Annotated in this window: 56 protein-coding genes and 1 pseudogene; 35 read left to right on the forward strand and 22 right to left on the reverse strand. The window is 40.8% G+C overall.

Going from position 1 to position 50,902, the window contains the following annotated elements; translation table 11 throughout:
* Positions 1–38 precede the first annotated feature (38 nt).
* Together FZC78_RS10915 and FZC78_RS10920 are read right to left on the reverse strand one after the other, a co-directional pair.
* Positions 39–236, reverse strand: a complete 198-nt coding sequence (locus FZC78_RS10915) for a hypothetical protein (RefSeq protein ID WP_148939731.1) — start codon at positions 234–236, stop codon at positions 39–41.
* Positions 237–443: 207 nt separating this feature from the next.
* Complete coding sequence (locus tag FZC78_RS10920; protein WP_148939732.1) at positions 444–647, reverse strand: hypothetical protein; 204 nt, start codon at positions 645–647, stop codon at positions 444–446.
* A gap of 206 nt (positions 648–853) precedes the next feature.
* On the opposite strand from FZC78_RS10920, the gene FZC78_RS10925 reads away from it, so the two are divergent.
* The 7 genes from FZC78_RS10925 (at position 854) to FZC78_RS10950 (ending at position 6,595) form a co-directional block, all read left to right on the forward strand.
* Positions 854–2,083 (forward strand): GNAT family N-acetyltransferase, encoded by a 1,230-nt coding sequence (locus tag FZC78_RS10925; protein ID WP_148939733.1) that lies wholly within the window; start codon positions 854–856, stop codon positions 2,081–2,083.
* 533 nt (positions 2,084–2,616) lie between these two features.
* Positions 2,617–2,910: a nucleotide pyrophosphohydrolase gene (locus tag FZC78_RS23655; protein WP_187444898.1), complete on the forward strand. Its 294-nt coding sequence runs from the start codon at positions 2,617–2,619 to the stop codon at positions 2,908–2,910.
* A gap of 206 nt (positions 2,911–3,116) precedes the next feature.
* A complete protein-coding gene (locus FZC78_RS10935; protein WP_148939734.1) occupies positions 3,117–3,644 on the forward strand; it encodes a sigma-70 family RNA polymerase sigma factor in 528 nt (175 codons plus the stop codon).
* Positions 3,637–4,287: a DUF4367 domain-containing protein gene (locus tag FZC78_RS10940; protein ID WP_148939735.1), complete on the forward strand. Its 651-nt coding sequence runs from the start codon at positions 3,637–3,639 to the stop codon at positions 4,285–4,287. The genes FZC78_RS10935 and FZC78_RS10940 overlap by 8 nt, the downstream gene beginning before the upstream one ends.
* A 28-nt stretch (positions 4,288–4,315) precedes the next feature.
* On the forward strand, positions 4,316–4,483 hold the full coding sequence (locus FZC78_RS23660) for a hypothetical protein (RefSeq protein ID WP_187444899.1): 168 nt from the start codon (positions 4,316–4,318) through the stop codon (positions 4,481–4,483).
* Positions 4,484–5,276: 793 nt separating this feature from the next.
* Complete coding sequence (locus FZC78_RS10945; RefSeq protein ID WP_187444900.1) at positions 5,277–6,047, forward strand: muramidase family protein; 771 nt, start codon at positions 5,277–5,279, stop codon at positions 6,045–6,047.
* A 242-nt stretch (positions 6,048–6,289) separates the two neighbouring features.
* The gene (locus FZC78_RS10950; protein ID WP_148939737.1) at positions 6,290–6,595 is read left to right on the forward strand and encodes a nucleotide pyrophosphohydrolase; all 306 of its coding nucleotides are present in this window, start codon (positions 6,290–6,292) and stop codon (positions 6,593–6,595) included.
* Between the two features lie 344 nt (positions 6,596–6,939).
* Here FZC78_RS10950 and FZC78_RS10960 read toward each other — a convergent pair whose 3' ends face one another.
* On the reverse strand, positions 6,940–7,320 hold the full coding sequence (locus tag FZC78_RS10960) for a hypothetical protein (RefSeq protein ID WP_148939739.1): 381 nt from the start codon (positions 7,318–7,320) through the stop codon (positions 6,940–6,942).
* Between the two features lie 490 nt (positions 7,321–7,810).
* Positions 7,811–8,299 (reverse strand): CBO0543 family protein, encoded by a 489-nt coding sequence (locus tag FZC78_RS10965; protein ID WP_148939740.1) that lies wholly within the window; start codon positions 8,297–8,299, stop codon positions 7,811–7,813.
* Between the two features lie 152 nt (positions 8,300–8,451).
* Between FZC78_RS10965 and FZC78_RS24275 the strand changes: the two are divergent.
* The 6 genes and pseudogenes from FZC78_RS24275 to FZC78_RS10995 form a co-directional block, all read left to right on the forward strand.
* Positions 8,452–8,556: pseudogene (locus tag FZC78_RS24275) on the forward strand (DNA-3-methyladenine glycosylase I); the annotation flags it as partial.
* A 14-nt stretch (positions 8,557–8,570) separates the two neighbouring features.
* Positions 8,571–8,885, forward strand: coding sequence for a MazG-like protein (locus tag FZC78_RS10975; RefSeq protein WP_148939742.1), 315 nt, complete (start codon positions 8,571–8,573; stop codon positions 8,883–8,885).
* Positions 8,886–8,906: 21 nt separating this feature from the next.
* Positions 8,907–9,080, forward strand: coding sequence for an HTH domain-containing protein (locus tag FZC78_RS10980; RefSeq protein ID WP_252183588.1), 174 nt, complete (start codon positions 8,907–8,909; stop codon positions 9,078–9,080).
* 510 nt (positions 9,081–9,590) lie between these two features.
* Positions 9,591–9,905 (forward strand): ArsR/SmtB family transcription factor, encoded by a 315-nt coding sequence (locus tag FZC78_RS10985; protein ID WP_148939743.1) that lies wholly within the window; start codon positions 9,591–9,593, stop codon positions 9,903–9,905.
* A gap of 84 nt (positions 9,906–9,989) precedes the next feature.
* The gene (locus FZC78_RS10990) at positions 9,990–10,418 is read left to right on the forward strand and encodes a DMT family transporter (RefSeq protein ID WP_148939744.1); all 429 of its coding nucleotides are present in this window, start codon (positions 9,990–9,992) and stop codon (positions 10,416–10,418) included.
* Between the two features lie 12 nt (positions 10,419–10,430).
* Positions 10,431–10,889, forward strand: a complete 459-nt coding sequence (locus tag FZC78_RS10995; protein ID WP_148939745.1) for a DMT family transporter — start codon at positions 10,431–10,433, stop codon at positions 10,887–10,889.
* Positions 10,890–11,279: 390 nt separating this feature from the next.
* Here FZC78_RS10995 and FZC78_RS23665 read toward each other — a convergent pair whose 3' ends face one another.
* The gene (locus FZC78_RS23665; protein ID WP_187444901.1) at positions 11,280–11,447 is read right to left on the reverse strand and encodes a hypothetical protein; all 168 of its coding nucleotides are present in this window, start codon (positions 11,445–11,447) and stop codon (positions 11,280–11,282) included.
* Between the two features lie 422 nt (positions 11,448–11,869).
* On the opposite strand from FZC78_RS23665, the gene FZC78_RS11005 reads away from it, so the two are divergent.
* The 3 genes from FZC78_RS11005 to FZC78_RS11015 all read left to right on the forward strand — a co-directional run bounded on the left by FZC78_RS11005 (position 11,870) and on the right by FZC78_RS11015 (position 13,937).
* Positions 11,870–12,370 (forward strand): hypothetical protein, encoded by a 501-nt coding sequence (locus FZC78_RS11005; protein WP_148939747.1) that lies wholly within the window; start codon positions 11,870–11,872, stop codon positions 12,368–12,370.
* A 122-nt stretch (positions 12,371–12,492) separates the two neighbouring features.
* Positions 12,493–12,789: a hypothetical protein gene (locus FZC78_RS11010; RefSeq protein WP_148939748.1), complete on the forward strand. Its 297-nt coding sequence runs from the start codon at positions 12,493–12,495 to the stop codon at positions 12,787–12,789.
* A 659-nt stretch (positions 12,790–13,448) separates the two neighbouring features.
* Positions 13,449–13,937: an STAS domain-containing protein gene (locus FZC78_RS11015; protein ID WP_148939749.1), complete on the forward strand. Its 489-nt coding sequence runs from the start codon at positions 13,449–13,451 to the stop codon at positions 13,935–13,937.
* Between the two features lie 170 nt (positions 13,938–14,107).
* Here the strand turns inward: FZC78_RS11015 and FZC78_RS11020 are convergent, their stop codons facing one another.
* The 7 genes from FZC78_RS11020 to FZC78_RS11050 form a co-directional block, all read right to left on the reverse strand.
* Positions 14,108–14,392, reverse strand: coding sequence for a hypothetical protein (locus FZC78_RS11020; protein ID WP_148939750.1), 285 nt, complete (start codon positions 14,390–14,392; stop codon positions 14,108–14,110).
* 27 nt (positions 14,393–14,419) lie between these two features.
* Positions 14,420–14,836, reverse strand: coding sequence for a hypothetical protein (locus FZC78_RS11025; protein ID WP_148939751.1), 417 nt, complete (start codon positions 14,834–14,836; stop codon positions 14,420–14,422).
* Between the two features lie 114 nt (positions 14,837–14,950).
* Positions 14,951–15,127, reverse strand: coding sequence for a hypothetical protein (locus FZC78_RS11030; RefSeq protein WP_187444902.1), 177 nt, complete (start codon positions 15,125–15,127; stop codon positions 14,951–14,953).
* A gap of 593 nt (positions 15,128–15,720) precedes the next feature.
* Positions 15,721–16,251, reverse strand: a complete 531-nt coding sequence (locus FZC78_RS11035; RefSeq protein WP_148939753.1) for a hypothetical protein — start codon at positions 16,249–16,251, stop codon at positions 15,721–15,723.
* A 183-nt stretch (positions 16,252–16,434) separates the two neighbouring features.
* Entirely contained in the window at positions 16,435–16,824 is a 390-nt protein-coding gene (locus FZC78_RS11040) for a DUF4181 domain-containing protein (protein ID WP_148939754.1), read from the reverse strand.
* Between the two features lie 338 nt (positions 16,825–17,162).
* Complete coding sequence (locus tag FZC78_RS11045) at positions 17,163–17,570, reverse strand: hypothetical protein (protein ID WP_148939755.1); 408 nt, start codon at positions 17,568–17,570, stop codon at positions 17,163–17,165.
* A gap of 265 nt (positions 17,571–17,835) precedes the next feature.
* Positions 17,836–18,087: a hypothetical protein gene (locus FZC78_RS11050; protein WP_252183589.1), complete on the reverse strand. Its 252-nt coding sequence runs from the start codon at positions 18,085–18,087 to the stop codon at positions 17,836–17,838.
* Between the two features lie 714 nt (positions 18,088–18,801).
* On the opposite strand from FZC78_RS11050, the gene FZC78_RS11055 reads away from it, so the two are divergent.
* Positions 18,802–20,280, forward strand: a complete 1,479-nt coding sequence (locus FZC78_RS11055) for a phytoene desaturase family protein (protein WP_187444903.1) — start codon at positions 18,802–18,804, stop codon at positions 20,278–20,280.
* 627 nt (positions 20,281–20,907) lie between these two features.
* On the forward strand, positions 20,908–22,338 hold the full coding sequence (gene aspA, locus FZC78_RS11060; RefSeq protein WP_148939757.1) for an aspartate ammonia-lyase: 1,431 nt from the start codon (positions 20,908–20,910) through the stop codon (positions 22,336–22,338).
* Between the two features lie 897 nt (positions 22,339–23,235).
* Here aspA and FZC78_RS11065 read toward each other — a convergent pair.
* Positions 23,236–23,784 (reverse strand): CBO0543 family protein, encoded by a 549-nt coding sequence (locus FZC78_RS11065; protein ID WP_148939758.1) that lies wholly within the window; start codon positions 23,782–23,784, stop codon positions 23,236–23,238.
* A 248-nt stretch (positions 23,785–24,032) separates the two neighbouring features.
* Positions 24,033–25,286 carry an aminopeptidase gene (locus FZC78_RS11070; RefSeq protein ID WP_148939759.1) on the reverse strand — a complete coding sequence of 418 codons (1,254 nt, stop codon included), beginning with the start codon at positions 25,284–25,286 and terminating at the stop codon, positions 24,033–24,035.
* A gap of 668 nt (positions 25,287–25,954) precedes the next feature.
* Between FZC78_RS11070 and katG the strand changes: the two genes are divergently transcribed.
* The 5 genes from katG to FZC78_RS24580 all read left to right on the forward strand — a co-directional run bounded on the left by katG (position 25,955) and on the right by FZC78_RS24580 (position 32,224).
* Positions 25,955–28,138 carry a catalase/peroxidase HPI gene (gene katG, locus FZC78_RS11075; protein WP_148939760.1) on the forward strand — a complete coding sequence of 728 codons (2,184 nt, stop codon included), beginning with the start codon at positions 25,955–25,957 and terminating at the stop codon, positions 28,136–28,138.
* Between the two features lie 923 nt (positions 28,139–29,061).
* Positions 29,062–29,796, forward strand: a complete 735-nt coding sequence (locus tag FZC78_RS11080) for a methionine ABC transporter ATP-binding protein (protein WP_148939761.1) — start codon at positions 29,062–29,064, stop codon at positions 29,794–29,796.
* A 3-nt stretch (positions 29,797–29,799) separates the two neighbouring features.
* A complete protein-coding gene (locus FZC78_RS11085; protein WP_148939762.1) occupies positions 29,800–30,462 on the forward strand; it encodes a methionine ABC transporter permease in 663 nt (220 codons plus the stop codon).
* Between the two features lie 606 nt (positions 30,463–31,068).
* Positions 31,069–31,908: a MetQ/NlpA family ABC transporter substrate-binding protein gene (locus FZC78_RS11090; RefSeq protein ID WP_148939763.1), complete on the forward strand. Its 840-nt coding sequence runs from the start codon at positions 31,069–31,071 to the stop codon at positions 31,906–31,908.
* 190 nt (positions 31,909–32,098) lie between these two features.
* Positions 32,099–32,224, forward strand: a complete 126-nt coding sequence (locus FZC78_RS24580) for a hypothetical protein (RefSeq protein WP_286365489.1) — start codon at positions 32,099–32,101, stop codon at positions 32,222–32,224.
* A gap of 355 nt (positions 32,225–32,579) precedes the next feature.
* Here FZC78_RS24580 and FZC78_RS11095 read toward each other — a convergent pair whose 3' ends face one another.
* Positions 32,580–33,569: an alpha/beta hydrolase family protein gene (locus tag FZC78_RS11095; protein WP_148939764.1), complete on the reverse strand. Its 990-nt coding sequence runs from the start codon at positions 33,567–33,569 to the stop codon at positions 32,580–32,582.
* Positions 33,570–33,770: 201 nt separating this feature from the next.
* Positions 33,771–34,304, reverse strand: coding sequence for a site-2 protease family protein (locus FZC78_RS11100; protein ID WP_148939765.1), 534 nt, complete (start codon positions 34,302–34,304; stop codon positions 33,771–33,773).
* Between the two features lie 150 nt (positions 34,305–34,454).
* Here FZC78_RS11100 and FZC78_RS11105 point away from each other — a divergent pair, with 150 nt between their 5' ends.
* From FZC78_RS11105 to FZC78_RS11125, 5 genes are all read left to right on the forward strand, one after another.
* A complete protein-coding gene (locus FZC78_RS11105) occupies positions 34,455–34,967 on the forward strand; it encodes a DUF402 domain-containing protein (RefSeq protein ID WP_252183590.1) in 513 nt (170 codons plus the stop codon).
* Positions 34,967–36,022 (forward strand): acyl-CoA dehydrogenase family protein, encoded by a 1,056-nt coding sequence (locus FZC78_RS11110; protein WP_252183592.1) that lies wholly within the window; start codon positions 34,967–34,969, stop codon positions 36,020–36,022. Before FZC78_RS11105 ends, FZC78_RS11110 begins: the two co-directional genes overlap by 1 nt.
* Positions 36,023–36,186: 164 nt before the next feature.
* Positions 36,187–37,017, forward strand: a complete 831-nt coding sequence (gene licT, locus FZC78_RS11115) for a BglG family transcription antiterminator LicT (RefSeq protein ID WP_148939768.1) — start codon at positions 36,187–36,189, stop codon at positions 37,015–37,017.
* A gap of 146 nt (positions 37,018–37,163) precedes the next feature.
* On the forward strand, positions 37,164–39,026 hold the full coding sequence (locus tag FZC78_RS11120; RefSeq protein WP_148939769.1) for a beta-glucoside-specific PTS transporter subunit IIABC: 1,863 nt from the start codon (positions 37,164–37,166) through the stop codon (positions 39,024–39,026).
* 60 nt (positions 39,027–39,086) lie between these two features.
* Positions 39,087–40,514 carry a glycoside hydrolase family 1 protein gene (locus FZC78_RS11125; protein WP_286365490.1) on the forward strand — a complete coding sequence of 476 codons (1,428 nt, stop codon included), beginning with the start codon at positions 39,087–39,089 and terminating at the stop codon, positions 40,512–40,514.
* Between the two features lie 87 nt (positions 40,515–40,601).
* Here FZC78_RS11125 and FZC78_RS11130 read toward each other — a convergent pair whose 3' ends face one another.
* The 3 genes from FZC78_RS11130 to FZC78_RS11140 form a co-directional block, all read right to left on the reverse strand.
* Positions 40,602–41,519, reverse strand: a complete 918-nt coding sequence (locus FZC78_RS11130) for a metallophosphoesterase (protein ID WP_148939770.1) — start codon at positions 41,517–41,519, stop codon at positions 40,602–40,604.
* 38 nt (positions 41,520–41,557) lie between these two features.
* Complete coding sequence (locus tag FZC78_RS11135; protein ID WP_148939771.1) at positions 41,558–42,280, reverse strand: phosphatase PAP2 family protein; 723 nt, start codon at positions 42,278–42,280, stop codon at positions 41,558–41,560.
* A gap of 190 nt (positions 42,281–42,470) precedes the next feature.
* Positions 42,471–42,788, reverse strand: coding sequence for an antA/AntB antirepressor family protein (locus FZC78_RS11140; protein ID WP_252183591.1), 318 nt, complete (start codon positions 42,786–42,788; stop codon positions 42,471–42,473).
* 368 nt (positions 42,789–43,156) lie between these two features.
* Between FZC78_RS11140 and FZC78_RS11145 the strand changes: the two genes are divergently transcribed.
* The 6 genes from FZC78_RS11145 to FZC78_RS11170 all read left to right on the forward strand — a co-directional run bounded on the left by FZC78_RS11145 (position 43,157) and on the right by FZC78_RS11170 (position 46,401).
* A complete protein-coding gene (locus FZC78_RS11145; RefSeq protein WP_148939773.1) occupies positions 43,157–43,576 on the forward strand; it encodes a hypothetical protein in 420 nt (139 codons plus the stop codon).
* Positions 43,577–43,610: 34 nt separating this feature from the next.
* The gene (locus tag FZC78_RS11150) at positions 43,611–44,084 is read left to right on the forward strand and encodes a hypothetical protein (RefSeq protein WP_435874086.1); all 474 of its coding nucleotides are present in this window, start codon (positions 43,611–43,613) and stop codon (positions 44,082–44,084) included.
* A 104-nt stretch (positions 44,085–44,188) separates the two neighbouring features.
* Positions 44,189–44,446, forward strand: a complete 258-nt coding sequence (locus FZC78_RS11155) for a hypothetical protein (RefSeq protein WP_148939774.1) — start codon at positions 44,189–44,191, stop codon at positions 44,444–44,446.
* Between the two features lie 117 nt (positions 44,447–44,563).
* Positions 44,564–45,313: a GNAT family N-acetyltransferase gene (locus FZC78_RS11160; RefSeq protein WP_148939775.1), complete on the forward strand. Its 750-nt coding sequence runs from the start codon at positions 44,564–44,566 to the stop codon at positions 45,311–45,313.
* Between the two features lie 103 nt (positions 45,314–45,416).
* Positions 45,417–45,992 carry a histidine phosphatase family protein gene (locus FZC78_RS11165; protein ID WP_148939776.1) on the forward strand — a complete coding sequence of 192 codons (576 nt, stop codon included), beginning with the start codon at positions 45,417–45,419 and terminating at the stop codon, positions 45,990–45,992.
* A 100-nt stretch (positions 45,993–46,092) separates the two neighbouring features.
* Positions 46,093–46,401: a hypothetical protein gene (locus FZC78_RS11170; protein WP_148939777.1), complete on the forward strand. Its 309-nt coding sequence runs from the start codon at positions 46,093–46,095 to the stop codon at positions 46,399–46,401.
* Positions 46,402–46,837: 436 nt separating this feature from the next.
* Here FZC78_RS11170 and FZC78_RS11175 read toward each other — a convergent pair whose 3' ends face one another.
* Entirely contained in the window at positions 46,838–48,319 is a 1,482-nt protein-coding gene (locus FZC78_RS11175) for a DHA2 family efflux MFS transporter permease subunit (RefSeq protein WP_148939778.1), read from the reverse strand.
* A gap of 223 nt (positions 48,320–48,542) precedes the next feature.
* On the opposite strand from FZC78_RS11175, the gene FZC78_RS11180 reads away from it, so the two are divergent.
* Positions 48,543–49,136: a TetR/AcrR family transcriptional regulator gene (locus FZC78_RS11180; RefSeq protein WP_148939779.1), complete on the forward strand. Its 594-nt coding sequence runs from the start codon at positions 48,543–48,545 to the stop codon at positions 49,134–49,136.
* Positions 49,137–49,515: 379 nt separating this feature from the next.
* On the opposite strand, the gene FZC78_RS11185 is transcribed toward FZC78_RS11180, so the two are convergent.
* Entirely contained in the window at positions 49,516–50,184 is a 669-nt protein-coding gene (locus FZC78_RS11185) for an HAD family hydrolase (protein WP_148939780.1), read from the reverse strand.
* A gap of 133 nt (positions 50,185–50,317) precedes the next feature.
* A partial coding sequence (locus FZC78_RS11190; protein ID WP_148939781.1) for a transposase occupies positions 50,318–50,902 on the reverse strand: 585 nt, incomplete at its 5' end.

The following is a 50,902-nucleotide window of genomic DNA, read 5'->3' on the forward strand; positions in this document are numbered from 1 at the left end:
CTTGGTATGTTTCCCAAGCTTTTTACCTTTCATCTCATCTAGTTATCTTTACCTTTTTTAAATCCCTCATACTCTCCCCAAACTAAATAAACTATTCCTGCAATTAGCGAGAGTAAGCTGGCGTTACTAAGGGTGTCCCCAACATCTGCTTGCCACATGGCTTCAGTTATGTATTTAATTGATATTAAAACTGTTGATATGGCGAAAAAGGATATCCCCACACTTCGTCTGCCCATATGTAATCACTCTCCTAAGATCTTTTTATAATCACGGTTGATCCTCAATATCCATTAAAGCTTTCATTTCTTCGTCAGGTATTTCTTTCACATTCAGGACATGCAGTTTTTTTGTGCCTGGTGAAGTTTCGATTAATATATTTTTATCTTCGTATTTTAATAGGGTAAACTGTTTAATTTCAGACGGGGAATCCCCACTATCTTTTATTAGGTGGAATTCTTCTTCCGTAAAGTTGCCTTGGTACTTTCATAAACAATCTCTTGAGCTTCATTAAAGTCATCAGCAAACGCAAAATGCTGGTACAGCTCAAGCGAGTTTATGGGAGTATAAAATACTTCATAATACGTTATGGCAAGGGGGATTAACATAACCAGGAAAATTAATAATGTTCTTTCTTTCGTTAAATTCATTTAATCCCTCCCAATGTCTCCTATTATCTTAGGCTTAGTAAGATGATTATGTAAAGGGGATAAGGATAGGAAAGTTCCCCTTGGTTTTCAGCTTCTTTTGTCCCCAAAATCTGGTTTGGTGAATAAATCCTTTGAAAATTATGTTAATGTGGTTAGATGAAGAAATCACCATTTTTTTGAATTAGTATGTGTTTTAGGAGGATTGGATGGAAAAACAAATCAGAAAGATAGTCGGGAAGGATTATGTGAAGTTTTGCAAGCTCGCCAATTCAGCATTTCCAGGGTTGAATGCTGATAAATGGCTGGAAGACCACATTGAAGAAACAACCAAAGAGCATTTATTTGGTGTGTTCAAAGGCGATGATGTGGTAGCGGGAATGAGAACATTTGATTTTGAAGTGAACTATTCGTCTACACCGATCCGTGCAGGAGGAGTCGGTATGCTGGCCGTTGATATGCTTCATAAAAAAGAGGGGAATGCCTCTCAGCTGCTGCAGTATTTTCTTCGGATGAATGAAGAGGCAAATGTCAATCTTGTCATGTTACACCCGTTTAAAGTAAGTTTTTATAAAAAAATGGGGTTTGGGATCGGCACAAAGAATTATCAGTTTTACATAAGTCCCGGAGAATTCCCTGACTATAAAGAAAAGGGGCACTTAGTAGAATTAGGTGTGGAAGATAGAGAGCAGGTTCTTGATTGTTACAACAGGGTCTATTCGCGAACACACGGAATGACGAGAAGGTTTCCTTTTGAAAGGGAATTGAACCGGCCATTTTGGTCTGGAAAGGTAATCGGTTATGTCGACGAGGGAAACGTGAAAGGCTATGTTGTGTACAGCATTGAAGAGAAAGATTTAATGATTCACGAACTTTTCTTTGAGTCGCCGCAAGTCCTGAGGGAAATTTCAACCTTTCTGCACAGCCAGTCAGATCAAATCAAACGGGTGATACTGAACTCTAATTCGGATGAACTTTTACATTTTGTAAACTCACCAGAAAGCGGGGAAACGACCATGGTTGACTTTCCATCCGCCACTGACAATAAACACGCAGCAAATGCAGGAATCGGGGTCATGTACAGGATCATCAATTGTGTTAACTTCTTTAAGGACCTAGAAGAGAAGAATCATCAGTTCAATCCTGGCGTTACACTGGCCGTTAAGCTTTCCATTCACGATGGATTCTACCCGTCCAATTCTTTGCCATTTATAGTAACTTTTGAAAATGGAAAAATCGCCGAGGTAAAAGAGAAAAGTTCTTATGATGTGGAAATAAAAATGAATATTGCAGAGTTTTCTTCGATGGTAATGGGAGTGGAAAATGCTCATTTCTTTTTAAGGTGGGGACTGATGGAAATCTCAGATGAACGTTATAGTACAGTGATCAATTCAATTTTTCAAATGGATCGAAAGCCTGTTATGGTAAAAGCTTTTTGATGATCTTGTCAATTTAAACTTTGCCGTTACTGTAGAACATTAAAAGTTATCGATTTTTTTTTAATATACTGCCTTTAACTAAAAAAAACGCCACTTCGGCGTCATAAAAAAACAACAAACTTTACTTCTTGAGGCAGATTACTCGTTGATACGATTTCTTTCTTTTCTTAATGTTTAAAGGAACATGCGGGAGTTACTTTACTTTTTTCTGAAATATAGTACCAATAGTAAAACTAACAAAACAATAATTACAAAAGGTGCAAAGCCTAATAAAACTACGGGTAACAAGTTATCATTCATATTCGTATCCACATTCAAAAAAAATCACTACCTTTTAATATACTGAATAACCATCTTTGCCCAAATATAATGATAACCTATAATCAATCAAGGACAAGAGGTACCTTGTCCTTGATTGATTTTTTCCTGGGACAGTTCACCTGTCCTTCCGAAGACAGTGAAATACATAGACTTTAACCAAGTGATGGCTTGTAGAAGAAAGAAAATGCCACTAGAAAGTAGGAACATAAACCATGCAAAACCTAACAAAAGAAATCCTGAAATTCCGAGACGACCGAGGCTGGAATCACGACCACAGGGAAAAGGACCTCGCGATATCCATCGTCCTTGAAGCGAGTGAGCTGCTGGAGAACTTCCAATGGAAAACGAGTGAAGAGGCTGCAGCGGACACCAGGCAGAATATTAAAGAAGAAATGGCGGATGTGCTGATCTATTTAGTCCAGATGGCTGATTCACTGGATGTGGATCTAGAGGAAGAAGTGTATAAGAAGCTTGAGAAGAATAATGTTAAGTATCCAGTAAAGTAAGAAAGTTAATAGAAAATATGGCTTGCTCCCTTGCACACTAATAATAAAGGTGCTTGGGAACAGGCTTATTTTACGGAAGAAACCAATCCAGCAAAAGTATCTCTTCTTAAGGTTCTCCTCGCCCACAAAGAAGAAATGTAAAATAATGCAAACTTTTTTTGCCTGGGAGTCGTCAGTATATATGAAGGGAAGAAAGGTGGGTAATAATGGGTGATGCCTTTAAAGATAACCTCCTTGAAGAAGCTATGGACGACTTTGGTAATGAGGTGCTGTACATCGTTTATACCTATGTCAAAGATTATTCATTGGCGGAGGATATAACTCAGGAAGTGTTTATAAAAGCTTACAGCAAGATGGATACTTTTCGAGGAGAGTCTTCTTTGAAAACGTGGATCATAAATATTGCTGTGAATCATTGTAAAGATTACTTCAAAAGATGGGAAACCAGAAAGCTCCTTATAACCAATAAGATTAATCAGTATGTTAAGGGGAGCAGTAAGTCGATTGATTCCATTGTAGTAGAGAAAGAACGGCACAGTGAAGTAGTTGAAAAGGTTCTTGAGCTGCCTGTTAAGTACAGAGAAGTGTTAATTCTTTATTATTTTGAAGGGTTGAAGCTAACAGAAATCGCCGAATGCTTAGATACAAACATTAATACTGTTAAGACCAGGTTGGTTAAGTCTAAAAAGCTCTTGAGTAAGAAGTACCCAACAAGGGGTGAGTATTTTGGATGAAAAAGAACTCGAAAGCCTAAGAAAAACAATGAGAGCTGAATTCCCTGACGAATTTCAATTTAATAATAGAATGAAGGAAAAGGTGAAAAAAGAGATAAGGAAGGATAGTGGAATGGCCCCAAAAAAGAAATCGATTTTAGGTCCTGCCTTTAGTGCAGTATTTGTGTTAGGTGCACTAGCTTTGTTTATTTTTATAGGTGGGCAAGAACTGGGGTTTATAGGAGAAAATAATGCTTCTTATAACGAGATGTTCACTTATGAACCAACAGAAGAAATTAGTGAAATAAATGAAGAATTTAAAATTCCTACTAAATTTCCGTTCGAAGTCACAGGCTCTTTCGCATCAACTCCGCCTACACAAAACCAGAAGGGAAAAAGATATACTATAGATTTTGTTAGCAGTAATGGTCAGCAGTTAACGCTGAAAGTAACAAGTAATGAAGTAATTTATACAGACGACTTGGAGAGGGAGGAAGTAAGATCGGGTGACTTCACTGGAGAATATGTTGTTAATGAAAACAACGTACAAATCTTAACGTGGGATGATGATAATAACCATTATTCCTTAGGCTATATGTCCGAAAATCAAGAAAGCAGCCTGACGAAAGAAGATTTAATTAACGTAGCTAAGTCTGCGAAATGAAAATTAAACCAATAGGGAGATGAGTGCAATGATATGGTTGTGCGTTGGAATAATTAGTATTTCTGTACTAGTTGGCATTTTAAGAGCCTTATTTAAAACAAATAATAAAAACGATTGGGATCGTAATGAGAGCGAGAGAGTTACTCAAGAAAAGGATAGGGCTAGAGCAAATAATTGGTTTGGTGGAGGGATGTAAGTTTGGGAGGTTGGATTATTTTCGTAACGGGTTCGGTTTAGAAGTAGAAAAGTGGAATTAACACTATATTTAGGATACTAATTCGCATATGAATTGGTATCCCCTTTTTTGCTTATATATAAGGGTTTACCGATTTAAACATATGATTTAGCGAGCGAATTCGAATACAAATCAGCAAGTATCTGATAAACAACAGACACCTGCTATTTGGTATGTTAATTACAATGTTAAATTGAAATATAAAAAGGTCAGCAGCTATCACCTCTGACCCAACAGTTTATTCAATTCCAATTAAAGCCCTCGTTAGCTTAACTTAGTTTTCGTTTAAAATATCGTTTTAAACGAGGAACAATATCTGTCTCTCAAATTAACACTCTTTCTGTTGAATTGGTTGATTAATAGTTCTGTTTTTAAAAGGGCGCGCTGAGCAATCAGCCGCTCTTTATTTACGTAACGAAGGACAAGAGGGACAGTACCTTGTCCCTAATTATTTTTTCGTGGGATAGTTCACTGATCCTCTGTCCCGAAGGTGGTTCTTATCAGTGCTCTTATTGCTGTTGGTTTCACTTTATTAGCTAGCCTGCTGTTTCCAACAAGTGATTTAACCTGGGCATTGATTGCCGTAATATTTGCTTCATTCTTCTGGTCTTTTCTCGGCTCGCTGAAGACAGAGAGACGTGAATATAGTAAAAGATAAACTAGTAATTTGAGAAATTTATAAATTTCATGTTTTATAAAACGATTACATGGTACATAACAAATGAAAGCACTTTTAAAGGAGGAGTTAAATATTTTGAAGAAATCCACTAAATTTTTAGCACCGGCTTTAGCTGCAGGAATGGTTTTTGGAGCGGGAAGTGCATCAGCAAACAGTCATACCGTAACAGTAGATTCCGGAGACACATTATGGGGAATCGCTCAAAATCACGAAGGCGTTTCCGTTGAAGATTTAAAGAACTGGAACCCTGGAGTTGATGCAAGAAGCCTATCTATCGGTAGTGAACTCGTTGTGAGCAGCAGTTCAGCGCCCGATGATTATGAAGGCGACCGTGCTAACGAAGAATTCCACACAGTACAACCAGGAGAAACTCTTATTTCCATTGCTAACCTTCACGAAGGCGTAACATTAGATGACTTATATAATTGGAACCCTGGAATCGACCCTTATTCACTTCAACTCGGATCAGAAGTCCGAGTGATTCCTGCTGACGACTCTACTGACGGATCAAACGACACTAGCGAGGAAGTATTCCATTCAGTCCAGCAAGGTGAGACCCTTACTTCAATCGCTAACCTTCATAAGAATGTGACTCTGGATGAATTATATGATTGGAATCCAGGTATCGATCCTCGTAGCCTTCAGATTGGCTCAGAGGTAAGAGTAAGCCCAGGTAATGGTGATAGCGACAGCTCTGTTGAAAAATATCACACAGTGCAACCAGGCGAAACGCTTATTTCTATCGCCAACCTTCATGAAGGTCTAACACTTGAAGAACTATATGATCTTAACCCTGGAATCGACCCTTATACTCTGCAAATCGGCTCAGAAGTAAAGGTTCAGTAATTATATACCAAAACGGCGTGCTGATGATTAGCGCGCCGTTTTTTATTGAGACTTTGTTAGATTGGGCCTCATCATTTGCGATATTAAAAACTAGGAAAAGAGGGACAGGTACCTTGTCCCTGATTAATTTTTTTCTGGGACAGTTCACCTGTCCTTCCGAAGACAGTGAAATACATACATTTTAACCAAGTGATAGCTTGTGGAAGAAAGAAAAATGCCACTAGAAAGTAGGAAGATAAACCATGCAAAACCTCAAAAAAGAAATCCTGAAATTCAGAGACGACCGCGGCTGGAATCACAACCACCGGGAAAAGGACCTCGCGATATCCATCGTCCTTGAAGCAAGTGAACTGCTGGAGAACTTTCAATGGAAAACGAGTAAAGAGGCTGCTGCGGATACCAGGCAGAATATCAAGGAAGAAATGGCCGATGTGCTGATTTATTTAGTACAGCTGGCTGACTCACTGGATGTGGATTTAGAGGATGAAGTGTATAAGAAGCTTGAAAAGAACAATCTTAAGTATCCTGTAAAGGCAGAAAATCGATAGAAACGAAGTCTGTCCAGCGAGCTCTATAGAAAGAAGATGTGGCATTATAAACAGATGAACAATTCAACTAGATAACAAAAAGCTTGGTATGTTTTCCAAGCTTTTTACCTTTCATCTAGTTATCCTTACCTTTTTTAAATTCCTCATACTCTCCCCAAACTAAATAAATTATCCCTGCAATTAGCGAGAGTAAGCTAGCGTTACTAAGCGTGTCTCCAACATCAGCTTGCCACATGGCTTCACTAATATATTTAATTGAGATTAACACGGTTGATATGGCGAAAAAGGATATCCCCGCACTTCGTCTGCCCATATGTAATCACTCTCCCAAGATCTTTTTATAATCACGGTTGATCCTCAATATCCATTAAAGCTTTCATTTCTTCGTCAGGTATCTCTTTCACATTCAGGACATGCAGCTTTTTTGTGCCTGGTGAAGTTTCGATTAATATATTTTTATCTTCGTATTTTAATAGGGTAAACTGTTTAATTTCAGACGGGGAATCCCCACTATCTTTTATTAGTTGGAATTCTTCTTCCGTAAAGTTCCCTTGGTACTCTTCATAAACAATCTCTTGAGCTTCATTAAAGTCATCAGCAAACGCAAAATGCTGGTATAGCTCAAGCGAGTCCTTGGGAGTATAAAATACTTCATAATACGTTATGGCAAGGGGGATTAACATAACCAGGAAAATTAATAATGTTCTTTCTTTCGTTAAATTCATATAATCCCTCCCAATGTCTCCTTTTATCTTAGGCTTAGTCAGATGACTATGTAAAGAGAATAGGGAAATATCGGTGCCTGACCCTCGGCGTGCAACTTATAACGTCATGCCGGTAAATCTCTTTAGTGGTTGAATACAGCCAAGAGATTTTACCACTCTTGCGATCGTTTCACCACTTTACGCCAAGGAATTAACAAGGCTGCGCCAACACATTTACAGATAGAAGTATGTCAACGGTTTTGAAGTGAAAAAGCCTAATTCTCCTTATCTTATCGAGGAATTAGGCATAGGTTTTCTTGGGCTTTACTAATTATGATTTAGTATTTTCAATTGAATAGTATCGTTCGTTGTACTGTGCAGCAATTTGTTCTGGTGTTCCTCGTATTTTTCATTCAGTATGCAGGGGGCCATTATTGATACAAGGGAATACGACGGGCTCTTTGTGCTACCGCTATTTCGGTAGCTGACCAAGCATGATAATACATATTCTTTAATTAATTTGATTATCTAATTTCCTTACAACCCCAATTACCGTTCTTGTTAATAGTGATTTAAAAATTAGACCCAAAAAAGTATGATACCATTTCCATTTTCTGCTCCATTCAATTAAATTCGTATTTTTCTCTGCCCAAAGTTCAATTAAAAAAGGTGGTATAGTAATGAAAATGAGTTTATAGATAATTAAGGGAATTTTATCCTTTTGTGTCATCTGATTATACAGAATGGTGAAAGTTGGATATAGAAAGAAATCAAACAGTATATGAGTGTCAAATGATTTCGAAAATAAACGTCCTGGATACTTCACTATTTTATGTTTTGATAATATATTATCAATTAAACCGTTGGTAGCGGCATTAAACAAATACACGATTATCCAATCTTTTACTGGAGGCTTTCTGATAAGTAGAGGAATGAGTATCACTAAATTTATAATTAGTGTAATTTGTAAGAGTTTCTTCTGAGTTTTATTTTGCTTCACAACAAACATCCTTTTATGATTAAAGTTCTTGTTAGGATGCTCATTCTTATAGTAAATTATGAATTCATAGGTCTCCGTTATGTCATTAGGGACAAGAGGTACCTTGTCCCTAATTATTTTTTCCTGGGACAGTTCATTGTCCCTTTGTCTCGGGTTTCAAATTTGTTGATCCTGTTATGATATACTCCTTTATGCAAGCGATTGGCATGGTGGATGACCATGTGACATGCTATCCGTACCACACTTTTAACAAGGAAAGGAAGATGGAAAAATGGATTTTAACAACGCAGTTAATCGTTCGTTACGCATTAGAAAAGCCTACCACCAGCTTGAGGAAAAATATCATGGCTCAGAATGGGGAGTAGAGGAAGATGCCCTTGCATTTCTTACCGATGCAGCACTTGTTGGAAGATTAGCAATGGCTCACCAAGAAAGATGGCCGACAGGGACTGATCCAGAATTGGACTTAGAGCATAAGATCGCGGAGTCTTTTTGGTGGCTGATGGTTTTGGCCGAGCGAATGGGCATTGACAGTGAACAAGCAATGGAGAAGTTTTTAAAGAAAAAAGAAGAACAATTCTTGTAAAGCGAAGTGGTAGGATTTCACATGACCATTAACCGGCATTCTGAAATCATTTATCGCTTATTGGATAGAAAAGTGTTTACTGCTAAGAAATTGGCCGAGCATTTTAAAGTTTCCACAATAATGATCTATAGAGATGTGGATGTGGAATCCCTATCTATGCTAATAAGGGCAGAGGCGGAGGGATTTCTCTATTAGAGGGGTACAATTAGTGCAATTTGTGGGAAACCTATGCCCTAATTCCTCGTTAAAGATAGGGAGGATCAGGCTTTTTTACTCCAAGACCGTGGACATTCTTCTATGGTAAATGTATTGGCGAAGCCTGGTATATCCTTTGGCGCAAAGTGGTACAAAAGAAAACCGTATCAGCAATAATAACTCTTCTTGTGGTTTTTCCTATTATATCAGCTGCCATCATCTCAGTTTTGCTTAGTTTTTCCACAGCAGATTTCACTAAATGAACTTGCTCACACAGAAGCAATGAAAATAAGTCGTGCGCCTGGACCTGGAGGGGAAATCCATTACTTTTAAATAGCCACAATCTATGCGAAGACAGCCTTTAAGTTCCAATCAGCTGAAGAGTTTTCATAATTTTTAAGAGAACTGAATTTACTAACGGCTTTGCAGCATGCTTGATTTTAAGCCGGCAGGAATGTATTCACTCCTGCTGATTGACATATCGAAAAAACTCGATATATAATATGGACTATGGAACCAATCGATGTATTCAAAGCGTTATCCAATCAAACCAGACTAAATATCTTAAAGTGGCTGAAGGAACCGGAGAAGCACTTTCCTAAGCAAGGCGCCCACCTTCCCAGGGAGGTAAGTTATAAAGGGGGAGTGTGCGTAGGGGATATTCAAGAAAAAGCGGCAGCTTCTCAATCTACGGTCTCTCACTACTTAACCATGATGCAGAAAGCGGGGCTTCTTGAATCGGTCCGTTACGGCCAGTGGACGTATTATCGAAGGAATGAAGAAGCCATTCGCCAGTTTGCTGAATATCTTGGAACAGAAATCTGAGATGGTGGATTTCTGTTTTTTTTACGTTAATATATCGATTTTTCTAGATATTTAAAAATAAAGAAATCAGGAGGGATTTATTCCATGCGTTACATTTCATATATATTAGCACTGCTAGCAGGCGCAGCGCTTAGTTTTGAAGGAGCGATTTACGGTGAGCTCGGGAAGTCGATCGGAAAGCTCGAAACCAGTTTTTATAATTTCTTTGTGGGCTCCATCATTCTCGGTTTGTTATGGCTGTTCTTTGGGAAGGGTAAGCTTTCTCATGCTGCCGAAGCCCCTAAATGGACGATGCTTGGCGGTGTCCTTGGGGTTATCTATTTAACTTCCATAGTGATTAGTGTTCCGTTTGTTGGCGTCGGGATCACGATGGTGGCCGTCATTATCGGCCAGTTGGTCATGAGCATGGTGGTAGAACATTACGGCTGGCTTGGAAGTAAGAAATATCGAATCAATAAAGAAAAAATATTTGCGGTGGTTTCGATGATTATTGCACTTGTTTTAGTTTACTAGGAGGTATGAAAATTGGGTATATTCATGATTTTATTCACCTTTTTAGGTGGTCTTACATTAAGCGCACAGTCGGCTATTAATGGTACATTCAGCCGTAAAGCGGGAACGATCGAGACGACACTCTTAACTTTTCTGACGGGAACCATGTTTCTAGCTATTTTCATTCTCTTTTTCGGTCAGGGAAATGTGCTTGCGATAGTGGAAGTGCCTAAGTGGCAGCTGAGCGCCGTCTTTTTAGGCGTGATGTTCTTGCTCTTTATTATCGCGGCCGTTCCTGAAATCGGGGTGATTGCAGCCAATATCACCGTCATCATTGGGCAGCTTGTAATCGGAGTCGTTATTGATCATTTCGGCTGGTTCAATAGTTTAGTGATTCCTTTGGATATGAAACGTTCCGCTGCGCTGGTGTTCATGATGATCGCGCTGTATTTCATTTATAAAGGAAATAAACGCTCCAGTGAAGAGGTTTAGGGGATTTGCCGGCCAGGTGCAAGACCTGACCATGTAAAGCCTGTTTAATTATCCTGGACTTCAATTCTATGAGTCACTTGGATTTGTAAACACAGGCGAGTTGTTAGAAGAAAGAGAAGTATAAAAGCAAGACCGTAACCATCAATATCCAGCGATATTTTACTAAGGTAAAATAATGTAATAAGGTTTTTTATGGGGGTATGATTAAGTGGATTTTATCACTGCTTATTGTAGTCGGTGTCGGGACTATTGTGGGTTTTTTAAAAGAACAATCACAACAAAATAAAAGAATTATTGAGCTGCTAGAGGAGATAAATCAAAATAATAAGTAACAAGGAGGCAATAACTGAAGACCAGTTAATGATGTCGTCTTGTTCAACAAAGGGAAGCTCATCCGGAATAAGGATGAGCTTCTTTTTTTGTTTCATTTTCTTGAGTAATACTCCGGATTTTGAAATAATTGGTATTAAGATAGAGAAACAGGTTTGTAAAAAAGAGTACCTTATCAAGAACCGCAGCAGACGATAAAATTCCTAATAAGGTTAAAGTGAGTCCCATTATAAACCTCCTAGTAGAATACTGTAGGTTCTCAGCCTTAAAGTTTTGAAACCTTATTCTTTTGGCAATCGTCATACCACTGCATGGGATTGTTCATCACGTGTACAAAATTTACATTGGGGAGGTGGTTGGTTGTGGAGATCATGATAGGGGTTTTCATTGCGGTTTTGCTGCTTTTTTTCTCTTCTTTGGAACTTTGGTATGCGCCAGATAATAGTTCATTATTTAAGAACTTTAGAAAGAAACTAATGATTATTCTTCCGTTGTTTTTATTATCTTTTGTTCTCTATTCTTTCTTTCTTGCGTGATTATCTGTTTAATTGCTGATCGGTTTTTCTCAAAAAAGCAGCTTCTTTGACTGACAATCTTCACCTTAAGAAATTTAAGGTAGGTGCTAAGGCAGCTAGAAGGGAGATGGTGGATTGAAAAATATAATTCTTATTGTTCTGTTTCTGTTTCCACTTCTGATTGTCGGCTGTAACAGTCCTGAAACGATGGAAGATGTCTTTCATGATGAAATGAAAAATAATAAAGATGTTGACGAATACAAGGTAGTAGAGAAAGTGCAAGAAGATAATATTATTATTTTTACTTCCCATACAGAAGATGATGTTTACAACAATCACCATCCAAAACTTGCACACTTTACAAAATCTGATGACAAATGGTTATGGAAAAGAACCAATGTATGTCCTTTAGATGAATGGAGTGGCTATCTGGATGGAGAGTCGCATTTATGGTGTGGAACTTTAACTGAACCAAGACATGAGAAAGTTATTGTCGGCGATGAAGAAACGAAAATGGTCGAAATGGACGATGGTGTTAAAAGGGTTTGGTATCACTTTGGTAAAAACACTAACGTAGATATTAAAGTGATAGTAACAAATGGTACCAAAGAATGGCTTAAAGAAGCGGAAAATTAATTTTACACAATAAATGGGGCATTTGTTAATATGCAGCCGCCCTTTGTTCAGTAAAGAGTCAGCATAGTTGAACAAGAAATTCGGCAATGGAGTTTATTTGTTACTGAAAGGAGATGTATTCTATGAACTTTCTTTTATTCATTTTATCGATTTTTGTTTTGTTGTTCGCCTTGAGAAAGGTCTCTATGATTAAATATTCCAAAAGACATTCTGTTTTTAAAGATGTTCAGCAAAATGCAAAATCATTATTATGGGGAGTTTTAGTGATTTCAGCAATTATATTTATTCCTTATCAAATTTGGGTTTTAACTGGAGAGCCGCAAACCTTTGGTGCAGTATATATTATCGGCGGAACGGCTCTTTTAACAATAGCTCTAAGTTTTATTTTTTATTATAAAAGCGCAGTGAAATATAACTAACCGTTTCGTTTGCCGATCAAGCAGCCGCCCTTTACTCAAGTAAAGGGAGGATAGTTTATTAAAACAGAATTTAAAAGAGACGAGATAATATTATATGGGGGTTTGGTTATGTGGATAGGAATAGTCCTAGCTTTTATCGGCGGAGCTTTAACGCTTTGGTTGGGGGTTTTGGGGTATAGTTATTACAAATATTATGCTGGGGTTTTTAACTGGAAAATTTCTTAATTACTATTTGAACTATGTGGACGAAAACATACAATAGCGATTCTGCTAACGAGGTCTTTAATCGAAGAAAATTGAATAAAGACATAAGAACCCCAATCCATTAGATCTGGATTTGCTACTGTTAAATGCAATAATCTTCTGCTATTTTGGATATGATATGGAAGTCCACCCATAACGAACCCCCTTCCCATCGTGTAACAACTCCTTAAGCTGAGAATTCAATCCAGCATCTTCTCATGTTGAATTCACCAACACGGTAAAGATTGGATAACGCAGGGCAGGAGCTGATATTAAAGGGGACCCCAACCCCGGAATCCTCTAGCTGTGATTCAATGGAAAAGCCGTCTCTTTTACAAAGAGTGATATTGCTTACCCACAATTCCCTGTCAAAATGGTATACTAGTCCTAACTAAGTTTTAAGAGGTGTAAATGAAATGAGCGAGTCACAAACTCCCGAAGAGGAAATTCGTCAACTGAGGGAAAGAGTAGAGGAATGCGAAAAGCTGATCGATGAACTTTCAACTCCGATTATTCCTTCCATTATTCCTGAAACGATGCTGGTTCCGTTAACAGGGTCGTTGAATGAGAAACGGTTGGATAATATTCAAAAGAAAGTTTTGTTCAGCATCCAAAAACAAAAGGCAGACACGGTCCTGATTGATTTTACGGGAATCAGCCATTTAGAGGTTGAAGAACTCGGCCTGCAAAACTTGATCTATCGAATCAGCGAGCTTCAGGCTGGATTGAACCTAATGGGCGTGGAAACAATCTTCGTCGGATTCAAACCGAACTTCGCTCATGAAATGGTCATCTCCGGAGTCGATACAACCAAGTTCATCACACACGCAACCTTCCGCGACGGACTGAAGTATTTAATGAGTAAAAAAGGGCTCGAGTTCATAGAAACCGAACCAGCGAAGTAAAGAGGGACCATTATCTTTCAGAGATGATGGTTTTTTTGTTATTTGAATTATTTAAGCGGGCCAACTTAGAATGGTGCAAGATTAAATAGCATGGTTTAATTAGGTAGTGTTTTAACCAGTATGAGTTTTATCCGTACCTCTAAGCTGGTTACTCAAAGAGGTGCAGATCCTTAATTAAGAATTCCCTCGATGTAAAGCACGATCTCTGGTAATAAAACGAATAGAGCAATCAAGCCTAGAACTGTGATTAGGAATATCCAACCTTTTTTAAGCTTTAACTGTGCATACATGGATATTAGTACAAGGATGTTATAAATGGCAATAGCAGTGAACCAAACTTCATGTGTTCTATTTGGGTCTGGTGCAGAAATATTAAATACTGCGCCCAAACCAATAATTGTTGCCACAAGGAAAATGAAAACGTGTATCGTTATGACTGTTTTTTTAAACATCATTTTCTCTCCTTTCGTGGAGGGCAGCTGCTAAACTGACCTATGAAGCCTTTCTGGGTTTTTCCAAACAGATACGAGCAAGTAAATCAAATTAATAAGCGCAAGAGCACTCGGGACGTAAATGCTGACATTACTTAAACGAGCATATTCAGCACTATAATATTCAGCCCCGGCCGCGTACCAGAATTTGTTCAGCCAGCCAAAAATAGCAATAGAACCGAAAATCCCCAGTGATAATAAGTAGAATCCTTTAGATTTTGTTAATAGTGTTCCGATTAGAACAATGATACCGGAGACAATAAAAAATCTCTGAGCCAATGCAGACTCTTCAGGGGTAAAATTAACGGGGATGTCTGAGGTGATTAACATCCGGTAGGCAAAAGCAAGGAACCAAAGTGCTGTACCTATCCCAAACAAAATAAATCCTGTGATGTTTCTCCAATTCATAATATCCGCCCTTTTATATTCATGTTTCCATATGACGAGTTTCACATACTTATAGTTTCATAACACAATAAAGTGATCTACCGTGTTTCAATTAGGCACCTTTTTAACAAATAATCACAGGCTTTGAAAAAGCATAATGGTTATAACGAATGCAGATAGGGATCCGGCAGACAGTAATGTGATCATTTTTCTCCAGTCTATTTCTTTTGAAGGTTTTACAGCCTCTCTAGATACCATAACCCATACAGCCATTGATACTATAACTAAGATGAAAGTGATTTCTTTAGACACATAAGCCGCCTCCATAAAATAAAATCCATCTTCATACCAGGATATCTAACAATCGCTGAAGTAACGAAAGGAGGGGGATGCTATCCAGCAAACACCCTCACTATAAGGGAACTATATAAAGAAAACGCCTGAGAGCGATAAGATGAAACAAACAAAGAAAAAAGCGAAGTGTTTCATTTGCTTCTGCTTTTTGCAACCTCAACACCTCCTTGAACTGTTGTGAACAGAAAATTCTCATAATTCACTATCCTTATTTTGTTACAGTGAAAACTCATCACTTCAATCAGCTTAAGGTTTATTTGGAATTTCTAAGATTTAAGATTTTATATAGATGGAACACGGTACCTAAAACCACTATTACAATCGTAATGCTCAATAAAATTGGACTACTCCAAAATTCATCATTATTAAACAGCACAAAAGTTACAATTCCCCAAAAAACTACCAAAGATATAATTCTATTTGTTATTTCTGATTTAAACATTTACTTACACTCCTATTAATTTGAATGCTGACATTTAATTGAACAATCCTCTGGGGGAGCGGCTTGTTGTTCAGCAAACGCCTACGTTTGTTTAAGAAGAGAACCCTTTTTAATTGCTTGAAGAAGATATTGGAGTCATTGAGTTAGCGATAGTTTCCAATTGTACTAATGTAATTTCCTCGCCTCTTGATAATATAGATAGCGTATGGAATGCCTGATTGTCTTTCGTCCAAATAATTGTTTTATTGTCTTCATTATCTTTTCGTATCTTCGCTTCGATGCCACTATCTAATTTAATCGTTTCTGCCCCATTCTTATCAAAGTTATCAAGGCCTTCTAAATAGGAAGTTGTGAAATGCACGACAATTTTATCGGTTTTTTCTTCAGCAACAGAAACATAATCTAAGGCTGTAAGGATTACCTTTCCATCGGACGTTTCATCTTTATGATAGCTTGGTTTCTCTACTTTGAATGGAAACTCGGTAGGAACAATCATTTTTTCTTGAATTTCCTCAGGCAATTCATTTACTTGGTCAAAAAATGCCTGCGGATACTCATCAATAGGTAACTCATAATTAGTTTGGTTAGTACAAGCTGCCATCGATAAAGTTAATAACAAAATACTTGGCAGTTTCTTCATAGTAAATCTCCCCCTTTAAAACTTAATAAATTGTGAAGCATGTCAGTAACCTGCCCTATACATGAACAAAGGGCAGCTGCTTGTTCAGCAAATGCCAACTTTAATAGAAAAGGCCTCTATATCGAATAGCGATATTTATAAGAAATTTAATTCTTTCATTTCACAGCTTAATGAATGAAGAAATTAGAGCTGAAGCACAATTATGACTGCTATTGTTCCTAGAAACATCTCAGTTATCGTTAAAATTGCTTGTTTTGGGTGTGCACTATATTTCCACTCAAAAAATAACCTTACCGAATAATCCAAGACAAGAAAAAGGATTATTCCACAAGCAAATAAGTAGATGTTTTCCTCAAAATATTTCAACTGAATAAAAACAAGGACTCCCAAAGTAACTGAAGAAATATTTCTTATCCATTTGTCAATTTTTCTGTGTAAATCATTTATATAATTATAGGAAATGAACCCTTTTTTTACTTTTTCAATTTTAAAAACCTTTCTTAAAATAAACTGAACCATTGAAATAATTACAGAAGCTATAACGATGATTACACCTAATTTAATCCAAAACATAAAGTATTCCCCCCATTTGACGATTACCACATTTCTATTTTGGGAATTCGGAAATTCTGTTAACCTCCCCTATAAATAAACAGAGGGGCAGCTGCTTGTTCAGCAAATGCCCCCCTTTAACAGAACAACGCTTATACCTGAAGCGAGTGGAAAGCATCCTGAAAAACTTCAACTCAAATGAACTGTGCCTATTTTTTATCTTTACCAAATTTCAGTTCTTCTTATTTTAAGGCATTCTCAAGCTTTTCATATTGGCCCTTATGATATTGAATACCCGTGATTACGCCTTCCTCATCAGTTTGTATATTGCCGTTATAATTGTAAATGTACCACTTTCATCACTTTCTTTTTTTCGTATAGGATACTTCAGCAGCAAAGGTGTAGTAGTCCTCGTCTTCTTCAAGTGTGATTTCCTCTGTTGCCAAAACATAATCAGGGTAAGCAAATCTCAAGAATTGAATAGCGCCATTAGAATTGATGAAACCCTCTAAAAGACTTTCGCTCATATAAGGCTCGAAATTATTTTGATAGTACTCAGAAATACTTTCGCTTCTTCTTTCCAAATCTTCAACTTTTCCCGAAAAAGCCTCCTCATACTCCTCGGTTGGTCCAGTAAACGCATTTTCTAGGAAAGCTTCAATGTTTTGTTCAGCAGCACTTTGGGTTCCGGCATCTTCTGAGTTGTCCCCTGAGGTTTCGGAGTTTGTGCAGCCTGTGGCTAAAAGCAGAATTCCCACTAATATCAAGGGCTGAACGTGTTTTTTGATGCTGCTAATTTTGTATCACCCTTTCAATTATTCTTATACGCTATTCTACGATACAGGACGACAAATAGTTTCAAAGTTATTCCAATTCTGTAATGTCTTTGCCTAATGTTAGTGAATATCAAGGTACACCCCTATACGATTCGGCTGACCTGCCCCTTTACTTGAATAAAGGACGGCTGCTTGTTCAGCAAACGCCAATAAGAGAGGAAATCACCAGGTAAGCGTACTATTGTCCGTTCTTCTTTTACTGTTCGCTTTCCTGTCCAGGGGGGTATTGATCATTGAATTCTTTTATTGCTTGCCTCCTTGTAAGCATAAAAAATACAATGCTCCCTATGACACAACCTGCTGCATACAAATCATTTATATTTAGAGTCGCGTCGGTCCAATTAGTAAATCCAAAACGAAAGGCTGCCAGATAAAGAAAAAACCAAGCAGGTATAAATAATATGTTTACTCTCCAAGAATACTTAAAAAAATTCTGCATCCACCACATATACAATCCTCCTTAAAACCATAAATGAATTTCCCAGAGGTTTTAACTTGCTGATTGAATCATTTGAAAATTTCTGATTAATTTTATTTTAGAGTCCTAATGTTACGTTATCCTGCCCCTTTAATGGAACATTGCATCAACTTCAGTTTACCATAAATTTTCCAATAAGTCTGATGGTTTTGTTAGCCCTTTACCTTACAAATTAGGGTAGATTAGTATCATACGAGAGCCCTAAAATCTGTGCGTCGCTGAACGGCCGCTTCCGCTTTTGCTTCACCGCCCTCCTGGAGCAGAAATCCACTACTTTAAAAATATCCCTTATCGAAAACAGCTTTAAAACATGTAGCTCATTTTGATTGGAATTTTCCGGAATAAGTGCTTATATTAAACCCAGCCAGGGCTGGGGGACAAACTAAAGTTGGTTGATTTTTTTTTGAAAAACTGCCACGACATTGGAGGATGTTGATAGAAAGGGGAAGCTGATTTAAAAATGTACCAATAAAATCATAAACCTGCCCTKGGATGGTAAGATTAGCTGGAAAACGTACCATCAAAATCAGGAATCTGCGTTGAGTTGGCACGATTAGCTGGGAAACGTACCATTAAAAATAGAAATGGGCGTTGGTATGGTACGAATAACTTGGGAGCACACCAATAAAAAGGAAAATGGCCGTTGAGATGGTACAATTACTCAAAAAGACTGGAGGTGCCGCCATGTCAAAGTCTGTCTGTGTCATTGGCGCGGGTGTCGGAGGACTGACCGCCGCTGCTTACTTAGCGAAGGAAGGCTGTAAGGTGACGGTCATTGAAAAATCGACGACAGTTGGAGGCTCGGCGGGGTGGTATTTCCGGAACGGCCGGAAGTTTCCGACGGGAGCAACCATTGCGTTTGGCTTAGAGGAGCATGGGTTGTTAAAGACTGTTTTGGATGATCTGTACATCGACCTGCCGGCAGCGGACCTGCTGCATCCGATGGATATTATTTTACCGCAGGAAAAGGTCTCGGTGTATAAAAGCACGGAGCTGTGGGAGGAAGAGCTGAAACGTGCTTTTCATGAGAGAAGCGGGAATGTGTTGAAGTTCTGGAGAGCTCTTCAGAGAATCGGCGATGATGTTCAGGCCGTCACCGAAAGCCGGGTTTCGCTGCCTATCAGAAGGCTCTATGAATTAGGAAATCTGCCGCAGCATGCGTTAAAGCATCCGGCATCAGTCTTGCGCCTTGCCCGGTATGCGCTGTTGTCGGTAGAAGATCTCATGAAAAAGTATGGTCTTCAATCGTATCAGCCGCTGCGCCAGCTTCTGGATGCACAGCTTTTAGATGCGGTGCAGACGGATGTGACGAAAGCGGCACTGCTTCCATCCAGTTTCGCTTTGACGATTTACCGGAGGGGCAGTTTCGCCATTCAGGATGGGCTCGGCCGGCTTGCGAAAGCATTGGCGAGCCGGGTAAAGGAGCTGGGCGGGGAGGTTGTGAAGGTCTCTCCCGTAGAAAACCTCACTTATGATATAAGCAGGAAGCAATGGAATGTCACCAGCCGGAAGCGCACCTCTTCCTTTGATTACATTGTCAATAATTCAGGCATCTCCTTTGGGCCGGGTACCAGCTATGGAGCAGACGATGAGTTTTCTTGGGGAGCCTTCAGAGTGGACGCCATTCTTTCTAATGAAGTGAGGCGGGGATCCTTAGAGGGAGTGGAATTTCCCTTTGCTTATCAAATCGTTCCCCATTTTGACTTCTCTTCGCTGGTCAAGAATACGCATGGACCGGTTTATGCAACTTTTCATAGCACCCAGGACATGAAGGGGAATCTTGTTGAAGGTGAAGTGACGATGACCGTTTCGCTGCACACGCATCCTAATATCTGGTCGACGTATTCAGAGGAGAAGTACAAGGAACTGAAGGAGCGGCTGAAGGAAGAAATTCTGAATGAGATCGATAGAGTCATCCCTGTTAGGAAGAATCTTCTTTTTGCAGAGACAGGAACGCCTTTGACTTATGAGCGCTACATCGGAAAGACGGCAGTCGGCGGTTTTCCTTTGACAGTGAAAAATGCGGTCCTGAAACCGAAAAGCGTACGTTCTTCCCTGCCGCAATTGTATATTGTCGGAGAGCAGGTGTTTCCTGGTCCCGGAACGCTGTCGTCGACTCTCAGCGGTTATTATGCTGCTAGGAGTATCATGAAAGAGAGGTGAATGGATTTCGCCTCTTCTTTCTTTATAAGGTAAGAAAGTATAGAATCTTTCGTTCGAAAAATTAGAAAGCGTTTCTGAATCCAGCTCCAAGGCCCCAGCGGCTAGCGTACTGCCCATCCTCTCCTTGCGAATCCAGTTCCGAGGTCCCAACGGCTAGCAAATTTCGGTCTCTCTCCTTGCGATAAGTCATCATCAACTCACTTTGTTCGTTGTGATTCCTTTATCTCATACGAGAGCCCTACAATCTGTACGCCGCTGACCGGGACCTCTCCACTTTATAAGATAAGTATCATCGAATCACTTCGTTCTTCGTGATTCCTTTATCTCATGCGAGGCGGTACAGTCCGTACGCCGCTGAGCGGGGCCTTTCCGCTTTTTATTGAATCCAGTTCCAGCGCCCTAGGGTCCGTACCCACTGGAACGGACTTAGCCCCTCGGGATCAAATAACCCCCGGAGAATAAAAGGAAAAACCGCCTTTTTTTCTCCGGGGAACATTTGCCTGTCGGGGCTAAAAGGGGAGCTTGCGCTTTTTTAGGTTAGTGAAGCAATGTCAGACATGCTATTATAGAAAAGGATACAAACAGCCATCATATAAAAGAGAGACTAACCAAAGGAGACACAGCCAAATGTCAGTCACAGTAAACAAACACCGAGTGGAACGAGATTTCCTCGGATCTAAAGAAGTACCCGAACATGCTTATTATGGAATTCAGACGCTGCGTGCGGTGGAGAATTTTCCGATCACAGGCTATAAGATTCACCCGGAATTGATCAAGGCAATGGCCATGGTGAAAAAAGCGGCTGCACAAGCGAATGTGGATGTCGGCAGGCTTTATTCTGGGATCGGCGAAGCCATCGTGAAAGCGGCGGATGAAATGATCGATGGACAATGGCATGATCAGGTTCTTGTAGATCCAATCCAGGGAGGCGCCGGGACATCGTTCAACATGAACATTAATGAGATCCTTGCCAACCGTGCACTGGAATTCATGGGAAAAGAGAAAGGGGCGTACGGTCACTGCAGCCCGAACAGCCATGTCAATATGTCACAATCAACAAATGACGCCTTTCCGACAGCCATGCACATTTCGATCTTGAACCTGCTCGATCAGCTGATTCCGACGATGGAAAAGATGCACGAGGCATTCAGTGCTAAAGCCCAGGAATTCAGCCATATCATCAAAATGGGACGCACCCACCTGCAGGACGCAGTTCCGATCAGGCTCGGCCAGGAATTCGAAGCGTACAGCCGAGTGATTGCAAGAGATATTAAGCGTATAGAGCGGACCAGGGAGCATCTCTATGAGTTGAACATGGGAGCGACGGCCGTAGGGACAGGCCTCAATGCGTTTCCGAAATATATCGAGCTTGTCGTGCCTTACCTGGCAGAAATCAGCGGCCTTCCGTTCACAGGCGCTGAACATCTGGTGGATGCTACACAAAACACGGATGCTTACACAGAAGTATCCAGCACGCTGAAGATCTCTATGGTGAATATGTCTAAAATCGCGAATGACCTGCGCTTGATGGCTTCAGGACCAAGAGCCGGCCTGGGTGAGATTTCCCTTCCATCAAGGCAGCCGGGTTCATCCATCATGCCTGGAAAAGTGAATCCGGTCATGCCGGAACTTATAAACCAGGTGGCTTTCCAGGTCATCGGAAATGACCACACCATCTCCATGGCGTCCGAAGCCGGGCAGATGGAATTGAACGTTATGGAGCCTGTGCTGATCTTCAACCTTCTTCAATCCATCAGCATCATGAACAATGCCTTTGATACGTTTACAGAGAACTGTGTAAAGGGCATCGAGGCAAACGAAGAGAGAATGAAGACTTATGTGGAGAAGAGTGTCGGGATCATCACGGCCGTCAACCCGCATATCGGCTACGAAGTCGCTTCACGGATCGCAAGGGAAGCCATCTTGAACGGCGAGCCAATCAGAGAGCTGTGCTTGAGGTACGATGTCCTGACGGAAGAAGAGCTTGATTTGATTCTGGATCCTTATGAAATGACGAACCCGGGTATTGCGGGAGCGGCTTTGTTTGATAGAGAATAGGCAGGTACAAAAGTGGAGCTGTTTTTCAGCTCTGCTTTTTTTATGGAGAAACCGTCTAAATGGGAAGCCATTTTTGAATCAGCAGCATGCCCAGTTGGTTTACTGGGCGGGTAAAAACTAGACTATAGACGCAAAAAAATAAGGGAAGAAAATACTCTTATTTAAAAAACAGCATCAAAAACAGCGTAAATAGAGGTAAAAACTTCCCTTATTCACTTAAAAAGCGAGAAAAAAGCGCATTTTTCATTACTTAAGGGAAAAAAGTTCCCTTATTTATCCGAAATCGAGTTCCTTTTTACAAATAAGGGAACAATATTCCCTTATTTCAGAGAAAGTCACTTCTAGCCTGGAACATGAATTAAAATGCTAATAGAACTATTGAATGTAACTATAGACGCAAAAAATAAGGGAAGAAAATACTCTTATTTAAAAAACAGCATCAAAAACAGCGTAAATAGAGGTAAAAACTTCCCTTATTCACTTAAAAAGCGAGAAAAAAGCGCATTTTTCATTACTTAAGGGAAAAAAGTTCCCTTATTTATCCGAAATCGAGTTCCTTTTTGCAAATAAGGGAAAAATATTCCCTTATTTTAGAGAGGGTTCACTTCTATCTTGGGACATGAATCAAAATGCTAATAGAACTATTGAATGTAACTATAGACGCAAAAAATAAGGGAAGAAAATACCTTTATTTAAAAAACAGCACCAAAAACAGCGTAAATAGAGGTAAAAACTTCCCTTATTCACTTAAAAAGCGAGAAAAAAGCGTGTTTTTTCCGCCTTAAGGGAAAAAAGTTCTCTTATTTATCCTAAATCGAGTTCCTTTTTGTATTTAAGGGAAAAATATTCCCTTATTACAGAGAAAGTCACTTCTAGCCTGGGACATGAATTAAACCCTTATTTACCCTTACTTTTTAATAAAACCTTTTCAAGAATAAATTTAATCACGACGGCCTTTAATATATAGATTGGCAAGGAATAGGAGTACTTCCAATTGGTTAATTCATAAATATTGATTTTTACAAAGAAAGGTTCAGCTATGTAGGAGTTGAAAAGTGCCATAATGAAATTCGCCCATAGAAAGGGCTTCCACTTTGTGAAGTATTGATAAAGCAGCATATGCATTACAGGAAGGACGCTGATATCTATAGGGTTCAGCCGCGGGATAATGTTAATGAGTTTAATGGGATAATTCCAGAGATCCAACTCACTTCCAATATCATCTAAATAGATAATAAGGATAGACATTAGCGCCCCAAAGAGCCATATTTGCTTGATCCTTCCTTTGTCCACCAGGAACCACCAAGCAATCCAGGGAAGTATAAAGAGGCTCAGTAAAAACCACCATTGGGGAGTCAGAAAATCCTCATGAATAAAGTTTTCCAGCCGCAGCTCTGTCAACTGAGTATCAAGTTTATTTATATCGTCTTTGGTTGGGTAGCTCATAATAACCGTCCTTATCACAAATATACTTCTATTTTCTCCTTAAAGGGGCCGTTATATGTTCGGTTTGGTAAATCAAGATGAAAGAGCGGCAGGGTTCGGTTTGTGCCAGATATTTCAGAGTGTAAGTTAATGTCGATAGTGAAAATGAGATAAAGAGTTCTGTTTTAGGTGCTCAAACTCAAAAAGACTCGTCAATCGACGAGTCTTTTTGTCTGTACAATAATTTGCGTTTTTAAGTTGTATTCGAATTAGAATTGAAAATCCCCATCCTTCATCAGCAGGATTTCCGTTTCGCCCTCTTTAATGCCCGTTACTTTCATATCTTCGGAACCAAAGGTTACATTGACTAACAAAAGTGAAGTATTCATACCCGCTGCCTCCAACTCTTCCTCCGATTGGTCCATGCCATTTTGAATATTGGAGGGAGAGGCATTTCCGATTCCAATATGACAGGCCGTATTTTCATCAAACAAGGTATTGTAAAAGAGGGTATCCTCCTGAGCAAGAGGAGATTGATTAGAGACCAAGGCAATTTCCCCTAGATAATGTGAACCTTCGTCTGTTTCGATGAGATCTTGTAACACGTCTTGTCCCTTGGCGGCGTAGTAGTCGGTAATCCGTCCATCTTTGAAAATCAGATAAAAATCATCGATGACACTTCCTCCATAAATAAGAGGTTTAGTACCAACCAATTTGCCATTCACCTTATATTTATGGGGAGCCGTAAATATTTCTTCCGTAGGAATGTTTGGAAAGAAAGGTATTCCATTTTTATCTTGTACTCCTCCACCGATATAGCGATGGTTTTCAGGCAGGCCGACGAATAAATCAGTTCCACGGCTATTTGTAAAATGCAGGGCTTCGAATTGGCTCTCGTTTAAGACTTTTTTGCGGAACTCGAAGTCTCTATTGTGGCTCTCCCAATCTTTTATAGGATTTTCTCTGTCTGCCCGAGATCCTTTTAAAATTAATTTCCATAGTGATTGTAAAGCCTCTTCTATACTTAGGCTGGGAAATACTTTACCTGCCCATGCAGCGTACGGAACAGCCAGAAGACACCAGCGTATCTGGTGAGATCTAATTTTCGCATGATAATCACTCAACTTGGTACGGGAAGCTTTCTGAAAACGGCTTATCCTCTCAGAAGAAACATCCTTAAAGACATCTAAGTTTTCAGAAATGATATGAATGTATGCAGCACCTGCATCGTCCCACTCTTTAAAACGGGCAGCCTGCCAGTCGGGAAAGTGATCGATGACACGATCTGCTGCATGTAAGTAAAATTCTTTGGCAGACTGTTCATCTGTCCAATCTATAAAAACATTGGAAGCTCCTGCCTCGTAGGCTGCCTTTTGGATTAGTCGTGCCAACACAGCATTTTGGATATCACTATGAATAATCAATAATTGATTTTGCTGCAGATTTACACCAGCTAGTACAGCAAGTTCTGCATACTTTCTTAACTCTGCTTCACTTATTAATTTATATATTCCTTTACCCATTTACGATCTCCCCTAAGTTGTTCTAGTATCACTTTACTACAAAACCGGACCTGCTTAAACTAACTAAACGGCCCCTTTTAATGGACCATCAGTTCTCTTTGTCCACCCTTATTTCACCATAAGGTAAACTAACGATTTAACAGTAATGGGAATGACACACATTTTTTGATGGGACAATAGCTGTTGTCGTTAAACAAAAAGACCGAAAACGTAATCCTTTAAAACTGGGCAGATCGCTTTTTTATATACTCGCCTTTGAACGGGATACCAAGTTACTCACCGTTCCAGGAATAAGTTAAAATAACAAAAAATTGAAACAAGTATCATAAATACTGACCAGGCTGTAATAGTAATGGTAATAGTGTGAGTGCTTATTAAGATTATTTAGTGAATCTTAAGTTAAAAGTAGAGTTTCTTTTCTTTAAAATTTGCCTTTTTTAATTAACTACATTAGGAAGAAGACGCATACCCCTTAACACAAATAGTGATATATCCTTGAAAAAGCCTGAAATGACAGCCATTTTACAGAACAACATTATCAATAAAGTTTATTTATTAATAATCATTATAAATAAGTATTGACTTTTAACTGATAGGTGTTATCATTTAGGTATACTTACTTTTTATAAGTTATGAATAGTTAATTTATATGAAAAGGGGAAACGAATATGGACACTAAACATAATAGCAATGCTGCTGAAGGATGCCCGTTTCACGGAAGTGCTTCAAGCAATAAATCAGTTAGTACAACAAAAAAAGACTGGTGGCCGAATCAGTTAAACCTGAACATTCTGCATCAGCATGATAGAAAAACGAACCCTATGGGAGAAGACTTTGATTATACAGAAGAGTTCAAGAAACTGGATTATGATGCTCTTAAGAAGGATCTTCATGATCTCATGACAGACAGCCAAGACTGGTGGCCTGCGGACTACGGACATTACGGCCCGTTTTTCATCCGTATGTCCTGGCATGCTGCAGGTACGTATCGTACGGGTGACGGCCGCGGGGGCGGAGGAACCGGTGCACAGCGTTTTTCTCCGCTGAACAGCTGGGCTGATAACGGTAACCTTGATAAAGCGCGCCGTCTGCTTTGGCCAATTAAGCAAAAATACGGAAACAAGATCTCCTGGGCAGACCTATTGCTTCTGACAGGAAATGTTGCGATTGAATCAATGGGCGGCAAGACCTTTGGTTTTGGCGGCGGACGTGCTGATATTTGGCATCCTGAAGAAGATATTTACTGGGGTTCTGAAACGGAAATGCTTGGCGATAACCGTTATACAGGCGACCGCGAGCTTGAGAATCCGCTTGCTGCCGTGCAGATGGGCCTTATTTATGTGAATCCTGAAGGACCAAACGGCACGCCTGATCCGTTGGCAAGTGGGCGTGATATTCGTGAAACGTTTGGCCGTATGGGAATGAATGACGAAGAAACCGTTGCCCTGACAGCTGGCGGCCATACATTTGGCAAGGCGCATGGTGCGGGAGACGCTGCTCATGTCGGTGCTGATCCAGAGGCCGGTCTTATTGAGGCGCAAGGCTTCGGCTGGGCGAGTACTCACGGTTCCGGAAAAGGCCGGGATACCATCACGAGCGGGATTGAAGGAGCTTGGACGGCTAATCCGACTCAGTGGGATAATGGATACTTCGACTTATTGTTTGGCTATGAGTGGGAACTGACCAAGAGTCCTGCTGGCGCACACCAATGGGCAGCTGTAAATCCTAAAGACGAAGACCTGGCACCAGATGCAGAAGATGCTGCAAAACGTGTTCCGACGATGATGACGACGGCCGATATGGCCATGCGTATGGATCCGGCTTACGAAAAAATTTCCCGCCGCTTCCACGAGAATCCGGAAGAATTTGCAGATGCATTCGCGCGTGCATGGTTCAAACTATTGCACCGTGATATGGGACCAGTTTCAAGATATCTAGGGCCGGAAGTTCCCGAAGAAGAGCTGATTTGGCAAGATCCAATACCGGCTGTTGATTATGAATTGACGGACGAAGAAGTAGAAAAAATTAAAGTATTGATCCTGGACTCAGGACTTACAATCAGCGAGCTCGTCACGACTGCTTGGGCTTCAGCGAGCACATTCCGCGGATCGGATAACCGCGGCGGTGCCAATGGATCCCGCATCCGTCTCTCTCCACAGAAGGAGTGGGAAGTGAATCAGCCGGAGCAGCTGACGAAAGTACTGACTGTGCTGGAGGAAATTCAAAATCATCTTGATAAGAAAGTCAGCATTGCTGATTTGATCGTGCTTGGCGGAAGTGCGGCAGTCGAAAAAGCTGCACGTGATGCTGGCTTTGAGGTGACAGTTCCTTTTGCACCAGGACGCGGGGACGCAACACAAGAGCAAACAGATGTGGAGAGCTTTGAAGCACTGGAGCCTATGGCTGACGGTTTCCGCAACTATCAAAAGAAAGAATACAGCGTAAGCCCGGAAGAACTTCTCGTGGATAAAGCACAATTGCTGAATCTTACTGCGCCGGAGCTGACTGTCCTGATTGGCGGTATGCGTGTGCTCGGTACGAACCACGGCGGCAGCCAGCATGGAGTGTTCACTGATCGTGCGGGCACCCTTACAAACGATTTCTTTGTGAACCTGCTTGATATGGGAGTAGAGTGGAAGCCAGTAGACGGAAGCGTATATGAAGGACGCGACCGCAAGACAGGTGAAGTGCTGAGAACTGCGACAAGAGTCGATCTTGTATTCGGATCAAACTCTGTCCTGCGTGCGATTGCAGAAGTGTACGCTCAAGATGATAACAAAGAGAAGTTTGTAAAAGACTTCATCTCTGCTTGGGTGAAGGTAATGAATGCAGACCGATTTGATTTGAAATAAACAGTATTCGTGTATGGATTACCATTCTGTGTCTCTCTTTGGAGACGCAGAATGCTTTTCGTCATAGTATTTCCCGTGGTATTCGTCCATTTGCGGCGGATACCACATTCTTTTTAAACAGGATGGAATATCATACGCGGAATTCAAATTTTGCAGGTGTTTATCAAGTTGGAAGGACAAGCTGCCATTGAGAAAATAAAAAAGGTATATGAAAGAGGTAAAAGAACATGCTGCCTAAAAAAAGCTTATGTCCAACATGCAAAGGACAAATCAAAACGCTGAAGCATAGTATCATTTGCGGGTGTGGAAGCAGAATAACCATGAAATAGGTTGTAAAAGAGAGAAGGGACACCTTGTCTCTTAATTTTTTGATCTGTTTCCTAGTTAAATCTGAATCTGGACGTTTACCAATCTAAGCGGTCTGCAGACCCGGAAGAAGCAGCGAATATCAATGATGAAATCACTGGCTTGGTGATTTGCAGGCCGGCACCATTCCCAGCCCAGTCTAGAAATGATTTGCTCTGAAATAAGGGAAGTTTGTTCCCTTATTTACAAAAAGGAACTCGCTTTTCGGATAAATAAGGGTACTTTTTTCCCTTAAGGCATGAAAAACGCGTTTTTTTCTCGCTTTTTAAGTGAATAAGGGAAGTTTTTACCTCTATTTACGCTGTTTTTGTTGCTGTTCCTTAAATAAGGGTAATTTCTTCTCTTATTTTTTGCGTCTATAGTTAAGTTCAATGATTTTATCAGCATTTTCATTTATAGCTTCTTTGTTAAGGATCTTCATTAACATGTGACATCGGATCAATAGTCTCTTTTTTCTAAATAAATAGATAAGAGCGGCGTACCTGACACCACTAGCGAATTAAGCTATAATGGTATGCGTCTTAAATTTACCTTTCACATAAGAAAGGGGTTTTTTTATGCTTGCGTTACATAATGTGACGAAGAGTTTTTCACAATTTCAAGCCATTAAATTGGTGTCACTGACGATACATAAAGGCGAGATTCACGGCATTATCGGAGCCAGCGGGGCGGGGAAGTCAACCTTGCTGCGGCTGATGAATTTGCTGGAGATCCCTGATGAAGGGGAAGTCGAAGTGAACGGACAGTTCCTGACGAAGATGAACAGCCGGAAGCTTCGTGAGGCCAGGAAGTCGATCGGGATGATTTTTCAGCACTTTAATCTGGTGGCCAATAAAACGGTGTATGAGAATGTGGTCGTATCTTTGCAGCTGGCGAATTTTCCAAAAAGAGAACGCCGGGACCGTGTGATGGAGTGCCTTCGGTTTGTCGGGTTGGAGAGTTTTATGGAAAAGTATCCGGCGCAGTTGAGCGGCGGGCAGAAGCAGCGGGTGGCGATTGCGAGAGCATTGGCGAATAAGCCGCAGGTGCTGCTGTGCGATGAGCCGACTTCTTCTCTCGATCCGAACACAACGTCCGATATATTGGGTGTTTTAGAAAATATCAATCGAAGTCTCGGAGTGACGATTGTGATTGTCAGCCACGAGATGAGCGTGATTAAGAGTATCTGTAATCGCGTGACGGTGATGGCCGGCGGGGAAATCTATGATACCGTCGACTCGGAGCCAAGAGGGATACAAGCCAGGGATGACAGCCCGGATTACTTTATCGAACAGCTGAAAAAGGATGTGTGATAGATGCTGGAAGTTTTAGTTCAATACGAAGCTGAAATTTGGCGGTCTATCGGACAGACCTTTGTCATGGTCGGCATTTCTATTCTTGCGGCCATTCTGCTGGGGCTTCCCGTGGGCACGCTGCTGTTTCTGACCAGGAAGGGAAATATGCTTGAGAATCAGTGGCTATTTTCGATCGTGAATTTATTGGTCAACATCATCCGTTCGTTTCCATTTCTGCTATTAGTGGTTTTCTTGATTCCATTCACACGGTTTATCATCGGGACAGCCATCGGAACAGCGGCGGCGACCGTCCCGCTGGCGATTATCGCGATTGCCCATTATTCCCGGTTGGTCGAGCAGTCTTTGCTGGACGTGCCAAGAGGCGTGATGGAGGCGGCCATTTCCATGGGGGCTTCGGTGAGGGAAGTTATATTTAAATTCGTATATGTCGAAGCTAGATCAGGGCTGGTCCTCGGATTGACGACATCGATCATCAGCTTTATTTCCTACTCCACCATCATGGGGGTCGTTGGCGGCGGGGGGATCGGTGACTTTGCCATCCGCTACGGTTATCAGCAGTTCAAAACCGATTTGATGCTGTACATGATCGTCATCATGATTATCTTTGTGCAGCTGATTCAGTTTGCCGGGACGACCGTGGCTCGGTTGATTGATAAGAGGTAGCTGGGTGCTGGAGTTAGCATCGTTTTTGTCGGTCAGGGGTTAGATTAGGTACTTTGGGAAATAATAGAGGGAAAATTTCCCCTTATTTTTGAAAAAGTCCCAAAAATCGCTTGAATAGAGGGAGAAATTCCCCTTATTTATTTAATGTCATCGAAAATCGCTTGAATAGAGGAAGAAAGTTCCCTTATTTGACTCAAGACTGGAAATAGGCGCTTCTTATTCAAATAAGGGAAAAAACTTCCCTTATTCACTAAATAGTACCGGAAAAAGCTTAAATAGAGGAAGAAAGTTCCCTTATTTAACTTAAAACACTAGAAATAGGCGCCTTTTCCTTAGATAAGGGAAAAAACTTCCCTTATTCAAGAGCAAAAACTTCCCTTATTCAAGAGCAAAATGAGCTCCATCGACTATTAACGGTAAAAAGTTCCCTTATTTTTTCACGCTAGTGACTTAATTAAGGAAATGGCTTTAAAGATTTAAAGGGAATCGTCGCTGCAGACGCACAGCCCTATTGGACTAGCGAGAGAAGAGTCCCAGCGCAATTCCCGCGGAAGAGCAACAACTTGAAAAGAATTTTATACAAATAATCACCAGGAGGAAAAACACATGAAAAAATTACTTTTACTAGCAGCAGCATTACTTTTCGTACTAGCTGGCTGCGGTCAAAACAACGAAGGAAATAACGAAGAAAATGCCTCAGAACCAAAAGATCAACCTCAGGAAGAAGTAACTCTGAAAGTAGCTTCTCTGATCCCGCCAATGACAGAAATCGTTGAGCTTGTAAAACCAATGCTTGCTGAAGATAACATCAACCTTGAAATGGTTGTTCTGGGAGATAACGTCCAGCCGAACACAGCTCTTGCGGCAGAAGAAGTTGATGCGAACTTCTTCCAACATGTTCCGTACATGGAGGAATTCAACCGCAGCAACGATGCAAACCTTGTTCCCGTGACACCGATCTATTTTGCCAACTATGGTGTGTACTCAAAAGAATACCCTTCAATGGAAGAATTGCCTGAAGGCTCTGTGATTGCGATTGCCAACGACGTTTCCAATATCGACCGTTCATTGTCCCTGCTTGCACAGCATGGCGTCATTACTTTGAAAGAAAAAGAAGATGTCTACTACACACAAGCCGATATTGTTGAAAATCCGAAGAACTATGAATTCAAAGAAGTCGACCTGCTGATGCTGGCAAGAATGTACGATGACGCCGATGCTGTCGTCATGACACCGGCTTATGCGTCACCGCTTGGATTGACTCCGAAAAGTGACGGTCTCCTGACGGAAGGCGTTGAAAATGACTTTGCGATCACATTGGTGGCACGTGAAGATAATGTCGATTCCGAGCCGATCCAAAAGCTCGCAGAAGCGATGACGAGCGAAGAAGTACGCACGTTTTTAGAAGAAAATTATGATGAGACCGCGATTCCGGCGTTTGAATAATTATCAAGGACCAATTCCTCTGGGGTTGGTCCTTTTTATTATCTTTTGAACGGGTTAAGAATGTTCCTTTTTTAGAATATTGATTACTTCTATTATTTTACATATACTTATAGCATGTTACGATGACAACGCTGATTCCGGTAAAATAGTCACGGCCTATCCTAAATACCAAGCATAAGGGGAGATCCATATGATAAACAAATATCCGGTTAAAGTGACCAAAGCAGGGATTCCCTATTTGGAGATGGCCGAGGAGTTAGCCATTCTGGAGGACTTCATGATTATCGATCTCAACCTTATAAATATCGAGGAGTAAACAGATAAAATTGATGAAGTATTACATTCAGGATCTTCCCAGGAGATATCCGGCAGCGCCACGCTGCTAAAAATAGATAAGAATAGGACAATTGTTTATAACTTTGCCATTGATCAAGAGTGTACGTAGCTAAAAGAAATTCTAAAGAGCTATTTGAAACATAGCATGGGGAGTGAAGTGAATAAGAGGTTCTGCTGAGAGGGAGATAAAGCTTATTTTGCAGATGAAAAAACAGAGCCTTTTGCAGGCGGTTTTGAAGTGGAAAAGGAATAAAGGGTATGAATCTAAAGAGGCACTGCAAGCCATATTGCAGTGCCTCTTTAATTAATATGCATTAAATTAAATACCCTCTTTACTACATTGAACCAATGTCTCTATACCAATTGTCTATTATTTGATTTAATTCATTTTCATTTTCTACTAAATAGTGGTCACCATCAGGTATAAATTCAAGAATGGTATGTTCGTTCTGGTTTTCCTTTTTTAATTTCTCATAAAATTTCTGTGTGAGCTCCCAGTTCATCACTTCATCTTCTTTCCCCTGCACGATCAGAATGGGAGTAAAGGATCTTTTTAGTTCAATAGATTCTTCCTTGGCCTGGATAGATGCTGGATCATAGTCTCCAAATTCTTTTTGATATGTTTCTAAAAAACCTTTATTCCAATCGTTTTCTGGATGATTCTCGGCCCACGGGTATACGAGGTCCAGACCAACATATGGGTTAATGGCTACAACATTATCAATATCTTTTCTCATCTGAGAGAGCTTTAATACCACACCGCCGCCTAATGAGCCGCCGCTTAAACTAATGAAGCCAGACCTGACAGAACTCTCCATGTTTCCTTCTTTGAAATAGGAATATAAAGCGTCAATAGCATTATTAGTATCTATAGTTGCGCCGTGCAGACCAGGGGCTGTTCCCTTGCTTTCTCCATACCCCCTATATAAAGGCTGAAGAGTAATGACCTCACTGCTCATTTCACTTAACATAGTTTCAGCATCAAAGTTCTCTTCGTCAATACTTTGTATACCTTCAAAGTCTAGAGGGATTACATAGCCTCCATGACAGGTCACTCCTAAAAAGTAATGACCTTTCTTCTTAGGAATTGTTACGTAAGCTGCTGTTTCGATACCTTCACTCCAATACATCATCTGATATGCATCTAAATCAGGGTCTATACTTGCTGCTTCTACCTGCTCAAAGGATATAACTGCACCATCCTCTTTTGGCGAATCCAGTGTTTCTTGAAGTTTTTGTTTTTCAACTTGTTCAGCAACAGGAGCCTTTTCCTCTGATTGTATTTCTTCAGAAGTTTCTGTGGTTGAAGGTGAACAACCAACCACTCCAGCTGATAAGGTTAAAAGAGATATAGTGATTAATATTTTCGGTTTAATCGGAAGGACCTCCTGTTAAGTCTTAAATAAAGTAACAAAATAATTTATCGAAAAAAGGTAATAACCAACGCTATGAGAATTGCATCGTAAATTTCCTGGCGATTTTTTTTATTCCCTCTCAACCGGACAGGCTCCTTCTTGTATCTTGCCTCAAACTGCCTTTCTTCTCTGCTTTCTTTCCTCTCTCAGCTTCTGCCATACGCGCTTGACTCTGAGTCCATCGGTTGGCGTGCCGCCCAGGCCTTTCCTCCATTTAGGGTAAATATAGGGCAGGCTTGTTGATAAAAAGGTAAAGAGATTCAGGACAGTGAAGGCTCTCATGAGAGAATTCAATTCACCGGAAAGCAGGGGCGAGGTGGCGAAAGCAATCAAAGCGGCGAGAAAAGAAACGAGAGGGCCGCCAGAGTAGATGGCAATCCGCTTTCCTTCTGATATTATTTCTGTTGAGGCTTTACCATCTTGGTCTATCGAAGAACAAAAGCCAAAGTTCGCCCAGCGTAAATAAAAATGGATTCTTCCTATTTTAAAATGCAGGCAATTGTTAGTGACGGGGGCACCAAGAAATACATTGGCATCACTTCTTTTAGTGAAGAATATGACTGCAAGGGCGTGGCCTATCTCATGGATAAGGACGGCCAGAGGGACAAGGATCAGATAGACGATTAATATATTTACAAACAGCAAGCCGTATTGCTCCTTTCTCAAGCCAGAAATATAAATATTAGACTATTTCAACTATTTTGGTATAATTTTACCATAAAATGAACGGGATTATTAAGGGAGTTGGAAGTCCTGAAGAGAAAATATGGAAATCGCCAAGGATGGAAACGGATTTTGGAAAAAGAGTATGCCCAGTCCTTTTTGAAAACGGACTCGTTCAGAGGGGCCATCGCCTTATTACATACAGTAAAGGTCGCTCACCCTTTGATGGTGGGGTATGGCGGCCACCCCCATTGCATTGCCGATGACGGGTATATGTGGCTGCACCAGTTCCCTGAGGGAAAGAACCATTGTGTGACGACGATGTTCGACGAAAAGGGTGCTATTGTTCAGTGGTACATCGATATATGTGCAAAGAATCATTTTGAGGATGAGGTTCCCTGGATGGAGGATTTGTATTTGGATCTGGTTGTGCTTCCGTCCGGCAGAGTGATTGAAAAAGATGTGGATGAGCTGGAAGAGGCTTTTTCGATGGGAAAGATTGATCAAAAGCTATATGATTTGGCTTGGAAGGAACAAAAAGAGATTCTGCGTTTAATTAAAAGCGGGGAGTTCAACTTATTTGACTTAACCGCAGTTCATAAAGATATTCTTATAAAAAAGCTGAACGAAGGAAGTTCGAGGTGATGGAGTTGAAAGAGTTCACAGAACAAGAGGTGGAGAAAATCCGCTCAAACGAAGAACAGATGGATAGGGAGGGAGCTATTCCGGACGAGCTCCTTGCTATCATTTATGATAAACAGTTGTTCAAGTTATTTGTGCCTGAGAGGTTTGGCGGCCGGAGGACCTCTCTTCCGGAAAGTGTCCGGATTTTTGAAGAAGCTTCTTCTATTAACGGCAGCTTTGGATGGCTGGTGACGATCGGTTCCGGAGGCGGATTTTTCTCTGGGAATATGAAGAAAGAGGTCTTGGATGATGTGTTTTTGCCAAGAAATGCGGTAATTGCGGGCAGCGGGGCTCCAACGGGAACAGCGGTGAAGTGTGAAGGCGGCTATCGTGTGACAGGGCAGTGGAAGTACTGTTCGGGAGCTGAGTTTGCGACTACATTTACAGCTAATGCGATGATTGAGGATGGTGCTGGGGAAGAACCGGCGATGAGGTCTTTTGCTTTTACAGAGAAACAGGTTGAGATTTTGAGAGATTGGAATGCTTTTGGATTGAAGGCAACAGGCAGCCACTCGATTAAGGTGGAAAATGTGTTTGTTCCTGAAGAACGGACTTTTTCAATCTTTGAAAGCAATGGAGTTGTGGATGATCCTGTTTTCTCCTATCCATTCATGCCTTTTGCTCAGGCTTCTTTTACAGGGGTGTTGCTGGGTCTTGGGCTGCGGGTCATGGAGGAAGCGGAGCACTACTTAGACATGTTGGCGGAAGAGTCTGCTAAAAAGCCGGTTCTGAGGAAAGTGCTGGATGAACAGGGTGATAGATTGGAAGCTTTGAGAAGCACGTTTTATAATACGATTGATGGAAATTGGAGCCTGCATCTAGAAGGAGAATCGGGTCATGAGCAATACGATGAAGTGAGTGAAGTGTGTGCGGGAACTGCTCAAGGTGTCAGGGAGATTGTTTTTGCCTTATATCCTTATCTGGGAATGTACGCTTCAGACCGTGGCACGCCGTTCAACCGGGTGTTCAGGGATTTACTGACGGCTTCGCAGCATGCGTTGATTGCGCCTTATTAATAGTATTTAAATTTTTTGATAAAGAGGTTGCACACAGCATTAATGTGTTGTAATATAATAAGTAAGCGCATACAGAACGGATTGTTACTGTTAAATCAGGCAAAACCGATTTCCTCATTTAATGGGGAAAGGTTTTGCCTTTTTTGTTATCGGAGGTGGACGAAGTGAAGATTAATAAAGTACTGAACAACAATGTGATTGTCTCCATTAAAGATGATCAGGAAGTGATTGTCATGGGACGCGGCATTGCTTTTAACAAGCGTGTTGGGGAAGACATCGATGAAGATAAAGTAGAAAAGATCTTCACTTTGGAAGACCAGGATATCACTAAGAAGTTCAAGACCCTGATTGCGGATATCCCAATGGAATATATGGAACTGTCGGAGGAAATCATCCTTTTTGCAAAACAGAAGCTTGGAAAAGAGCTGAATGACAGCATCTATATTTCTTTAACGGATCACATCCATTTTGCGATAGAGCGTTATAATCAGAATCTGCCGATCAAGAATGGGCTGCTCTGGGAAACGAAGAACCTTTATAAAGAGGAGTTCGAAATCGGCCTTGAAGCTTTGAATAAGATTTGCGACCGCTTTAACGTTATTCTACCGGAGGATGAGGCAGGGTTCATTGCCCTCCACATTGTCAATGCTCAATTTAATGAGGACATGACCAACACGGTTGATATGACGAAGGTGATCCAGGACGTCTTAACGATTGTCAAATACAGCTTCAAAATTGAGTTCGATGAGTCTTCTTTAAATTATCACAGGTTCATCACGCATCTGAAGTTCTTCGCACATCGCTTGGTCAAGGGGGAGCACCATAAAAACAGTCAGGAAGACGATTTGTTAAATGTCATTATCAATAAGTATCCTGATGCTTATCAATGTTCGTTGAAGATCAAGAAGTTTGTGGAAAAGCAATACCGATATGAACTGACAGAAGAAGAACTGCTTTACTTAACCATTCATATCGAACGTGTAGTGAAAAAATAAATACTTTCCGTTTAGGATTGTTACTCTCTTGAGGCAAAACCTGAATTGCGGGAATGGCGGGCAACGTATTTGCTGGTCTTCACGTAGTTTGGGTTTTTTCTTTTGGGAAATGAAATGTTTTTTAAAATTATTGGGGGTGTAAGGATATGAACCATAAGGATTTAGGTATCAAGATAATAGAGTTGGTTGGCGGGGAAGATAACGTCCAGAGTGTCATTCACTGTATGACGAGGCTGCGGTTCAATTTGCGTGACAACAAGAAAGTAAAACGCAGTGAACTTGAAAGTTTGGATGGGGTCATGGGTACGAATATAAGCGGGTCCCAATTCCAGATTATCATTGGAAATGATGTGCCGAAGGTTTATAAAGAGATCATCCATAATACTAAGTTAAGTGAGGATAGCAACGGAGAAAAATCAGGCAGCAGTAATGTAATAAGCGCGATCTTTGATGTCATCTCTGGTGTGTTTACTCCGATTCTTCCAGCGATTGCCGGCGCCGGGATGATTAAAGGGATCTTGGCCATCCTTGCTACATTCGGCTGGCTTGATGCAGCGTCTCAGACGTATATTATCTTAAATGCCATTGGGGATGGAGCATTCTACTTCCTGCCGATTCTGTTAGCAGTCAGTGCAGCCCGTAAGTTTGGAAGTAACCCTTATATAGCTGCTACGATTGCTGCGGCCATTTTACATCCAACATTAACGACTTTATTCGATGCTGGTGAACCTATAAGTTTTATTGGATTGCCCGTAATTGCAGCTGTGTATTCATCAACGGTTATCCCGATTATCTTATCAATTTGGATTGCCTCTTATGTTGAGAGGTTTGTCGATAAATTTACACATAGTTCTTTGAAATTGATTGTCGTGCCGACGTTAACGATTCTGGTTGTTGTTCCGGTAACCTTAATGACAGTAGGGCCGCTTGGAGTTATTCTTGGTGACTATCTATCTAGTGGATTAGGTTTCTTATTTGAAAACTTTGGATTTATTGCGATGGTTTTACTGGCAGGTACTTTCTCGTTAATTATTATGACGGGTATGCATTATGCTTTGGTACCTATTATGATCAACAATCTTACCGTAAAGGGCATTGATTACTTAATGCCGGCGATGTTCTTGGCAAATATGGGCCAGGCAGGAGCAGCGTTTGCCGTATTTTTAAAATCAAGAAATAAAAAATTTAAATCTCTGTCGTTAACGGTCTCTATAACTGCCTTGATGGGTATTACAGAACCTGCCATGTATGGAGTAAACGTAAGACTCAAAAAACCGTTTGTCGGTGCTTTATTAGGAGCAGCGGTCGGGGGCGTATACTACGCCATTACAGGTGTTGCCGCTTATATCTTAGGAGGAAATGCAGGGCTGCCGGGTGTCGCGTCATTTATTGGACCCACTTTTGTGCACGCACTAATCGGTATGGCTGTAGCATTCTTTGCAGCTACAATCATTTCTTATCTATTAGGGTTTGAGGATGTTCCGGTTGAAGCTCCAGTTGAAAACGAGGAAGTAGCGAAAACGGAAGAAGCTGTGGCAGTAACTAAGGCAGATACGGATTCCGTTTTGATCAGTCCGCTGAAAGGGGAAGTGGTAAAGCTTTCTGAAGTAAGCGACCCAACATTCTCTTCCGAAGTAATGGGAGAAGGGATTGCTGTCAGACCGGTTGATGGAAAAGTTGTATCTCCGGTAAATGGCGTGGTAACCACCCTATTTAAAACCAAACATGCAATTGGGATTACATCAGAAGAAGGTGTTGAAATCTTGATCCATGTAGGTATTGATACAGTTCAGCTAGAAGGTAAGTATTTTGAAGCCTTGGTTGTACAGGGAGACAGCGTATTAGCAGGACAGCCTTTATTGGAAGTGGATATTGAAGGTATCAAGAAAGAAGGCTTTGATACAGTGACACCTGTTATCATCACAAACACCACTTCATTTGCAAAAATAAACAAAACAAATAGGGCAGCCGTCACACATGATGACGTTTTGTTACACCTTGAGGCTTAAAAATTGAAAAAGGGTGCGATCTTGCACACACCCGTAACTAAAAAAATGGAGGTAATTGAAATGAAATTTCCAGAAAACTTTTTATGGGGCGGCGCAACTGCTGCCAATCAATTAGAGGGTGGATATAACGAAGGAGGAAGAGGGCCGAATTTGGCAGACGTGTTACCAGGCGGAAAAGTACGTATGAAGCTTTTATCGCAATCTGGCTTCGACTTTGAAATGGATACTGAAAAATATACGTATCCTAACCATGAGGCAATTGACTTTTATCACCGCTATAAGGAAGATATCGCTTTGTTTGCCGAAATGGGCTTTAAAGTCTTCCGCATGAGTATTGCCTGGAGCCGGATTTTCCCTAAGGGTGACGAGCTTGAGCCAAACGAAGAAGGATTGGCGTTCTATGATCGGGTTTTTGATGAACTTCATAAGCACGGAATCGAGCCATTGGTGACAATTGCTCACTATGAAACTCCCCTGCATTTAATAAAAGAATATGGCGGATGGAAGAATCGTAAGCTGGTAGATTTTTTCGAGCGTTATGTAACGGTTCTTTTCAACCGCTACAAAGACAAAGTGAAATATTGGCTGACGTTCAATGAAATCAATGGTGCCACTCACTTCCCATTATTCGGACTTGGGTTCTCGGCAACCAGTGATGAAACGCGTCTGCAGGAAAGCTTCCAGGGGCTGCACCATCAATTTGTCGCAAGTGCCATTGCCGTAAAGCTTGCTCATCAAATCATACCTGGTTCTCAAATCGGATGTATGCTGATCTATGCTCCGACGTACTCCTATGATGCTAACCCGGAGAACGTAATGTACGCATTGGCAGATGGAAGAATGTTCAACTTCTACTGTGGAGATGTACATGTGCGTGGAGAGTATCCAACATTCGCGAATCGATTCTTCAAGGAAAACGATATTGTGATTGAAATGCAAGAGGGTGACTTGGAGACAATCAAAGAAGGTACGGTTGACTTCATTTCATTCAGTTATTACATGTCCAGAACGGAGAAGAAGAATAAAACTCCAGAAGAAATCGGAGAAGGCAACCTGATTGGCGGCGTGAAAAATCCATTCCTTAAAGCGAGTGACTGGGGCTGGGAAATCGATCCGACTGGTCTTCGTGTTGCACTAAATGAGCTGTACGACCGCTATCAAAAACCACTGATGGTTGTTGAGAACGGATTGGGTGCCTACGATAAGGTTGAGGAAGACGGCAGCATTAATGATGACTATCGTATTGAATATTTACGCGATCACATCAAAGCGATGGGCGAAGCAATAGAAGATGGGGTAGACCTCATTGGATATACTTCATGGGGCTGCATCGACTTGGTGAGTGCTTCATCAGGTGAATATTCTAAGCGATATGGTTTCATCTATGTTGATAAGCATGATGATGGAAGCGGAACGCTGGAAAGAAGCCGAAAAAAATCCTTCTACTGGTACAAAGATGTTATCAGCAGTAATGGAGAAAACCTGTAAGATTAAGAGATTCAACACAAGAAAGCGCGAAGAGGGACTGTCCCTTTTCGCGCTTTTTTGTGTGGATGTGTATCAGTCAATTTCAAATCAAGCCTTTGCGGATAATTTGAAGAATGTGATTTCTGGTGGACAATTGATCCTGATTGGGAACAGGCTGAACCCAATCCCTCGATTTACATAAAGGCTGTTTCCATTCCTGCCGTAACTCTCATCAGTCCAGCCGTCAACATGAGCATTTTTAGATCCAAGATCCTTATATGACCACTCTGGTGTGAAAGGTATCCGGATTTGTCCTCCATGCGTGTGGCCTGCAACAGCTGCTGGTGCAGAATCAGGCGGCAGTTTTTTAAACGCTTCAGGATTGTGCATCATGAACAGTCTTGGAGCATTGTCGGGAATATTCCTCAATGCTTTTGGTACATCCACATTACCCGGCCAGCTTGCCCCCAGTCCGCCCAAGTAAAGGGTATTCTCATTCTCCCCATTTGTTGTTACTTCATTGTTTTTTAAAGTAAGAGGAACAGACTCATTCTGAAGCACGCGGATACCCTTCTCCCCTAACATTCGGTCTACACGATCCGCTGTTTCCTGGTTAACTCTGTCATCTTTTTTATCCATTGCATAATCATGATTTCCGAGAAGGGCAAAGACAGGTATATCAGCCTCCTCTAATGGTGTCAGAGCATCTGCGACCTTCTCCATTTGTACCGTGTTGTCATCTGCAGGATGATAGACATAGTCTCCCAGAAGCAGTACAGCTTGAGGTTCTTCTTCAATAATCTTATCCACTGCACGGGGAATCACAGAGTCATTATCCATCCACATTCCGACCTGGAAATCTCCTAATACCGCTATATCTTTTCCCTCCCAAGCTTGGGGAAGGTTGGGAATCTCTGCTGTTTCTTGTTCAACAGCAATCGTATAAGGCTCAATAATACCCCAGGCTAAAAGCAGGAGGAGAGCTATGCCAATTGTAATTCCAGCTCTTTTAAAAAATTTTTTCATGCATAATGCCTCTCTTCTTCTCAGTATAATAATTCTCTCTAGAACAGTTCAGAGAAAAATTCGCGTGTTGCCTTTATAGGCCGCACCTCACTCCTGCTCTGCCAGTTGACATATTCAAGCGCCAGGATACAAAGGATCAGCCAGAACCCTCCGGCCAGCTGTCCGGCAAGAACATCTGTCGGGAAGTGGGCGCCCAAGTAAATTCTGCTTATGCCAATGGAAACAAAGAGCAGTGCTGCCATAGTCGCGATTGTCCATTTAGCAGCACGTGAAAGGCCGCTTCTGACCACAAGGTAGATCAGGAATCCGTAGAAAATCAAAGATCCCATCGAGTGGCCGCTTGGGAAGCTGAAGCCGACTGCATCGATCTCCGGATTAATCGACGGCCGTCCTCTTTCGTAAAAGGTTTTTAAAAGTTTAGTAAGCAGTCCGCCTGCACCTATGGCCAGGATGAAGAAGAGAATCCCCCACTTATCCTTAAATTTAAACCACAGGACTCCAATGGTTATAATCGAAGCAGTGGTAATGAACCATACAGAGCCAAGCTCAGTGATGAAGAGCATAAACTGGTCAAGTCCAGCGCTCTCAATTGAAATAAAGAAATCGATGATGGCGTCATCAAAGGTTTTGACTTCGTTTTCAAGCAGGCCCTCTGCTATCTCTGAAAACCCATAGATGAACAGACCTGATATGACGAGCCCAACTAAAATTAACAGGACAGGAAATCCGACTTTTTTGACCTCTTGCTGTTCTGGTTTCAACAGAATCCCTCCATTTCTATAAGTAAAATAAAAAGCCGTGGAAGGTATCCATGGCTTACGGCTTATTAGTGCTGCTATTCTTTTCTTACCCTTTATGAAGAACTTATAACTAATTAGTTACTTACAGGAGGAGATTCGACTAATGAGAGTTAAAGAGAGCTTATGACATTTGGTATAAAAGCAAAGGTCCCTACACCCTTTGAATATTTGTGATCTGTGTAATCGGCACACCTTGCATAGGCAGCAATTCCTGAAGCTCCTCGCCTACTACAGGGATGTAATCAGTGCCTTCCTTAAATCCATACCGTTCTTTTATATAAATATCGAAGTTGCACTTGACCTGAAGGGCGATATCGCCTTCGCGGTCGAACGGAGGGGAAACGGTCTGAACATCAAATTGATTGCCATTTTTACTGAAGGCATTTATGGTTTTGATCGCTTTAGGTTTGTAATTTTTAACAGCTTTGGGTGTATAAGAAAAAGTCACCCAGCCAGTTGCACTTATCATGGAGAACACCTCGTGAATCTATTTTTTTGTTATAAAAGGTATTCTTGAAGTATAGCAGAAGATAGCAGCAGAGGCATTTACTTGTATTGGAAGTGAAGGATTCTGCTTGGGCTTAATTCGGGTTGAAGGTGCCCAAAGATTCTTCTATTCGGTCTTGCAAAAGGCTCTTCAAATATAGTTATCTGTAAAAAATTGCACTAAAAAAGCTAAAGGTGCTAATGATGGTGTTAAATGGCTTGTTAATTCGCATCCCGTTCTTGCGGATATAAGCGCTTGTAAGGGATTATGTGATAAAATTGTAAAAAATGGATAATGCATTAACGGGGCAGGTTAAAAAGCCACAATCATTTTTATTTGGGAGGTGGGCGATGGTTATCAGGAAAATTGCTGTATCTTTGCTGACAGGGACGTTTATGATCATTATTTTTTCAATGTTAGCTGAGAGATTGGCGGTTGGGCTAGCCACTGGGATGTATTTGCTGCCAATTCTTTTTATATATGGTATCCCTTCTTCAATATTGTCAGACTTTGCTACCAGTAGATTAACAGGTTTAAAACGAGTTGGTGCATCTTTTCTCGTTCATACTTCTATGGGTTTACTTTTCCTAGCAGCCCCTATATTACTGACTGGAAGTAAAGGCGGAATAGAAAATTTCCTGTCCCCTTTTGTAGTTTTAACAGCCATTATTTTTTGGCTTACAGATGAAGGTATAAGGAGTTATAAATTCAGAAGAATATTGGTTAAAGTCAAGCGGTTTCTAAATGACCTTGGCGAACTTAGAATTTGAGTTTCCCATATACACAATGCTATCAGGAAAGGGAATGAACAAGCAGCCGCCGTTTGTTTCAGTAAAGGGGCAGATAATTGAAAATTACCTTTATGTATATATAAAAGAGGTGAGTGGATTGAAATTTAAAAATTTATTCTACGGTTTGATTGCATTAGCCTCATTAATGTTTTCAGGATGCAACATTCAAGGGGGAACTACAACCGTGTCAAGTGATCGTATTGATGCTGCTGAAGTTTTAACATTGGATTCTGATGCTGATATTTTTCAGTATGATGGAGTAATTTACCAAACTAATATTGATTGGGTAGAAGAGTTATCTTTAACAAAAGATGTTCAAATCGGTGAAATACAAACAAAAAATGAAACTAATACAGATTTTGAAAATGAGATGTCAAATAAACTCCCTGTTAGTACAAAGATTTTTTCCACCAAAGAAAGAGGAGATATTTTAATAGTTGAATCTGAAGGAAAACTCAAAAAATACCTTACAATCGTCGAAGGGTGAAACAATATCTTGTTCAACGGGAGCGTTTGCCGAACAAGCAGCCGTCCCCTGTATTGTTCAATTATTGGGGCAGATTGATTAAACAAGGATTAAGGAGGATTTAAATGAAAAGCTGGTGGAAATGGTTTTATACATCTTTTATTATGTTGATCACATTCACAATTTTTCAATTTCAATTCTTAACGTGGCTTACTCGAGAAAGTTTAGATACCTTTTATCTTTCTGGCTGGGTAATTTCATTATTATTTGCTGTTGGATTACTAATTTATCAATGGAAAGAAGAGAGGAACATCGAAGAAATAAAAAAGGAAAACGAACGATTGAAGGAAGCAGTAGAGTATTATCGTCACAAGGCGGAGTGAAAATGTAGATGGCCTTTCTTCAAGTGTAGGTTAATGGAACACTTGAGTAAGTTGAATGAATTTTAAATGATTAGGGTTAAGTAACAAATGTTTTAGAAGAAATGAGAGGTTACTTAGATGAAGAATAAATATAAAGTAGTTACTTTAAAAGAGCGTCTAGATTTAAAGGATGAATTTAGTAGATTGCATAGCATCGGCTGGGTTAAATTTATGAGAGAAGACCCCATCGGAGTTAAAAACTGGGGGAAGTTACTCACTTATTTTCCTGAGTTTCAGTTTCTCCTTTTGAATGATGACTTAGAACCTGTTGCCTGTGGCAACTCCATCCCTTTTAAGTGGGATGGTAACGAAAATTCTTTACCCTCTGGCTGGGACGGGGTTTTAGAAAAGGGAGTATTGGATTTTGAAAATAACGTATCATCTAATTCGGTGTCAGCATTAGCCATTGTCATTCATCCAGATTATAGAGGACAAGGACTCAGTGATATTATGGTCAGGGAAATGAAGGGATTAGTTGCAAAAAGCAGACTCGATAAGATGGTAGCACCTGTCCGTCCTTCTTTGAAATCCAAGTACCCCCTCATTCCAATGGAGGAGTACATTACGTGGAAAAGAGAAGATGGAACTCCATTTGACCCTTGGATTAGGACTCATTGTAGAACAGGTGCATCCATAATAAAAGTTGCAGCAGAGTCTATGGTAATACCAGCTTCAGTTGAAACTTGGGAGGACTGGATTGGGATGGAGCTTCCTTCGTCAGGTGCCTACATTATCAAAGAGGGCTTAGTTCCATTACAGGTAGATAGGGAGACAGATGAGGGAACGTATATTGAACCAAACGTGTGGTTAGAACATCATTTAACATAATGAAAATAATCTTCAGTTAAGGGGGAGTTTGCTGAACAAGCGGCTGCCCTCTGTTCAAATAAAAGGCAGGATAACAGAATAAGAACTAAAGGAGGAGGTACTTGTGGAATTAGTTTTTATAAGACACGGACAGGGGAAACACACCTTAAATTTACCAGACAGTTTACAAATTCAAGACCCTACCTTAACTAAAAAGGGGGTATATCAAGCCCAATCTCTTCAATCACAAATTGCTTTAGAAGAAAGAGATATAGTAGTTATAAGTCCTGTCAGAAGAACTTTAGAGACAGCAAATATTTTAACTGAAGACATCAGTTGCAGAAAAATTGTAAGTCCTTTAGTATCGCCAAGAATGTTCCCACAAAATCCAGAGTGGAAAACCCTTCCTTGCGATAGGATGTTAAATCAGAAATTGATAAAAGAGCAATTTCCACGCTTTACCATCGAAGAAGGACTTTCAGAAGAGCTTTGGACTTCTGGAATAAATACAATACCTGAACAAGAATTTAATTTATTAGCAGAAACTTTTCTTAGATGGTGTAAAAGCCAAAGTGTTGAACATATATATATAGTTTCGCACGATGGAACAATCAATTCGTATAGGCAATTCATTAAAGGAGAAAAACTAACCAGAAAAGACTTTCTGAAAGATGCTGGATGGATTAAACAAAGTTGTTAGTCTTCTGTTAAAGGGGGCAATTTCCCCGGCTATTGTCCTATGTTCAATTATTGGGGCAGTTTAATGGAACAATGTGTTTAAAAAAACAAGGGGGATGGGGATGAAGAAAGGTTTCAGTTTCGCAATAATAATTCTTGCATTATTCCTTGCGGCTTGTAATGGTATAGTCTCTTCTCCGACTACTACTTCTTCGTTGTTGGCGGTCATAGATAAAGGTTATTCAAGCGATGATGAAGAATATTGGCTTAGTGCTTATGACCCAAATAACCAAACTGAGGAAGATGCGTTTAGGATTATAGTTCAAGATGAGGTAGCTTGGGGGTTAATTGAGGAGAATAAAGAATATGTTTCTACGTACATACAAGAAGAAGGGGAACCTGCTGTCTTAGAGAAAATGGAACCCAAATAAAAAATTCTCTTCTTCAACGAATGGGACAGGTTAATGGAATAAGGGGGTGTATGAAAACTTTATACTTTTCTTATTCGTAAAGGCTTTAAGGGGATAATGTTTATGAAGAAACTGCTAAGTATTTTGTTATTAACTATATCCATGGTAGCTAACGGTGGAGTTAATGAAAGATCGTTATGCCGGCGCCAATTTAAATTATAAGACAAAAAGACACGCCGATCAGCGTGTCTTTTTACTTTTATAGCAGCCAGTTTGGGTGTCATTCAATACGCGTGTCACCGTAGATAAATTATAAAAACGCCTTGTTAGAAATGCCCAATCCTTGATTAGGGGCAGCTATTAAAGAGTCTAACCATGTAATAGGTTCAATGTATGGTTAATCTCTTACCAGCATATTTAGGTTTAAAAGGGGAGTAGATTTAACTCACTGTCTCTGCTAGCTCTGGTGACTGGCCTTTCTAACGAGAGATTCCTCAGGAGCCTGGTCGACTCGTTTAAGGAAGAAGGCAAGCACCAGGCTGATGATTCCGATGATGATCATCGCAAAATAGGTATCGCTGATTCCCTGGATGGAAGCTTCCATCACCATATGGGCTTGTGATTCGCCATTGGTTCCACCCGCCATCATGTCCTGCAGATGGTCTTTTGTGCGGCTGGTCATGATTGTGACGAGCAGGGAAGTACCAATTGCACCGGCAACCTGCCTGGCAGTATTGGAAATCGCAGTCCCGTGCGCATGAAGGCTGGATGGCAGCTGGTTTAAACCAGCTGTTTGGAGCGGCATCAGAAATAACGCCATTCCAACCCGGCGGCCAGCATACATCAGGATTAAGTGAGCGTAACTGGTAGAAGCAGATAAATCTGTAAATGTATAAGTTGTTACCAGTATGATGGCTACCCCAATGATGGTAAGCCATTTAGCTCCGAAGCGGTCGAATAGTTTTCCGACAGCCGGACTTAAGAGACCCATCAATAGTGCACCAGGCAGCATAAGGAAGCCTGCCTCCAAGGCCGTGAAGCCCCTGGCATTTTGCAGGTATAACGGGAGCAGAATCATGTCGGCATACATCACAATCGTTATCACGCAATTGATAATGGTCGTAAGTGAAAACATGTTAAATTTAAATGCTCTAAGATCAAGAAATGGCCGTTCCAAAACCAGCTGTCTCCATGTAAACAGAGCTATTCCAAGTACACCGGCCGACAGGGTTGAGAGAACCTCGATATTTCCCCATCCTTCACTTCCTGCTTCACTGAACCCGTAAAGAAGAGCTCCGAATCCTATAGTGGAAAGCACCAAGCTGATCATATCCATTTTGCTTTCAGTCGTTTCGGACACATTTTTAAGAAAAATAAATCCACAGATAATGATAAGAACGATAAATGGAATCAAGCCATAGAACAACGTTTGCCAAGGATAAATGTCAAGAACATATCCGGTCAGTGTCGGGCCGATGGCCGGTGCAAAAATAATTGCAAGCCCGACTGTCCCCATGGCGGTGCCTCTTCTTTCAGGCGGAAAAAGCTTTAAAACGACGTTCATTAATAAAGGCATGATGATGCCAGTAGAGGCAGCCTGGATCAGTCTCCCTGTGAGCAATACAGGAAAACTTGGTGCGATAGCCGAAACGATCGTTCCAACAAGGAAAATGAACATCGCGCTCAAGAACAACTGGCGGGTGGTGAATCGCTGCATAAGAAATCCAGTGACGGGGATCAATACCCCGTTGACCAGCATATATCCCGTAGTAAGCCACTGCCCCGTTGAAGCGTCAATATCAAAAGCCTCCATTAATTTAGGCAGGGCAACCGTCATGGTCGTTTGATTAAAAATTGTAAAAAAGGCACCCAAAATCATGATGGTCATGACTGGTCCTTTTCTTATCGAACTAATGTCCGTTGCTGCGCTGTCACTCATACTTAATCATCCTTTTCTTTTACGTCTCCAATAATTTACACTATGTAGTATAATGAACAAAATATAAATTACATTATAAAAGTAATCAGAGTCGGCATCAACAAACAGTAATTTATTATCTGTCTATTAAATGACAAAAAGAATCTTTTTGTCGCATAAGGGTCAAAAACTAAACGTATCTGGCCAAATAGTCGTTTAAATGCAGAAGGGGAGATCAAGAAGGATGGATAACAGAAAGAAGGAGACAGACCCAAGGATAGTACGTACAAGGCAGCTGCTAAAAGAAGCTTTTGTTGAGCTGCTGCAGGAGTGGGAGCTTGAGAAATTAACAGTAAACCAGTTAGCAAAAAACGCGACCATTAATCGTGTGACCTTTTATCTTCATTATAAGGATATTTCGGATATGCTTGATAAGATGGCAGATGAGATGATCCTTGAGATTTCAGCCATATTGGGCGAGCCGGAAACCAATCAAAAACCAAATGATGTTGAGAACATGAAGACGCTGGAAAGATTCCTGGAACATATCGCGCAGAACGGAAAGTTTTATAAAACAGTGCTCGCCACAAGAAGAATTCCGATTTTTAAAGAGCGGTTATTAAACTTCCTGACAGAATGGCTGATAACGAGAATTGAAAGCAGAGGCAGTGACTCTTTTGTACAAAAAGCCGGCATTCAACAGGAAATCTTTCTGTGGTATGATGCCGCAGCAATATTAGGGACCATTGAAGCGTGGCTGCGGAATGATATGCCATATACACCGGCTTTTTTAGCAAGGCAGTTCTATTTGATTCATAAAAGAGGGTTGGCGGAGTAAGCGCTGGGATAACGATAGCCGATGAGTCTCGGTTAGGAACTGAGCTTAGCTAGTATTCCTTTAAAGAGGGCTTCAATTAAAGGTCGTTATGCCGGCACCACTTCATATTACAAGGCAAAAAGACGCGTTTGTTGGGATCGAACACCTCAAAAAGAAACCATTTAGGACCTTTTGACATGTAGCTAATGAAAATAAGCAGGCGAGGTATTTCAAGGAAGCTTCTAAATCTGTATATGTCTAAGATTTCATAGGAATTATGCCCCTGGTGAGACTGTGGACCTGGAGCAGAAATCAACTAGACCTTATAAAGCAGACAAATAAAAAAGGTTTAATAGAAGGTTGGTGCCATTCTATTAAACCTTTTTTCAATTGCAGCTTATTAAGCAAATATAGCCCACTTATTCTCTTCCGCTACTTTAACCATGCCTGCTTTAGGGTTAACCAGAACTGGATTGCTCACAAAGTGAAGCAGGGGAATATCGCTTTCACTGTCGGCGTATGCCCAAATTTCTTTTGGTGGATTTTCAGTGGGGTGCTGCTGGTTCATCCACTCTTGCAATTTCGCTACTTTGACATCGCCGTTGACAATTTGTCCGATTTCGCCTGTGCATTGGCCGTTCTGGTCGAACTGCAACTCTGTGCTCAGCACATGGACATCTTTTAGTTGAAGATGTGCGACAAAAGCATTCAGGAATGGCTGCAGCGCGCCTGATAGCACAATGACTGTGTCTCCGTTACTCTGGTGGTCAAGGATTCTGCTGACAAGGGTGTGGTGCACTTCCTCTTTTCCGTGATTCACGAGTTCCTGGAAAAAGAGATCTAGTTCTTCTGTGGTCTTGCCTTTGAACGTCTTGGCGAAGGCCCTGAAAAAATCGTGGCGGAACTTGTTTTTTCCTTTTAGTAAGCCGCCGGCAGATGCCTTCGCCAAACCTGCTGCCACAATGGCCCATTGCTTGGCGGTGAATGTTTCTTTTCCGACGGAGAACATGGCCTTGAAGGAATTTCCCTGATAAAGCGTTCCATCAAAGTCTACCGTGATTATTGCCAAATCCGAACACCTCGCTTTTTTAGTAAGTATAGGACAGTTGGTATGTTTTGTAAATGAACGGGACGGATCAGTTCTGTTTTACTTTAGTGCATTAAAGCGCGAAGAGGGACTGTCCCTCACGGGTGTTGATTAGCTATATTTTTCCAGTAGATACACACAGACTCCCCCATTTTCCAAACAGTGATTTAATGGCACACCTTACTTCCATCGGTAAAGTGTGCGCTATATAGCGGCGCGTAAATTCTATAAAAGTGTATGAATGCAGGATTTCCCATTCTTCTTTTGTTTCATTGTAAACCCAGCGTAATAAGAAGTAGCTGATAAGAGTCCCGTAAACCTGGCTATAAACAGCGTTTGGGGAGTTGCCAAATAAGTTAGAAAGGTCCAGGTTGCCTTTTACCCAACGGAAGAACAACTCGATTTGCCAGCGAAGCTTATAAATATAAGCGATGTCTTCCGGTGACATCATCATTAGATTTGTCGCCACTCTAATTTCATTGCCCTCGTTGTCTGTGAATGTTACCAATCGGAATCGACTCTTTGTTTTCMTTGAACCTTTCCCGATAAAAGCTGTTTGGTCCACTTTTACCTTGCCTCCCGACTCAAGAGGGATACTGTGTTCCATCTCATCAGAAAGAGAAAAAAATTTAGCAACTCGAATGACAAAGAACTGGTTACGTTCATGTAAATCCTGAAAGTCACTGGTCCTTGCATATCC

The organism is Rossellomorea vietnamensis (assembly GCF_008180415.1).
GTDB classification, from domain to species: Bacteria; Bacillota; Bacilli; order Bacillales; family Bacillaceae_B; genus Rossellomorea; species Rossellomorea vietnamensis_C.

Excerpts from the sequence above, each read along its gene's own strand:
- FZC78_RS11065 (WP_148939758.1), bottom strand. The coding sequence starts at position 23,784 with ATGAGCTACCCAACCAAAGACGATATAAATAAACTTGATACTCAGTTG.
- FZC78_RS11070 (WP_148939759.1), bottom strand. The coding sequence starts at position 25,286 with ATGGGTAAAGGAATATATAAATTAATAAGTGAAGCAGAGTTAAGAAAG.
- FZC78_RS11160 (WP_148939775.1), top strand. The coding sequence starts at position 44,564 with ATGAAGAATAAATATAAAGTAGTTACTTTAAAAGAGCGTCTAGATTTA.
- FZC78_RS11140 (WP_252183591.1), bottom strand. The coding sequence starts at position 42,788 with ATGATAAGTGCAACTGGCTGGGTGACTTTTTCTTATACACCCAAAGCT.
- katG (WP_148939760.1), top strand. The coding sequence starts at position 25,955 with ATGGACACTAAACATAATAGCAATGCTGCTGAAGGATGCCCGTTTCAC.
- FZC78_RS10960 (WP_148939739.1), bottom strand. The coding sequence starts at position 7,320 with ATGAATTTAACGAAAGAAAGAACATTATTAATTTTCCTGGTTATGTTA.
- FZC78_RS11150 (WP_435874086.1), top strand. The coding sequence starts at position 43,611 with ATGAACAAGCAGCCGCCGTTTGTTTCAGTAAAGGGGCAGATAATTGAA.
- FZC78_RS23665 (WP_187444901.1), bottom strand. The coding sequence starts at position 11,447 with ATGGGACTCACTTTAACCTTATTAGGAATTTTATCGTCTGCTGCGGTT.
- FZC78_RS11090 (WP_148939763.1), top strand. The coding sequence starts at position 31,069 with ATGAAAAAATTACTTTTACTAGCAGCAGCATTACTTTTCGTACTAGCT.
- FZC78_RS11155 (WP_148939774.1), top strand. The coding sequence starts at position 44,189 with ATGAAAAGCTGGTGGAAATGGTTTTATACATCTTTTATTATGTTGATC.
- FZC78_RS10915 (WP_148939731.1), bottom strand. The coding sequence starts at position 236 with ATGGGCAGACGAAGTGTGGGGATATCCTTTTTCGCCATATCAACAGTT.
- FZC78_RS10950 (WP_148939737.1), top strand. The coding sequence starts at position 6,290 with ATGCAAAACCTCAAAAAAGAAATCCTGAAATTCAGAGACGACCGCGGC.
- FZC78_RS11125 (WP_286365490.1), top strand. The coding sequence starts at position 39,087 with ATGAAATTTCCAGAAAACTTTTTATGGGGCGGCGCAACTGCTGCCAAT.
- FZC78_RS10975 (WP_148939742.1), top strand. The coding sequence starts at position 8,571 with ATGGATTTTAACAACGCAGTTAATCGTTCGTTACGCATTAGAAAAGCC.
- FZC78_RS23655 (WP_187444898.1), top strand. The coding sequence starts at position 2,617 with ATGCAAAACCTAACAAAAGAAATCCTGAAATTCCGAGACGACCGAGGC.
- FZC78_RS10925 (WP_148939733.1), top strand. The coding sequence starts at position 854 with ATGGAAAAACAAATCAGAAAGATAGTCGGGAAGGATTATGTGAAGTTT.
- FZC78_RS11025 (WP_148939751.1), bottom strand. The coding sequence starts at position 14,836 with ATGAATTGGAGAAACATCACAGGATTTATTTTGTTTGGGATAGGTACA.
- FZC78_RS11110 (WP_252183592.1), top strand. The coding sequence starts at position 34,967 with ATGGAGTTGAAAGAGTTCACAGAACAAGAGGTGGAGAAAATCCGCTCA.
- FZC78_RS10920 (WP_148939732.1), bottom strand. The coding sequence starts at position 647 with ATGAATTTAACGAAAGAAAGAACATTATTAATTTTCCTGGTTATGTTA.
- FZC78_RS11120 (WP_148939769.1), top strand. The coding sequence starts at position 37,164 with ATGAACCATAAGGATTTAGGTATCAAGATAATAGAGTTGGTTGGCGGG.
- FZC78_RS23660 (WP_187444899.1), top strand. The coding sequence starts at position 4,316 with ATGATATGGTTGTGCGTTGGAATAATTAGTATTTCTGTACTAGTTGGC.
- FZC78_RS11050 (WP_252183589.1), bottom strand. The coding sequence starts at position 18,087 with ATGTGGTGGATGCAGAATTTTTTTAAGTATTCTTGGAGAGTAAACATA.
- aspA (WP_148939757.1), top strand. The coding sequence starts at position 20,908 with ATGTCAGTCACAGTAAACAAACACCGAGTGGAACGAGATTTCCTCGGA.
- FZC78_RS11015 (WP_148939749.1), top strand. The coding sequence starts at position 13,449 with ATGAGCGAGTCACAAACTCCCGAAGAGGAAATTCGTCAACTGAGGGAA.
- FZC78_RS11040 (WP_148939754.1), bottom strand. The coding sequence starts at position 16,824 with ATGTTTTGGATTAAATTAGGTGTAATCATCGTTATAGCTTCTGTAATT.
- FZC78_RS11035 (WP_148939753.1), bottom strand. The coding sequence starts at position 16,251 with ATGAAGAAACTGCCAAGTATTTTGTTATTAACTTTATCGATGGCAGCT.
- FZC78_RS11055 (WP_187444903.1), top strand. The coding sequence starts at position 18,802 with ATGTCAAAGTCTGTCTGTGTCATTGGCGCGGGTGTCGGAGGACTGACC.
- FZC78_RS11175 (WP_148939778.1), bottom strand. The coding sequence starts at position 48,319 with ATGAGTGACAGCGCAGCAACGGACATTAGTTCGATAAGAAAAGGACCA.
- FZC78_RS11085 (WP_148939762.1), top strand. The coding sequence starts at position 29,800 with ATGCTGGAAGTTTTAGTTCAATACGAAGCTGAAATTTGGCGGTCTATC.
- FZC78_RS10990 (WP_148939744.1), top strand. The coding sequence starts at position 9,990 with ATGCGTTACATTTCATATATATTAGCACTGCTAGCAGGCGCAGCGCTT.
- FZC78_RS11145 (WP_148939773.1), top strand. The coding sequence starts at position 43,157 with ATGGTTATCAGGAAAATTGCTGTATCTTTGCTGACAGGGACGTTTATG.
- FZC78_RS11130 (WP_148939770.1), bottom strand. The coding sequence starts at position 41,519 with ATGAAAAAATTTTTTAAAAGAGCTGGAATTACAATTGGCATAGCTCTC.
- FZC78_RS10980 (WP_252183588.1), top strand. The coding sequence starts at position 8,907 with ATGACCATTAACCGGCATTCTGAAATCATTTATCGCTTATTGGATAGA.
- FZC78_RS11010 (WP_148939748.1), top strand. The coding sequence starts at position 12,493 with ATGAACTTTCTTTTATTCATTTTATCGATTTTTGTTTTGTTGTTCGCC.
- FZC78_RS11170 (WP_148939777.1), top strand. The coding sequence starts at position 46,093 with ATGAAGAAAGGTTTCAGTTTCGCAATAATAATTCTTGCATTATTCCTT.
- FZC78_RS10935 (WP_148939734.1), top strand. The coding sequence starts at position 3,117 with ATGGGTGATGCCTTTAAAGATAACCTCCTTGAAGAAGCTATGGACGAC.
- FZC78_RS24580 (WP_286365489.1), top strand. The coding sequence starts at position 32,099 with ATGATAAACAAATATCCGGTTAAAGTGACCAAAGCAGGGATTCCCTAT.
- FZC78_RS11020 (WP_148939750.1), bottom strand. The coding sequence starts at position 14,392 with ATGATGTTTAAAAAAACAGTCATAACGATACACGTTTTCATTTTCCTT.
- FZC78_RS10985 (WP_148939743.1), top strand. The coding sequence starts at position 9,591 with ATGGAACCAATCGATGTATTCAAAGCGTTATCCAATCAAACCAGACTA.
- FZC78_RS11180 (WP_148939779.1), top strand. The coding sequence starts at position 48,543 with ATGGATAACAGAAAGAAGGAGACAGACCCAAGGATAGTACGTACAAGG.
- FZC78_RS11080 (WP_148939761.1), top strand. The coding sequence starts at position 29,062 with ATGCTTGCGTTACATAATGTGACGAAGAGTTTTTCACAATTTCAAGCC.